This window comes from Lysobacterales bacterium, assembly GCA_019634735.1.
In the GTDB taxonomy this organism is placed as follows: Bacteria; Pseudomonadota; Gammaproteobacteria; order Xanthomonadales; family UBA2363; genus Pseudofulvimonas.
In genome coordinates, this window is sequence record JAHCAT010000016.1 from 1 (window position 1) to 57,382 (window position 57,382).

The following is a 57,382-nucleotide window of genomic DNA, read 5'->3' on the forward strand; positions in this document are numbered from 1 at the left end:
GACGGGGGACCGGGGACCGGGGACCGGGGACGGGGGATCGGGGATCGGGGATCGGGGACCGGGGACCGGGGACCGGGGACCGGGGACCGGGGACCAGGGACCAGGGACCGGGGACCAGGGAGCAGGGAGCAGGGACCAGGGACCGGGGACCGGGGACCGGGGACCGGGGACTGGGGATCGGGGATCGGGGATCGGGGACCGGGTACCTGGGACTGGGGATCGGGATCGGGGACTCGGGGCCGGGGGGGCGGGGGCATGGAATGGGGGATCGGAGTTGGGTGAGCGGAGCGCATTCTGCTTGCCTTTCCTGCCGGGAGATCTGATTTGTATCGTCCATCAGCCAGCGTCAGTGCCAGGTCCGCCGCGTCCTGCCAGGTGCGTGCCGCCGGTGCGACGGCACCGCACTTCTCCCCTCCCCCGCCGTGCGGGGGAGGGGCGGGGGAGAGGGACGGCGCTTGCCAGGATCTTCAGGCGGCGCGCCGACGGACGCACGACCGGGCGCCAGGGTGGCGTTTGCTAGACTCCAGCCCCCACCCGATTCCCCAGAGGACACGTCGACATGGCCATCGAACTGCCGCCCCTGCCCTATCCGCGCGACGCCCTGCAGCCGCACATCTCGGCCGAGACGCTGGACTTCCACTACGGCAAGCACCACCAGACCTACGTGGACAACCTCAACAAGCAGATCGCCGGCACGCCGTTCGCCGACCTGGGCCTGGAGGAGATCGTCAAGACCTCCTCGGGAGGCATGTTCAACAACGCTGCCCAGGTCTGGAACCACAGCTTCTATTGGGAGTGCATGTCGCCCAACGGTGGTGGTGCGCCGACCGGCAAGCTGGCCCGGGCGATCGACAGTGCCTTCGGCAGCTTCGACCAGTTCAAGGAGCAGTTCACGCAGACCGCGCTGGGCACTTTCGGCTCGGGCTGGGCCTGGCTGGTGCAGCGCCCCGATGGCCAGCTCGCCCTGGTCTCGACCAGCAATGCCGCGACGCCGCTGACCGGCACGGACACTGCGCTGCTCACCTGCGACGTCTGGGAGCACGCCTACTACGTCGACTACCGCAACGCCCGCGCCAAGTACGTCGAGGCGTTCTGGAATCTGGTCGACTGGTCGGCCGTTGCCGGTCGGATGCGCTGAGCCCGCGCACGACCGCGGACCCGGGACCATCGCCACGCGGCCCGGGGCCGGCTGCTCGCTGAGCAGGCGATGAGCGCCGAAGCCCTTCCCGACCCGGCCGCCGCCGGCAGTATCCGGCCCACCGCGCTGGCCGTCGAGGCCGTGGATGTCTCGCTGGCCGGTACCCCGGTACTGGTCGGCGCGACGCTGGCCCTGGCCCGCGGCGAACTGGGCTGCCTGCTCGGCCCGAGCGGCTGCGGCAAGACCACCCTGTTGCGGGCCATCGCAGGCCTGCAGGCGGTCGACGCCGGCTGCATCCAGCTGGACGGCAACACCCTCAGCCGACCCGGCAGGACGGTGCCGCCGGAGCGACGCGGTGTAGGTCTGGTGTTTCAGGACCTGGCCCTGTTCCCGCACCTTGACGTCGCGGCGAATGTCGGCTTCGGCCTGCACCGCCTGGATCGCGGCGAACGTCGCGCCCGGGTCGACGCGCTTCTGGCCACCCTGTCGCTTGCCGGCCTGGCCGGCCGGTTTCCACACGAGCTCTCGGGCGGCCAGCAGCAGCGCGTCGCGATCGCCCGTGCGCTGGCCCCGCAGCCGGCGCTGCTGTTGCTCGACGAACCCTTTTCCAGTCTCGACGCCGGCTTGCGCAAGGAACTGCGCGGTCACTTGCGGGCCACCTTGCGCGAGCTCGGATGCACGGCGCTGCTGGTGACCCACGACCAGGAGGAGGCGATGGCGTTCGCCGACCGGGTCGCGGTGCTGCGCGATGGCCGGGTCGTGCAGTTCGACACGCCATGGCAGCTCTACCACCGGCCGGCCGACGCGGGGGTCGCCGGCTTCGTCGGCGAGGGGGTGCTGTTGCCGGCCTGGCAATCCGCCGGCGCCTGGCACTGTGCGCTGGGCCCGCTGCCGGGCACGCTCGCGGTATCGACCAGTGGTCCGGCGCGGGTGCTGGTCCGTCCGGACGACCTGGTCGCCGATCCGGCCTCGGCCGTGCGCGCGCGTGTCGAGCGCGTCGAGTTCCGCGGCGCCGAAGAGCTGGTGGAATTGCGGCTGGCCGGCGGCGAGCGGGTGCTTGCGCTGTGGCCGAGCCATGAGCGCACCCTGCCCGGTCAGGAAACCGGCGTCCTGCTCCGGGTTCCCCACGTGGTCCTGTTTCCCGGCTGAAGCCGCTGCCGGGTCTGGCGACACGGGCGGGCGGACCTCGCGATGCGCCTGCGACACGGCTGGCCCACACGCACCCGGCAGGTTGCGTGGGCCTGGAGGACCGTAGGCATCCTGGCGCGCGTCAGGCCATCTGCGCCGAAGCGCGTACGGTGCGCCCGTGACCGGGCGCCTCAGCCCGTTCGCGGGTCCAGCCGCATCGACAGGTCGATCGCGCGGACATGCTTGGTGAGACCGCCAACGGACACGTAGTCCACGCCCAGGGCCGCGATGCCCGCCAGCCTGCCGGCGGTGAGGCTGCCGGACACCTCGAGCTTCGCCCGGCCGCGGGCGAGCGCCACCGCCTCGGCCAGGGCCTCCGGTGCGAACTCGTCCAGCATGATGCGCTCCGCGCCGGCCTCGATCGCCTGGTGCAGTTCGTCGAGGTCCTCCACTTCGACCTCGATGAATCGACCGGCGCCCGATTGCCGTGCCGCGGCCACCGCGGCGGCGATCGATCCGGCCGCGGCGATATGGTTCTCCTTGAGCAGCACGGCGTCGTACAGGCCCATGCGATGGTTCTCTCCGCCGCCTGCGCGGACCGCGTACTTCTGCGCAAGCCGCAGTCCGGGCAGGGTCTTCCGGGTATCCAGGACGCGGGTGCCGGTGCCGGCCAGGGCAGCGACGTGGCGAGCGGTCTCGCTGGCCGTGCCGGACAGGGTCTGCAGGAAGTTCAGGGCGCAGCGCTCGGCGCTGACCAGGGCGCGGGCGCTGGCCTCTATGTCCAGGAGGATGCCGCCCGGCCCGATCGCTTCGCCGTCGCGGATCGCGAGCCGGAAGCGGGCCTGAGGATCCAGGCTGCCGAAGCAGCGCAGCGCCCAGGGCAGGCCGGCCACCGTAGCCGCCTCCCGGCTGATGATCCGGGCCCGTGCCGGACGGTCCGGCAGCAGGGCGGCGCTGAGGTCGCCGGCCCCCACGTCCTCGGCCAAGGCCCGCGCGACATCAGCGTCGATCTCGGCGTCGGATGGCGGGCACAGCCCCGCCACCCGGCAGGCCGCCAGTGCGGCGGGCAGGTCCAGGGCGTCGCTCACGCCGGGAAGCCGTCGAACTGGGTGGTGCCGATCGCCTCGTCGGCGAGCAGCACCGGGATGCCATCCTCGATCGGGTAGACGACCTGGCCGTCATCGCGCACCAGCGCGTCGGACAGCGGTGCGGCGACCGGTTGCCCGGTGACCTTGAGCACTCCCCCGGCGGCGATCGCCGCATTCAGCGCCTTCAGGCGCGTCGCGCCGATCACCTGCAGCGGGCGCTTGGTGACGGGGCAGCACAGCAGTTCGAGCAGTCGGTTGTCCATGGCGGTCGGGCGTGCGGGAGGGCCTGCCAAGTATCCCACCGATCCGGCCGTCACTCCCCTGCCGGCGGCGGCCGGCGCACGCTCGATCGCCGGCGCGGCAGCGTAGAATGGCAGCCGGCGCACACGGATGGAGCATGATGGACACGGTCAGAGTCGGCGTGGTGATGGGTTCGAAATCCGACTGGGACACCCTGCGCCACGCGGTGGCCATGCTCGAGCGCCTGGGCGTCGGCCACGAGGTGCGCGTGGTGTCCGCGCACCGCACGCCCGACCTGCTCTTCGACTATGCGGACTCGGCCCAGGGGCGCGGACTGCGTGCGATCATCGCAGGCGCCGGCGGCGCCGCCCACCTGCCCGGCATGCTGGCAGCCAAGACGGCGGTGCCGGTACTTGGCGTCCCGGTGCAGTCAGCCGCCCTGAACGGCCTGGACTCCCTGCTGTCGATCGTGCAGATGCCTGGCGGCGTTCCGGTGGCCACCTTCGCGATCGGCAAGGCCGGTGCAGTCAACGCCGCGCTGTTCGCAGCCGCGCTGCTGGCCGCCGACCACCCGGCAGTGGCGGACGCCCTCGCAGCCTTCCGTCACGACCAGACAGCCGCAGTCCTGGCCGACCCGGATCCGCGCGGCGCGGCATGACCACGCTCGGCATCCTCGGCGGCGGCCAGCTGGCCCGCATGCTGGCGCTCGCGGCGTTGCCGCTGGGCGTGCGTGTGCTGGTGCTGGACCAGAGCGGCGACGCCTGCGCCGGCGAGGTCGCGACCCTGCTCGAGGCCGACTACACCGACGAAGCCGCGCTGGCGGAATTCGCGCAACTGGTCGATGTCGTCACCTTCGACTTCGAGAATGTGCCGGCGCCCAGCGCGGACTGGCTGGCGGCGCGGGTGCCGGTTTTCCCCAACCCTGGCGCCCTGGCGACCGCGCAGGACCGTCTCAGCGAGAAGACCCTGTTCCGCGAACTTGGCCTGGATACCGCCGCGTTCGCCGCGGTGGACGACCGCGCCGGGCTGGATGCCGCGGTTGCCCTGGTCGGCCTTCCGGCCATCCTCAAGACGCGGCGCCTGGGCTATGACGGCAAGGGCCAGGTCCGACTGCGCGCCCCCGAGGACGTCGAGGCGGCCTGGCAGTCGCTGGGCGCCGGGCGTGTACCGCTGATCCTCGAGGCCTTCGTGCCGTTCCGCCGGGAGCTGTCGGTGATCGCCGTGCGCAGCAGGGACGGCGAGGTGCGGACCTGGCCGCTGACGCGCAACTGGCACGAGGACGGCATCCTGTCGCTGAGCCTGGCGCCGGTCCCGGCCGGACGGGACCTGCAGGACCAGGCCACGGCGTTCGCCCGTAAGGTCGCGCAGCGGCTGGACTATGTCGGCGTGTTCGCTCTGGAGCTGTTCGAGCACGAGGGCCGCCTGCTCGGCAACGAGATGGCGCCTCGGGTTCACAACTCCGGCCACTGGACGATCGAGGGCGCGGTCACCAGCCAGTTCGAGAACCACCTGCGCGCCGTGCTGGGCCTGCCACTTGGCGACACCAGCCTTCGCGAGCCCTCGGCGATGCTGAACTTCATCGGCGCCCTCCCCGACCGGGCGGCCGGCCTGTCGGTACCGGGCCTGCACTGGCACGACTACGGCAAGCGCGAACGCCCGGGGCGCAAGGTCGGTCACGCCACCCTGTCGGCACCCGACATGGACCGCCTTCTGGCCCGTCTCGAACAGGCCGCCACGGTGCTGGGCCACCCCGGTTGGCAACCCGGTGGACTCGGCCTGGACTGAACCCCGGCCCCACGCGGTCGCATCCGGGCAGGCGCAGGTCCCGGTGCCGGTGCCGTATCATGCGCCCTCCCCATCGGACCAGAGGACCGACCCGCATGATCAGGAACCTGTTGCTCGCCGCCGCCCTCGCCCTGCCCCTCGCCGCCGCCGCCCAGGATGCCGATCCGCAGGTCGTGCTCAGGACGACGATGGGCGATATCACGCTGGAGCTGGACAAGCGCAGCGCGCCGGTCACCGTCGACAATTTCCTCAAGTACGTCCAGGCCGGCCATTACGACGGCACCATCTTCCACCGGGTCATCGACAACTTCATGATCCAGGGCGGCGGCTACACCACCGAACTGACCGGCAAGGGCACCCGGGCGGCGATCATGAACGAGGCCCCCAACGGCCTGAAGAACACTCGCGGCACGATCGCCATGGCGCGCACCGCCGACCCGCACTCCGCGACCGCGCAGTTCTTCATCAACGTGGTCGACAACCCGGCCCTCGACCATATCGCGACCACCGATTCGCGCAGCTGGGGCTATGCCGTGTTCGGCAAGGTCGTGTCCGGCATGGACGTGGTCGACGCGATCAAGGCGGTGCCGACCCGCCAGCAGGGCATGATGGAGAACCTGCCGGTCGAGCCGGTGCTGATCGAGAAGGCCGAGCTGGTCGGCGCCCAGGCCGGCGCCGAAGCGGGAGAGTGACCTTCGCCGGGCCGGCGCGCGAGGCGCCGGCCCGTTTCCCTGGCAGCGGCCGCAGCGGCCGCGGGACACGACCGCCGACATGACCTGCGTGTTCATCTCCGACCTGCACCTGGACGAGGCGGAGCCGACCCGGACCACCGCATTCGAGTCCTACCTGGCTGGCCTGCCCGCCGGCACCCGTGCCCTGTACATCCTCGGCGACCTGTTCGAATCGTGGATCGGCGACGACGACGACGCCGGTCTGCCGGCACGGGTCGCGCAGGCGTTGCGGACTCTTGCGGACCGCGGCGTGGCCGTGCACTTCATGGCAGGAAACCGCGATTTCGCGCTTGGGCCCGACTACGCGGCGCGCGCCGGAATGACGCTGATCGCCGACCCGACCCGGATCGACCTCGCCGGCGCCCCCGCCCTGCTCATGCACGGCGACACGCTGTGCACCGACGATACCGCCTACCAGGCGTTCCGCGCCCAGGTCCGCGATCCGGCCTGGCTGGCCGGCATGCTGGCCCAGCCCCTGGACGTCCGGCGGGCCTATGCTGCCCGCGCCCGCGCGGGCAGCCGCGCGCACGCCGCAGGCGCCCCGGAGACCATCATGGACGTCAATGCCGACGCGGTCGCCCAGGCGTTCCGCGCGCACGACGTCGACCTGCTCATCCACGGCCATACCCACCGCCCGGCCGTCCACCACGACGACGTCGATGGCCGCACCTGCCGACGCATCGTGCTGGGCGACTGGTACGACCAGGGTACCGTCCTGCAGGTCGAGGACGACGGTCGCATGCAGCTGGCCCGTATCGACCACGCCGGGACTTGACGGCGCGGTGGCCTCCTCGGGACTGAGCGCCTGCTGCGCGGTCCCGGAGGCCGCGCTGCCCTACCAGACCAGGCGATAGGTTGGTTCGTAGGCCTTGCCGCCGGGCAACTTCATGCGGTGCTGCGCGACGAAGTCGGCGAGCATGGCATCCATGGCCGCCATCAGCTCGGCGTCGCCGGTGATCTCGAACTTGCCGTGCCGCTCGATCGCCTGGATGCCCTCGACCTTGACGTTGCCGGCGACGATGCCCGAGAAGGCGCGCCGCAAGTCCGCCGCCAGCAGGTGCTTCTCGCGGTCGCGGTGCAGGCGCAGCCCGGCCATCGCCTCGTGGGTCGGCACGAACGGGTGCTGGAAATCCTCAGGGATGGCCAGGCGCCAGTTGAAGAAGAAGGCGTCCTGCTTGGCGATCCGGAAGTCCCTGACCTTGCGTATCCCCTGTTCGATCACCCGCGCGGTCCGGTCAGGGTCGTCGATGATGATCTGGTAGCGCTGCGCGACTGCGTCGCCCAGTGCCAGGCGCAGGAAACGGTCGATTTGCTCGAAGTAAGCGGCCGAATGCGCCGGACCGGCGAACACCAGGGGATACGGCAAGCCCTCGTTATCCGGGTGCAGCAGGATGCCGAGCAGGTAGAGGATCTCCTCGGCGGTGCCGACGCCGCCCGGAAACACGATGATGCCGTGGCCGAGCCGGACGAAGGCTTCCAGGCGCTTCTCGATGTCCGGCATGATCACCAGATTGTTGACCATGGGGTTGGGCGATTCAGCGGCAATGATGCCGGGCTCGGTGATGCCGATGTACCGGGCCTTGCCGATGCGCTGCTTCTGGTGGCCGACCGCGGCGCCCTTCATTGGCGCCTTCATGGCGCCGGCGCCGCAGCCGGTGCAGATGTCCAGACCGCGCAGGCCCAGGTGGTAGCCCACCGCCTTGTCGTAGTCGTATTCCTGCCGCGATATCGAATGCCCGCCCCAGCAGACCACCAGGTTGGGCTCGACACCGGTGCGCATCACCCCGGCGTTGCGCAGCAGTTCGAAAACCGCGTTGGTCAGCCCCGCCGAGGACTGCAGGTCGAACTGCGGATTCGCCTGGATATCCATGGCGACATGGACGATGTCGCGGACCACGGCACTGAGCAGCTCGGCCACGCCTCGCACGATCCGCCCATCGACGAAGGCGCTGGCCGGCGCGTTGCTCAGCCGCAGCTGCACGCCGCGGTCGCGCTGCAGCACCTCGATGTCGAAGTCGTGGTAGCACTCGAGCAGGGCGCGGGCATCGTCGCCGACGCCGCCTGAGGTCATCACCGCCAGCGCGCAGCGGCGCAGCAGCTCGTGAAGCCCGGTTCGGCTGGCGTCGCGCAGGCGCGCGACCTCCTGACGGGACAGCATGTCGAGGCCGCCGCGCGGCACGATGGTTGCGTCTACGGTGGGCAGCAGGGCCATCCCTGCACTCCTTGTCTGGGCACGGAAAAAGGCCGCCCATCCTACGGGCCGGCAGCCATGCCGACAAGGCTGTGCGGCGCCGGAAACCGACAAGAAAAAGGGCCGGCATCGCTGCCGGCCCCGGAAGGCGGAACGGAGGCCGGTCGCAGCCGGCCTCCGGATGCCAGTCGATCAGAACTCGAACCGGAAGCCGATCTGGGCGGCCCAGCGCGACTCGCCGGAGACGTCCTTGCGGATCAGCGACGGCTGGCCGGTGGCGAAGTTGGAGACGTCGTACACGTACTGGCCCTGGTCGTTGACGCCGCGGAAGCGGGCTACGCCGAGGTTGTACGGGAACGCCACCTCGTCGATGTGACCCCAGTCCTTGTTGATCAGGTTGCTGACGTTGAGGATGTCCAGGTAGATCTGGCCCTTGGTATCCCAGAAGAACGGGATGTCCTGGCTGATGCGCAGGTCGATCTGGTGCATCCAGGGTGCGCGGTTGGCGTTGCGGCGGGCGACGCTGCCCTGGTTCTCGCGCAGGCCGCGGGTGTTCTCGATGTAGTTCCAGAACGCGGCCTGGGCGGCATCGGTACCAACCAGCTGCACATCGCCGCGGTTCGGGATGAAGAACAGGTCGTTGCCGTTGACCTGGTCGCCGTTGGCGTCGCCGATGAAGGTGTAGCTGAACGGCCGGCCGCTGCGGCTCTCGTGGAACATCGAGAACGTCGTGTTGGCGTTGCTGAAGAAGTTCCAGCGATAGCTGAACGCCGAGGTGAAGCGGTGGCGGAACTCGTAGTTCGCGGTGTTCGCCTCGATCTCGTTCTGGTTGAACACCGCACGGTTGGAGTAGTTGGAGAACGCCACGCTGGAGGTGCCCGGGCTGTTCTCGTTGGACTCGCCGTAGGTGTAGGCCAGCTTGGCGTACCAGTTGTCCTGCCAGGGCTTCTCGAGCGACAGCGTGTAGTTGGTCGCCTCGCCCTTGCCGGTGTTCTCCAGCAGGATCGCGTCGGTGAACCGGGTATCGCGGTTTGCGCGCTGACCGGTTGCGTTGGTGAAACCGGTGGCGGTGAAGTTCGCCGGATTGGTGTTACGCCAGTAGCTCATCCGGCCGTCCGGCAGACGACCGGTCGGGGTGCCCAGGTTGAGCTGCGTGAAGGCGACCGCTTCCTCCGTCTTCACCCACAGCGCCTCGATGCCGCCGACCAGGCCCAGCCAGGGCAGCTCGCGCTCGAACGCCAGGTTCATCTTCCACACGGTCGGCTGCTGGAAATCGGCCGACAGGGCATTGACGAGCTGTGCCGCCGCGGCGGCGCCACCCGGCAGCAGCGGGTTGTTCGGATCGAACGAAACGCCGGAGCCATTGGTGCGGGTGTAGTCGTCGACGAGAACGCCGGGGTTGGAGTAGCTGTTCGACAGCCACACGCCCGGAGGCGAACCCTGGAACAGGCCGAAGCCGCCGCGCAGCTGGGTCTGGCGCTCGGTGTTGAAGGTGTAGTTGAAGCCGGCCCGCGGCTGCACGGTGTTGCCCGAAGGCGTGTTGCGGTTGTCGATTCCGTAGACCTGGCGGAACAGGGCGTTCTCGGCCGGCGCGTCGGGGAACTTCGAGCGATCGACGCGGAAGCCGTACAGCACGTTGAGGTTCGGCGTGACCGCCCAGGTGTCCTGCAGGAAGAAGCCCAGGTTCTCGACCTTGAAGCTGGCCGCCACCGAGTTGATGTTGCCGTTGCGCGGCTGCTGGATGCGGTAGTTCTGCCAGTTGCCCGCCGCGAACTGGTCGATGTTCGCGAAAGTGTAGTTGCCGAACACGTCCTGCAGGAACAGGTTGTAGATGTCGTTGCGCTCGTAGTCCAGACCGAAGCGCACCGTGTGGTCGCCCAGGAACACATCGCCCGCCCAGTAGCCGGTCCAGGTGTCGACTTCGAGCTGGTTGGCGTGGCGCGAGCGCTCGCGACCGAACACCACGGAGGCGCCGGGACGGACGTTCACGGTGACCTGCGGGAACAGGGAATTGACGGTCGGCAGCGAGCGGTACTCGGCGTACGACATGTTGAACTCGGAGCTGAAGATATCGCTCCAGTCGCTGTACAGCAGGAACGCGTAGTTCTCGAAGCTGATGTTGTCGGTGAAGCGGTTGCTGTCCAGCTGGATCTGGTTGGTTCCGGTGTTGAAGCGCAGCGTGCTGCCTTCGGTCTTGTTGTAGCGGAACGCGGCGCGGTGGTCGTCGTTGATGTTCCAGTCGATGCGCGCGAAGATCTTCTCGTCGGTGTTCGGCACCGAACCCGGGGCGACCTCGGAGCCGATGTCGGACAGGCCGTAGCCGGCGGCGATCTGGCGGATCTGCGCCAGCTCGGCGGCGGAGATGTTCACGATGTTGGTGGCGCCGGACCCCTGGATACCCGTGGTCGGGCCAGGCGAGGAGCGCTCGAACTCCTCGTAGCCCAGGAAGAAGAACAGGGTGTCCTTGATGATCGGTCCGCCAACGTAGGCGCCCGCGGTCCACTCGTCGGAGAACCCGCGGAACTGCGCGCCGCGGTCGTCGCGCTTGCGGATCATGTCCTTGTCGCGATAGACGCCGTAGATGCCGCCGGTGAACTCGTTGGTGCCGGACTTGGTGACGGCGTTGATGTTGGCGCCCACGAAGTCCTTCTGGGTGACGTCGTAGTCGGAGATGCCGATGTTGAACTCCTGGATCCAGTCGATCGAGATCGGCTGGTTCAGGGCCGGCAGGCCGGAGTCGTTCAGGCCGAACTGGTCGTTGGTCGGGACGCCATCGATCCGGATGTTGTTGTAGCGGTTGTTCTGGCCGCCGGCGGAGATGCCGCCGCGCTCCTTGTCGACCTGGACGATGCGCGGATCGAGGCGGACGTAGTCCTCGAGCGAGCGGCGGATGGAGGGAAGTGCCTCGATCTGATCCTGGGTGACGTTGGTCTTGGCGCCGATCCGGTCCGGCATGAAGATGTCGCCGCCGGCGTAGATCGAGCCCACCACGGAGACCGTGGCCAGGGTCGCAGCGGGATCGTCGAGCACCACGGTGACCGCGGCGACATCGGCCAGGGTCAGGAACACGTTCTCCTCGACGGCGGTGCGGCCGTCCTTGCTCACCGTGATCGTGTAGGGACCGCCGACGCGCAGGCCGCGTGCGTTGTAGCGGCCGTTGGCATCGGTGGTGACCACCGAGCGGGTGCCGGTGGGCACGTGCACGATCTCGACCGTGGCGCCTTCGACCAGCTCGCCGGTGCTGGAGAAGATCTGGCCACCGAGACCGGCGGCGGTGCTCTGGGCGAACACCGGCGCGGCGGTCGCGAGCGCGACGGAGAGCGCCAGGGCGAGCTTGGCTTTCTTGGGCATGAACATGGAGAGCACCCTATCGGAGTGGAAACGGAAACCGTGGTGGCGGACCGATCGTTGGCCGGTCCGGAGCCGTCGCAGTCGGGGTATTCCCCCCTCCCCGCCGACGACGTTAAGCGAAGTTTAACTCGGTTCCGTGACAGTTTTCTAACAGCCGTACGGGCCTGTACGGAGATCGCAAGTCCGGTCCGGGCGCCGACAGCAGCCGTGCTTATGGAGCCGCGAGAGGATTCATGGGCTTGCGCGCAGAACCTGTGCCGCTTTCAAGCCGCACCGCGCCGCGCCCTGGGGCCCCTGGGGCATCGCCCTGTCCCGGACACGTACGCTCCGGCGTCGGCCTCCGCGTCGCCCCGCGCTGGACCCGGCGCATTTGGCACCGCTCCAGGCGGCGACGTCGTCCCGATCAGGCGTCGACGTCGATGTAGCGGGCGCGCTTGCCAGGCTTCAGGAAGGCCAGGTCGACCCGGATCAGGCCATCCACGCAATTGCCGAAGCTGGGGTCGACGCCGAAGTCCAGGAAACGCACGCCGCCGTCCTGCGGCTCGACCAGGTCGACGTACTGGCGATAGAGCACCGGCAGGCTGACCTTGAGGTCGGCCAGGCGCTGCTTGAGTTCGGCAAGACCGGCGCGGGCGTCGCGTCCTGCCCAGGCCGCCTCCGCCGCGACCGCGACATCCGGGTCGAGGCGATGGGGATTGCGTGCCCGGGCCAGGCGGTCCGGGTCGGGGTAGTAGTGGCGGTGGTAGTGCACCAGCCAGTCGCGGGCGGCCGACGGCAGCGCAGCGCTCAGGCTGACCGGGCCGAACAGGTAGCGCACCGCAGGCCGGGCGCGCAGGTAGGCGCCGATACCCTGCCACAGGTAGTCCAGGCTGCGGCTGCCCCAGTACGCCGGCACCACGAAACTTCGGCCCATCTCGACGCCCTCGGCGATGAAGCCGGTCGCTTCGGGGGCGTAGTCGAACAACGAGTGGGAGTACAGGCCTTCGATGCCCTGGCGGGCCAGCAGGGTGGCGCCTTCGCCGAGACGGTAGGCGCCGACCAGCCGCACCGCCTCGGCATCCCAGAGGACGATGTGCCGGTAGTGGGCGTCGTAGCGGTCGAGGTCGCGACGGCCGCCGGTGCCTTCACCGACGCGCCGGAAGGTCAGTTCGCGCAGCCGCCCGATCTCGCGGAGCGCCGGGCAGTCCGGCTGCGGGTCGAGCAGGATGATCTGCTTGCCGTCGCTGGTGGCGCCCAGCCGCTCGCCGCGCGCCAGCGCGGCGCGCACCGCCTGCGGCGGTTCGGGGTGGGCGATCGCCCCGGACGTCTGGAACTTCGGCGGCTTGCGTCGTGGCAGCCGGTAGACATGGTGGCGCATGCGCGCCGCGACCCGTTCCGGGCGCAGGCCCGGCACCTTCAGGGCATGGCTGGGCACCAGCTCGCCGATGTTCAGCGTGATGCGGGACTGCTCGTTGCCGAACACCTCCCGGGCCAGCATCAGCATGGACAGCGGCTTGGCCAGCACCGAGACGCCGTAGAAAAGGGGCGAATTGTGCCCGCCGACATGCACCGGCAGCACCGGCGCGCCGGTACGCAGCGCAAGGCGCAGGAAGCCGTCCGACCAGCGCGGATCGCGCACGCCCCCGACACGTATCCGCGAGACCTCGCCACCGGGGAACACCACCAGGGCCTGTTCCCGCTCGAGCGCCCGGAACGCTTCGCGAGGTCCGATGCGGGGTCCGTCGCCCTCGCCGAACACCGCGATCGGCAGGACCAGGGGCCTGAGCGGCTCCAGGTGCATGAGCACGTCGTTGGCCAGGATGCGGACGTCGCGTCGCACCGAGCCGACCAGGTCGAGCAGGGCAAGGGCGTCGAGGGCGCCCAGCGGGTGGTTGGCGACGATCACCACCCTGCCTTCCACGGGTATGTTCTCGCGCTCGGTCGGCGCCACCTGGTAGCTGAAACGCAGCTCGCGAAGGACGTGCTCGACGAAATCGAATCCGGCCAGCCCCTGCCCCGAGGCGAGCACGGCATTGATGCGCTCCTCGCAGACCAGGCGGCGCAGGAAGGCGACCATCGGACGGGTCAGCAACCGCGCCCGGGGGCTGGCCAGACGGGGGAAACGCTCCAGCAGGGTCTGTTCGACGCTGATCACGGCACGCACTCCAGAACGACACCGGTGCGCGATGGCATCGGCGCAGGACCGGTTGGGCCGGCCCCCGCCACCGGCCACGGATGGGGCCACCGCGGCCCCCGCAGCAACGACCATGTCGCCTGACCCGGGCGGATCGCGTCGTCCGGCCAGCCACATGGTCCAACACGGGGATCACCCATGCCGCTAGGGTACGGGGGGACGATGACAAAGTCACGACGGTGACGCCGCCAGCGCTCCTCAGTCCAGCGCCGCCAGCGCCTGGCTCAGGTTGTCGCAGGCGATGACCTCCATGCCGGCCGGCGCCTTGCGGGGCGCGTTGGCGCGGGCGACGATCGCTCTCAGGAAGCCATGGCTCGCCGCCTCGCGCAGCCGCTCATCGCCGTTGGGGACCGGCCGGAGTTCCCCGGCCAGGCCGATCTCGGCGAAGGCGACCAGCTTGGCCGGCAGCGGCCGGTCCCGGAAGCTGGACAGCACGGCCAGGAGCACCGGCAGGTCGGCCGCCGGCTCCTGGACGCGGATGCCGCCGACCACGTTGACGAACACATCCTGGTCGTAGGCGGCCACGCCGCCGTGCCGGTGCAGCACCGCAAGCAGCATGGCCAGCCGGTTCTGTTCCAGTCCGAGCGCCACCCGGCGCGGGTTGGCCAGGGGGCTCTGGTCGACCAGGGCCTGCACCTCGACGAGCAGCGGCCGGGTGCCCTCGCGGGTGACCATCACCGCACTGCCCGGGCGGCTGGTGTCGCCCCCGGACAGGAAGATCGCCGACGGATTCGGCACCTCCCGCAGTCCACGGTCGAGCATGGCGAACACGCCGAGTTCGTTGACCGCACCGAATCGGTTCTTGAACGCCCGCAGCACCCGGTAACGGCTGCCCGCCTCGCCCTCGAAGTAGAGCACCGCATCGACCATGTGCTCGAGCACGCGCGGGCCGGCGATGCCGCCTTCCTTGGTGACGTGGCCGACCAGGAACACGCAGGTGCCGGAGGTCTTGGCCAGGCGCACCAGCCAGGCGGCACTCTCGCGAACCTGGCTGACCGAACCGGGCGCCGAGGCGACCGCCTCGACGTGCATGGTCTGTATGGAGTCGATCACCACCACGTCCGGACGCTGCGCGGCAATCGCGGCGGCGATCTGTTCGATGCCGGTCTCGGCCAGGCTGAGCAGCCCCGGCAGCGACAGCTCGAGCCGGCGACCGCGCGCCGCGACCTGGGCCAGGGACTCCTCGCCGGTCACGTAGAGACCCTTCAGGCGGCCGCCCAGGCCCGCCAGCATCTGCAGCAGGAGGGTCGACTTGCCGATGCCGGGGTCGCCGCCGACCAGGACCACGGATCCGGCGACAACGCCGCCGCCAAGCACCCGGTCGAGCTCGCCAATGCCGGTGCTGACCCTGTGCTCCGGGGAATCGGCCACGTCCGCCAGATCGACCACGGCGCTGGCGGCCGGGCCGGCCCACCCGCCGCGGCCGCGCGCCGGCGCCACGGCGCCACGCGTGCCCAGGATCACCTCGGTGATGGTGTTCCAGGCCCCGCATTCGGTGCACTGGCCCTGCCACTTGCCGAACTCGGCACCGCATTCGCCGCAGACGAATGCCGTCGATGTCCTGCGCTTGCCGGTCGCCATCGGCGGAGCGTAGCAGCTTGTTGAAAAACGACCGTCCCGGCCGCTTGTCGACTCGCCCGACCCGCGCAGGTCCGTCGCAACCAGCGTCCTGCTTTCATGCAGCCTGCTGGCAGGCCGGCGGGTCGTGCTGGAACAGGCTGCGGCGGCCGCGGACGGGCCGCCGGCGCGGCCCCGTGAGACACTTGCCGGCAACGGGGAATCCGCCCCGGCCAGCATCGAGGAGAGCACCATGGGCCTGTTCAAGTTCCTTGGCAACGTCGGCGAACGGCTGTTCGGCGGCGGCCAGATCGACGAGGGCAAGATCCGCCAGCACTTGCTCGACCTCGGCCTGCGCCTGAATCCGCTGACCGTGGTGGCGCATCCGGACCAGAAGATGGTCTCGTTGATCGGTCGTGCCGCGACGCTCGAGGACAAGGAGAAGGCGATCGTCGCCGCCGGCAACATCCAGGGCGTGGAAAGCGTCGACGATCGCCTGCGCGTGGGCGAGTCCGCCCCCCCCGCGGCGGCGGCCGAGACCGACGCCGGCGAAGAGCCGCCCGCCGGCGAGCAGCCGACCGCACGCTTCTACACCGTCGAGAAAGGCGACACGCTCTCGGCGATCGCCAAGCGCGAATATGGCAACGCCGGCAAGTATCCGCTGATCTTCGAGGCCAACCGGCCGATGCTGTCGGACCCGGACAAGATCTATCCAGGCCAGGTCCTGCGCATCCCGCCCCTGTCCTGAGCCCGGGCATCTCGCGGGGCGGTTGCCGAGGATGCTGATCTCCGTCCCGTGACGCGCTTTCGGCGGCCCCGCTGCCCGCCCACCGAGCTGGGCGGGTGACCTGGCGCAGCGCCGGATGGGACGGCCGGGGTCGTACCCGATCCCGCGGCCAGCCGGAATACAGGCACCAAAATCCGGACGCGGCCCGCCTTGCCCAGCCCGCCTTCGCCCCTCTCCCGCGCTGCTGGACAGGGGCGGAGCACACCCGCTTTCCCGTTCCCTGCTTCCCGCTTCCCGCTTCCCGCTTCCCGTCCCCTGCCCAGCCTCAGCCGTCCTCCCGCTTGGAGCGCTGCCAGAGCGCTTCCTGGGCGGCAAGATCAAGCGCCGGCAACGACGAGCCATCCTGCGCAGCCAGCGTTTCCATGCGCCGGAAACGGCGCTCGAACTTGGCATTGGCGTGCCGCAAGGCGGCCGAGACGTCGACGCCGGCCTTTCGCGCGACGTTGGCGGCGACGAACAGCAGGTCGCCGACCTCGTCGAGCAGGCGGTCCGGATCGCTGCGATCGAGCTCGCGGCGCAGTTCCGCGGCCTCCTCGTCGAGCTTGTCCAGGACGCGCCCGGCATCGGGCCAGTCGAAGCCCACGCTCGCGGCGCGCTTCTGCAGCTTCAGGGCGCGTTGCCACTCGGGCAGACCCCGGGCGATGCCGGCCAGCGCGCTGTCGTCGGCGTCGCCGCGCTCGACGCGCTTGTGCGCCTCCCAATCCCGCGCCTGGGCCGCTGCATCGCCGCGGACGGCATCGCCGAACACATGGGGATGCCGACGCTCCATCTTGTCGCAGATCGCCGCCACCACATCGCCGAATCCGAACGCCCCCTGTTCCTCGGCCATCCGGGCATGGAACACGACCTGCAGCAGCAGGTCGCCCAGTTCGCCCCGCAGGTCTTCGAGACTGCCGCGGTCGATGGCATCGGCGACCTCATAGGCCTCCTCGATGGTGTACGGCGCGATGCTGCCGAAATCCTGGGCAAGGTCCCAGGGGCAGCCATGCGCCGGGTCGCGCAGGCGCGCCATGATCGCCAGCAGGTCGTCGACCGGCCGGCTCACGGCGACGGCTCCAGCGCCGGCGGCAGCAGGCCGGCCAGCCGTGCCGGCCAGTCCACGCAGGAATCGGCGACCGCCAGAAAGGAGGGATTGAGCAGGCCGGCGCGGCGGTTGTAGCGCAAGGGCCGGCCATCGAGCGCGAACACCTCGCCGCCCGTCTCCGTCAGCAGGCAGTGGCCGGCTGCGGTATCCCATTCGCTGGTCGGGCCGAGCCGCGGATACAGGTCGGCCCGGCCCTGCGCCATCCGGATGAACTTCAGCGCGGAGCCCGCTGCGAGCGTCTCATGCGCGCCCATACCCGCCAGCAGCCGGGCCGTATGGGCGTCCAGATGGGATCTGCTGACCGCAACCACCGGTGTCGCCGGGGCCGGCCGGCCGGCAAGGCGCTGGCGCCTGCCTGCGTGCACGTGCCATGCACCCTGCCCCGAGCACGCCCAGGCCATCTCGTCCAGGGCCGGCGCGAACACCACGCCCACCACCGGCACGCCGTCTTCGACCAGGGCGATGTTGACTGTGAACTCGTCGTTGCGCTTGATGAATTCCCGGGTGCCGTCCAGGGGGTCGACCAGCCAGTAGCGCCGCCAGTGCCTGCGTTCCACGGCCGGCACCGTCGACGCAGACTCTTCGGAGAGCACCGGCAGGCCGGGCGGCAACGCGGCCAGGCCGGAGACCAGGATCTCGTGCGCGGCCAGGTCGGCTCGGGTCAGCGGCGACGCATCGTCCTTTTGGGCGATCTCGAAGTCGGTTGCATAGACCGCCATGATCGCCTCGCCGGCACGCCGCGCCAGCGCGCAGACGTCGTCGACCCATGCACCGGTCACGACGCCGGCGGCCGCCAGCGGCCTTCCAGGTACTCGCGAACGATGAACAGCGCGGCCAGGGTTCGGCCCTCGCTGCATTCGGGGTGCCCGACCAGTCCGTTGATCCGGTCCAGCGGCCACTCGACGACCTCGAGTTCTTCGGGCTCGTCGCCCTGCAGCCGCTCCGGATAGAGATCGCGCGCCAGCACCACCTGGGTCCGGTGCGACATGTAGGAGGGCGCCAGCGCGAGCGGCACCAGCGATTCCAGACGACGGGCTCCGAAACCGATCTCCTCCTTGAGCTCGCGATCGGCGGCCTGCTCCGGCGTCTCGCCGCCATCGATCCTGCCCTTGGGCAGACCGAGCTCGTAACGGTGCAGGCCGGCGGCGTATTCGCGCACCAGCAGGACCGTCCGCTCGTCCCGCATGGGCACGATGATGACGGCGCCCAGGCCGCCGGACTGCAGTCGCTCGAAGGTCCGGCGGGCGCCGTTCGCGAACTCCAGGTCGATCTCCTCGACCCGGAAGCGTCCCGTGGGATCGAGCGGCCGCCGGGCGTGGATGGTGGGCAGGGTGCGCATGGCGGGATTGTACGCGTGCCGCGTCCGCGCAGCCGCTGGCGGGTCGGACACGCCCGCCACCCGCCACGCGCCTGTCAAGGCGCCCGAGGTCGCGCCATGCATCGGGGACACGCGTCCCGCCTGCGCGTGTGCCGCCCGGGCCTCATGACCGATCGGTATCGGCCGGATCGCCCTCAGCCCCGCCAGCCCGACAGGGCCCCGAGCAGTTGGGCGTGCAGGGCCGGGGTGGCCGCGGCCAGCACGCTGTCGGTGGCAGGACCGACCGGCGCGCCGTCGAGATCGGTGAACACGCCACCCGCCTCGCTGACCAGCAGGCACAGGCCGGCGATGTCCAGGACATGGACGTCGGACTCGATCACCGCGTCGATGCCGCCCCCGGCCAGCAGGTGGTAGTGCAGGTAGTCGCCGTAGCCGCGCCATCGCCAGACCTTCCCGACCAGCCGCCCCAGGTCGGCCCAGGCCGGGCCCGCGGCCAGTCGCCTGAGGTTGCCGGTGGACACAGCGGCCTGGTCGAGCGAGACGGAATCCCTGCAGTGCAGCGGCGTGATTTCCGATGTGGCGTCCCCGCCGGACAGCCGGCCCCGATGCGCGCCCTCGCCACGCACCGCCCAGGCCAGCTCGCCGGTGGCCGGCACGCCGGACACCGACAGCATCGGCAGGCCGTCGTGCCACAGCGCGATCTGCGTCGAGAACACCGGATTGCCGCGCACGAAACTCTTGGTGCCATCCAGCGGGTCGACCAGCCACAGCCATCCGGTCGCGCTGGCCCGGCCGCCGAACTCCTCGCCGAACACCGGAATGTCCGGGAACGCGCTCGCCAGGCACACGCGGATCGCCCGCTCGGCACGGCGGTCGGCCTCGGTCACCGGCGAGTCGTCGTCCTTGGTCTCCACCGCCAGCCCTGCGCTGCGGAACAGCGGCACGATCTCGGCGGCGGCGGCGCGCGCCGCCGCCTTCGCGACGGCCAGCGCCTGCGCCGGAACGCGTCCCTCAGCCACCTGGCGCGAGGCCTTCGACGTGCCGTCGCAGCTCGCCCTCGACGATGAACAGCGACCCGCCCCCCGGCAGCGGCTGGCCCACGTGCGGCAGGGCCTGCGCCACCGGATGGGCGGGATCGCGGGCGCGCAGGATGACCTCGGCCCGATAGCGCGTCTCGTGCAGTTCGAACTGGCCATCGACCTCGAGCGGCCCGCCGTCGTCCTCGACCTCGCCGATCACCAGACCCGGTGCCTGGGTGGCGAAGGTGGCCCGCAGCGGACCGAACCGTGCCTGGGCCTGACCGGTGACACCGGCGTCGCGCCAGGTCGCCCGGCCGCGGGCGTCGAGTATGGCCAGACCGGCAAGGTGCGCCTGATCGATCTCGACCTCGACGGTACCGATGAAGCCAAGGGCCGGAATGTCGAGGACCGGGCCGAGCAGGAGCGCAGGCAGAGACAACTGCATGTCCTGGACCCTCAGGCTGCCGTCGGGCATCCGGGTGCTGCGTGCACGGGCCTGCCAGGCGGGTCCCTCCAGTGCCCAGCTGGCACCCACCTGGCGTCGGAACAGGCCGCGCCAGTCCAGCTGCCAGTCCAGGGCGCCGACCGGAAAGCCATTGACCCGCATGTCGCCGGCCCGGCCCTTGCGCACGGTGCCGGTGACCTGCTCGAGCTGCAACGCGGGCCCCAGGTGGTGGCCGAACTGCCGCCACGCGAAGCCGGCGGGCAGGTACCAGGCCGCCAAGGCAAGCACCAGCAGCAAGACGAGGACCAGCACAAGGATGCGCACGACCACTCTCATCAGGGATCCTCGATCAGCAGATTGGCATCGACACGCCCGGTGTCGGTGCGCGTCACGGCAAGTTCGGCAACCCTCACGCCGTATTGGCGGCGCAGGGCCTGCAGCCAGTCGGCAAGCGGGTCGAAGGCGACCGACTCCAGGCGCAGGCGCACCCGGCCGGTGCCGGCCGGTTCGATCCGGACCAGTCCGCCGGCGAGTCCGGTCTCGCGCAACCCGGCGTCGGCCAGCGCCAGAAGCGACTGCCCGGCGCGGTCGCGTGCCGCGCTTTCGCCGACCGCCACGGGCGACGCCGACGCGGCCAGCGTCCGCATGCCCTGCAGATCCATGGCCAGGCGGGCATTGCCCTCGAGCAGGGCGCTGCGGGCGTCGACCAGCGGTTTCCAGGCGAGCGCCCAGAACAGCAGCACCGCCAGCACCACGCCCCCGACCAGAAGCGCCCTGCGCTCACGGCGCGCACGCGCCAGCCACCACGTCGTCAGGGCGTTCATGCGGTGCCACCGCGCACGCGCAATCGACCGCGGACCTGGCTGCCGACCGGATCGACGCCGGTCAGCTCGACGGCCAGCCCGAGCGTCGCCAGGGATTCACGCAGGGCATCCAGACCGGCGACATCGGCGGCGGCCACCTCCAGTTCCAGGACCCCGACCCGCCAGTCGAGCGCATCCAGTCGGTAGCGCGACCCCTGGCTCAGCACCGGCGCGATGCGCAGCAGCAGCGGCAGCAGCTCCTCGCCCGCAGCGTCGCTGCGCCGGCGGCCCAGTTCGGCGGCCAGCTGCGCCGCCGGATCTGCCGTCATCCGCAGGTCCGGCAGCACGGCCGCGAACACCTGCGCCATCTGGGCCCGCATGGCCGCCTGCTGCTTGCGCCCTGCGTGGACGGCCAGCAATGCCTCGGCGACCGCCAGGAGCAGCGCCAACCCGGCCAACACCGCTGCGGTGCGCCACAGCCGGCGTCGCCCGGCATCCAGGCGCCGTGCGGGAAAAGCGTCCTGCAACAGGTCGGGCGCCTGTCCGGATTGCGCCAGCCACCAGCGCGCACGCTCGGCGCCGGCCAGGCTGACGGGGGCTTTCGCCGGCTGCCAGCGACCCTGGGCATCCAGGCTGACCATCGGCAGATCGCCGGCCAGCGAGCGCCACTGCGGCCAGTCCTGCGCGGCGACTGCGCAGGCCATGCCGTGGTGGGCCGCCAGGACCCGGTCATCCAAGGCCAGGACAGCCAGTTGTCCCTCTTCACGCGGCAGCAGGTGGGCGTCGGCGACCAGGGCGTCGACGCTCAGTCCCAGCCCCCCCAGGGCATCCAGCCAGGTGCGCATGCGTTCCCGGGCGACCACGGCGACCTCGACCGAGCCGTCGCCCGTCCGGCGACCCAGCGCGAAATGCAGGGACTCGACCGGCTCGGCCAGTCGCTCCTCGAGCGCGAACGGCACCGCCTGGCGCAGTTCCGCCGGGCGGCGGGCTGGCAGCCGCACGAGGTGCAGTCCGACGTGCTCGCCCGGCACCACCCCCAGAACCCGGGCCTGCGCCGGCACGGCCATGCCCGGACGCCAGCGTGTGACGCTGCCGGCATCCAGCAACCAGCCGTCCAGGCCGGCACAATCGACGAGCAGCGTCAGAGCCATGCGCGAAGCATAGCGGCAGCGCCGGCCTGCAAGTCCACGGCGATCACCAGCGCCCCTGGCTGCGCGCGGTCACGCGGACCAGCCCGGTTCCGGCCTCCCGCTCCAGCAGGCTGTAGAGGCGCACAGGCACCTGCGCCTGGACGATCTGGATCTCGGCAAGGAAGTGCCGGCTGCGGACATCGATGCCCAGCGCCAGCTGCGGCGATGGTGGCCGACCCAGTTCGCGCTCCACCGCAGCCAGGAAGTCCGTGCTGCTGGCATGGCGGGCGCGACCGTCCTGATGCAGGCGCCGCGCCACGCCCGGGCCGATGTCCTCATGCAGCGACATCAGGACCGCCACGCTGGCCGTGTTGACGTTGACCGGGCTGTCGGGATCGGAATGCGCGCACACGTGCGGCGCCAGGCGCTGCAGGATGGCGGCATCGATGCCGGCGACCAGGGCCAGTTCGCTGGCGTGAACGAAGGGGCCGTTGGCGGGTCGCCGGGGCGGCGTCAGGGCCGCATAGGTCGCCTCCTCGCCGCCACCGGCGCGGCCCTGGTCGTCCTCGTCCAACCAGTCGAGCACGGCGTCCACCAGGCGCGGATCCAGTTCGAGCACGCGCAGCAGGCGCTCGAAACGGGCCACCGCAAGGTCGGCCTGCTGGCCCCGCGACCACAGGCCGTTGAGATTCAGGCAGCCGTCGAGCTCGCGCATCCGTCCCTGCGCCATGCCCTCGGGCAGCGGCAGCGGCGGCATCGGGTGGCTCCAGGCGTCGCCGGCCGCGTCGACGCCATCGCGCGCGGCGTCGTCGCGCAGGATCCGGGCCGCCCACAGTTCCAGACCCTGCTGCAGGGCGACCGCCTGCGCGGCTCGGCTGTGCTGGAGCGCCCGCATCTGGCCGAGCAGGCCGCGGTCGAGCAGGCCGGCGACCAGCAGCGTCACCAGGGCGACCACCAGCACGGCGGCAAGCAGGGCGACGCCGCGCTGGCGATACGGCGGTGCCCTCACGGTGCCGGCTCCGGCAGCTCGACCAGGCGAAGCAGCCGGCCCAATCGCGCGTGCTCCAACGTGATCTCCGCCGCCCTGGGCAATGTCGTGGCGGTCGCGCCGAGACCTGCCGGAGGCCACTGGTCGTGCCAGCGCCCATCGACCGCCAGGAAGCGGACGCGGAGCGCAAGGACGCCTTCCATCATCGTGGCCTGATCAGGCCGGGTGCCGTCGGCGCGGTCCGGGGCCGGCCAGCGCAGGCGCTCCACCCGCCCCTGCGCAGCCCGGTAGGCGATCCGCTCGAGTCTGGCGGCGCTGGCATCGCCGGCGCCGCCCCGGCCCAGCGTGCTGAGTTCCAGCCCCCCCTGCCCACCTACCAGGGCGGGCAGCCGGGCGTCCCGGTCGATCCGCACCGGCCGCGCCACCACCCCGCGCAGATCGCGCTCCATCATCGCCAGCGTGCGCGCCACGGCATCCACCTCGCGACCGCGCTGGTCCAGCGCCGTGCGGGTGGCGAGCACGGCGTTCAGGGCGGCCTGGGCGATTGCCGCCATCGCCGCGAACACGGCGAGCGCGACCAGCAGTTCGATCAAGGTGAAACCCGGCATCCGGCGATCCGGACCGGTACTGGCGAGGGAACGCCTCATGGCCGGCCCGCGAAGCCGGTCAGGGAGGCGCGCAGGTCGCGCCGCGCTGGATCGAATGCCACGGCGATCTCGATCCGGACGATGCCGGGCAGGTCCGTGCCGCTGACATCGGCGCGCCAGTACAGCAGACGGCCGCCCTGCTCCTGCTGGCCCTCCCGGCGCCCGGGCGTCGGCGGAACCGGCTCCAGGCGGAGGCTGGCCAGGACGTTGCCCGCCACCGTCGACGCCAGCAGGGCTTGTTCCCGGTGACCGGCGGCCTCCACGGCAAGGGCGGCGCTGCGGCTCAGCGCAAACAGCGCCAGGGCCAGCACCGCCAGTGCCACGAGGACTTCGAGCAGCGTGAAGCCGCCCGTCCTGTTCGGCACGGGGGCGCTGCGGCGACCAGGGTCAACCGGCACCGTGCCAGCCCCGGCCGTCGGCGGCCGCCTCCTCGCGAACGGCACGGCCATCGGCGCCGGCACGGACGCGCTGCAGGACCCGACCCTGGTGAACGAAGCGCAGTTCGAAAGGGGTCAGGGCGCCGTCGGCACCGCACAGCGCCATCGGCACCGGTTCGGCCGGCGGCAGCGCCGGCAGCGCGCCGCCCGGCACGGCCAGCGCGAGGCCCTCCAGGCGGCGCGGCCGGAACCGGTGGCTGTCCGGAAACGGCAGCCAGCCCTCCTCGATCTCGATGCTGAAGCCGTAGCCGTCGGCCAGGGCGTGGATGCCGATGCTGCGACCGGCCAGCTCGGCCTGCTCGCAGACCAGCGCCAGCAGGGCGTGGAAGCGGTCCGCCTCGCGAGCCGCGCGCCTGGCGTCGCTGGCCGGCATGCTGATGACCACGGCCGTCGCCAGTACGGCGACGATCGCCACCACCACCAGCACCTCGATCAGCGTGAATCCCCCGGCCGCCGGTCCCGATTGCGCGGATCGCTCCATGGCGGCCGCCTTGCTACAGGTTCCAGGTTCCGATGTCGGCCCCATAGCCCTCGCCACCGGGCTGGCCGTCCTTGCCGAGCGACCAGACGTCGAACTCGCCGCTGCGGCCCGGCGCCATGTACTGGTAGGGCCGCCCCCAGGGATCGACGGGCAGGCGCGGCAGGTAGCCGCCCTCTTTCCAGTTCGGCGCCGGCGGGCTGCCGGTCGGGCGCTGCACGAGTGCCTCCAGGCCTTGCTGGGTGCTGGGGTAGGTGAAGTTGTCGAGCCGGTAGAGGTTGAGTGCGGTGACGATGGCCTGCACGTCCTGGCGCGCCCGCACCACCGCCGCCTTGTCGGGCTGGTCCATGATCCGGGGTACCACCACGGCGGCGAGGATGCCCAGGATCACCACCACCACCAGGACTTCGATCAGGGTGAAGCCGCGGGCCGGGATCGCCGACGCACGGGTGCTAGGATTTCCGGTCATTTCCGCAAGCCAGTCCAGGTTCGTCCGGATGATAACAAAGCCGCCCGACGGCAACGCCGGCCTGGTCGCGCGCGACCTCTCGGTGCTGTGGCATCCGTGCACCCAGATGCACGACCACGAGTCGTTGCCGCCGGTTCCCGTGGCCGGCGCGGAGGGCGCCTGGCTGACCGACTTCGAGGGCCGCCGCTACTTCGACGGCATCAGCTCGTGGTGGACCTGCCTGTTCGGCCACCGGCATCCAGCGATCGTCGAGGCGATCACCGCCCAGCTCGGCCGGCTGGACCATGTTCTGCTGGCCGGTTTCAGCCACGAACCGGCGGTGGCGCTGGCCGAGCGCCTGCTGGCGATGGCGCCGCCCGGGCTGGCCCGCGTCTTCTATGCGGACAATGGCTCCAGCGCCGTCGAGGTGGCCCTGAAGATGAGCCTGCACGCCTGGCGCAACCGCGGCCAGCAGCGCCACCGCTTCGTCGCACTGACCGGCGGATACCACGGCGAGACCCTGGGCGCCCTGTCGGTCACCGATCTCGGCCTGTACCGCGAGCCCTACCGCCCGTTGCTGGTGGAGCCGCTGTGGGCGAACTCGCCGGACGCCTACCTGGCCGAACCCGGCGAGAGCGCGGCGCAGATCGCGGCGCGCCGCCTGGACGAGCTCGACGCCCTGCTCGGCCGCCATGCCGGCGAGGTCGCCGCGGTGATCGTCGAGCCGCTGGTGCAGTGCGCCGGCGGCATGCGCATGCACCATCCGGACTGGCTGTCCGGCCTGCGGCGACTGTGCGACCGCCACGAGGTGCACCTGATCGCCGACGAGATCGCGGTCGGCTTCGGGCGGACCGGAACGCTGTTCGCCTGCGAGCAGGCCGCCATCACCCCCGACTTCCTGTGCCTGTCCAAGGGCATCACCGGCGGTTTCCTGCCGCTGGCGGCGGTGCTCACCACGGCCGACGTCTACGCTGCGTTCTACGACGATTGGCGCAGCGCCAGGGGCTTCCTGCATTCGCACTCCTACACAGGCAATCCGATCGCCTGCGCTGCGGCACTGGCGAGCTGCGCGCTGTTCGACGACGGCACCGCGCTGGCCCGCATCGAGCAGCTGGGACGCTGCCTGGAAGAGGCGATGGCACCGTTGCGCGGACACCCCAACGTCGCCGACGTCCGCCGCAGCGGCCTGATCGCGGCGGTGGAGGTGGTCGCCGATGCGGCGACCCGGACGCCGTTCCCGCCCGGCGAACGTCGCGGCCGTCGCCTCTACGCGCACGCCCTGGAGCGGGGCGTGCTGCTGCGCCCGCTCGGCGACGTGGTCTACTTCATGCCGCCCTACTGCAGCACCGAAGAGGAAATCGCCATGATGGTCGAGGTGGCCGCCGAGGGAATCGGCGTGATGCTGGCCTGATGCGCACCATTCGATGCCATGTCGACGCGCCGCTCGAACCTGGTTCGATGGTCGGCTTGCCGGAGCAGGCCCGGGCGCACCTGCAGCGCGTGCTGCGCCTGCGTGCGGGCGACGCCGTGGTGCTGTTCAATGGCGACGGCAGCGACTATCCCGCGGAGCTGTCGGGCGCGGGCGACCGCCTCGCCGCCAGCATCCTGGGGCGCGCTCCGCCCACCGCCCCCGAAGCCGGGCTGGAACTGGTCCTGGTCCAGGCCCTGGCGCGCGGCGAGAAGATGGACTGGATCATCCAGAAGGCGACCGAACTGGGTGTCGCCCGCATCGTCCCGGTGGTGTCGGTGCGCAGCGAGGTGCGCCTGGCCGGGGATCGCCTGGACAAGCGCCTGGTGCACTGGCGAAGAGTCGCAAGCAGCGCCTGCGAGCAGTGCGGGCGCGCCCGGGTGCCCGACATCGTCGCGCCGCAGGCCCTCCACGAGGTGGCGGATGCCGGACTGGCCACGACCCGGCTGGTGCTCCACCCGGACACCCAGGCTGGGCTGCCGGCCCTGGCCCTGCGTAGCAGCGTCGCGGTCGCGGTTGGACCCGAGGGCGGCTTCGACGACATCGAACTGGCGCAGCTGCTGCGCGCCGGCTGGCTGGCGACGCGTCTGGGCGACCGCATCCTGCGCACCGAGACCGCAGGCCTGGTGGCCGGCGCGGCCCTGCTGGCCCTGGCCGGGGAGTTCGGCCCGGACAGGCCGGCGCAAGGCTGAACACTCCGCCAAGACCGGGCGGCCATCACATTTCAACAGTGATTGCAATCCCGTTCGTCCCGCATTAGCGTCGGCTGTGCGCATCCGGGTGACCCGTTTCGATGGGGGTCCTGGACGGGTCTCCTGCCTGCGCGGTTGGTCGCCATCCTGACGGCCACCGGTCCCACGGGAGGAAAGTCCATGCGTACGGCGTTGCTGTTCCCCACCCTCCTGGTCGCGGCGCTGGCCGCGCCCGTCGCCCGAGCCCAGCTCGACTGCACCGCGCTGGCCAACAGCACAGCGGCCGAACCGGCCGGCTACGCGGCCCAGTGCGGCGGTCCATCGGCGCACCCGACCTGGCAGGCGCCCAGGCAATGGCGCGATCCCACCGACACCGGCTTCTCGTACAACATGAGCACCGGGTTCGGCGGCGTCCAGGGCCTCAAGACCTACGTATTGAACGATTTCACCACGCAGACCGTGGTCGGCAATCCCGGTGCCAGTTTCTTCGCGCTGGATTTCGACCCCGCTGGCAACGTCCTGTACGCGGTACAGGCCGGGGCGCCCCCGGTGCTGGGCACGATCAACACCGGCACGGGCGTATTCACGCCGATCGCCAACGTTTCGGTGGCCGACCCGCCCACCGGGCTGAGCATCGACCCGGTCACCGGCGATGCCTGGTATTCCACACCCACCAACCTGTACACGCTCGATCTGGCCACCGCCGTCGCCACCCTGGTCGGTCCGTTCGGAACGACCGGGATGATCGACATCGCGATGAACTGCGATGGCGATCTGTACGGCCATGACATCGGCACCGACGCGCTGTACTCCATCGATACCGCCACCGGAACCGCGACCCTGATCGGCGGCCATGGCCTGGCCGCGAACTTCGCCCAGGGCATGGACTTCGACAACAGCGACGGCACCCTGTACGCGGCGATCTATACCGGCAGCGGCACCTACACCTACGGCACCTTCAACCTGGCCACCGGCGCGATCATCCCGCTGTCCACCAACAATCCGCCCGGTGAATGGGAGCTGGCGATTCCCACCACCTGCGGCAGCAACGGCAACGAGGTGGAGCCCAACGACAGCAAGGCCGAGGCCAATGCTCTGCAGCTGCCGCCGGTGAGCACGCCGGCGGTCATGACCGGCTCCAGCCAGTCGGCAAGCGGCGTCGGCCTGGACTATTTCCGGGTGACCACCGCGGCCCAGGCCACGGCGGGCTTCTACCGGCACCGCCTGATCGTCACCAGCACCACTCCCGGGCACACCGCCACCATCCGCGGCCTGAACCAGGCCGCCGGCGTGATCGGCACCACCGATACTGCGGTGCAGACCAGCTCGGCGGCGACCACCCCGGCCCGCTTCGTGCAGTGGTACACCAGCGAGATCCCGGCCGACATCTACGTGCGGCTGACCGGCACAGGCACCACCACCGATCCCTACGTGCTGAACTACGAGATCGAGGCGGTGACCGTGGTCGAGGGCCCGGACATCACCTTCGGCAGCGACATCGACATCACCACGGTCGGCCAGACCACCACCGATACCGATATGTGGGTCTACGACGGCGACCGCCTGGCGATCGTCGGCTTCGGCAACGACGACCAGCCGGCACCAGGCACCGGGCTCCAGTCGCGCCTGACCCGCACCTTCGCCCCGGGCATCTACTACCTGGCGATCTCGAACTACAATTTCGCCAACAATCTGGCCTCGCCGCCAGACGACCGCTTCCTCGGCGGCGCCGTGCTGGACTTCCCTGGCGCCATCGCCAACTCGTCGACGGCGCTCAACCTGCCCCTGAACCCGCTGATCGATGGCAGCCCGGTGACGGTCTCCAGACCCGGGCCCTTCGACGTCGTGTTCATCTCGTTCGGCAACGACGGGCCGCCGGACATCATCTTCCGGGGCGATTTCGAGTGCGACACCGGCTTCCCGGGCTGCAACGGCGGGGGTACGCCGGGCGTCTACACCGACCTGGCGACCTTCCTGCAGAACGTCTCGCCGGGCTACTACGCCGAGGACTTCGCCAGCGTGCCGGGCGGCAGTGCCGGCCCGTCGATGAACTTCAGCGGCAACGGCTTCGCATTCACGATCACCGCCACGGGTCCCGGCTCCAACAACCTGTTCAACGAGCCGGGCATCATCTCCACCGACAGCGCCCTGGATGCGATAGTGCTGACCTTCACCGGCGCCCCGGTGACCGCCATCGGCGGCAACTTCTGGGCGACCGACTTCAGCTTCGCAGCGGTGCCGAGGACGATGACGCTCACCCTGAGCGACAGCACCGTCGAGACCTACACCAGCAGCGGCCCCGGCGATTTTCGTGGGTTCGTGACCGCGGCACCGATCACCAGCATCACCATCGATGCCGCCGACACGCCGGCCAACGGCTGGTCGACCATGGACAACGTCGTGGTCGGCGACTGAGGTCCGCGCACCTGCCGGCCAGGGACGGCCGGCGGATCCGTGATCCGACGCCGCCGTGCCTCCGGGCCGGCGGCGTCCCCGTGCCCATGATTCGCACATCGTGCTGCACGCCACCTTGCGGCGCGGCCACGGCAGCGGCACAGTCCAAGTCCCGTTCCGTCGCCGTGCCCCCCTGCATGCGCCTGCTGCTGTCGATCGCCCTGCTCCTGAGCCTTCCCCTGCAGGCCCAGACGCTTTTCCACAACGCCCGCTTCCATGGCCCCGATCCCGGCCAGGCCACGGCGACGGCCATGCTGGTCGATGCCGGGGGCCGCATCGTCGCGCTCGGCACCGCGGAGGAACTGGATGAGCTGGCCGCCGGGGCCGCGCGCGTCGACCTGGGCGGCGCCCCCGTCCTGCCCGGCCTGATCGACGCCCATGGCCACCTGCTCAACCTGGGCATGGCGCTGATGTCCGCCGACCTGGTCGGCGCGGACAGCAAGCAGGAGATACTCGCCCGGCTGCAGCGCTTCGAGGCACGGCTGCCCGAGGGCGCCTGGCTGACCGGACGCGGCTGGGACCAGAACCGCTGGCCGGATGCGACCTTTCCGACCGCCGCCGATCTCGACGCCGCCTTCCCAGGGCGTCCGGTGTGGCTGCGCCGCATCGACGGCCACGCCGGCTGGGCGAACAGCGCCGCACTGGCACTGGCCACGCGCGACCTGTCCGGCGACTGGCAGCCCGACGGTGGCCGCATCCTGCGCGATGAGGAAGGCCTAGCCACCGGCGTTTTCATCGACGCAGCCATGGCCCTGATCGGTTCGGCGGAACCGGCACCGGACGAAGCGACCCGCGTGCGCGCGCTGGAACTTGCGCTGGCCGAGGCGTCCCGGCTGGGTCTGACCGGCGTCCACGACGCAGGCGTGAGCCTGGACACCCTCCGGCTCCTGCGCCGGCTGGCCGACCAGGACCGTCTGCCCTTGCGCGTCTACGCGATGGCCGACGGCGATGCCGAGGCGCTCGACTGGCTGTGCCGCGAAGGCCGCTACCGGCATCCGGACGGCCGCCTGGAAATGCGCTCGGTGAAGCTCTACATGGACGGCGCCCTGGGCAGCCGCGGCGCCGCCCTGCTGCGCGACTACAGCGACGAGGCTGGCAATCGCGGCCTGCTGGTGACGCCCCGTGAGCGCATCGAGTCGGCGGTGGCCAAGGCGGCACGATGCGGCATCCAGGCCAATACCCATGCCATCGGCGACCGCGGCAACCGCATGGTGCTGGACATCTACGCCCGAGTGCTCGAAGGAAGCTATGGCGACTCACGTTTCCGCATCGAGCATGCCCAGGTGGTCGGCGCACCGGACATTCCAAGGTTCGCCGAGCTTGGCGTGATCGCCTCGATGCAGCCCATCCACGCCACCAGCGACATGCCCTGGGCGCAGGCGCGACTGGGCCGCGACAGGCTCGCCGGCGCCTATGCCTGGCAAAGGCTGGCCGGTGCCGGCACCCGGCTGGCGTTCGGCTCGGACTTCCCGGTCGAGCCGGTCAACCCCTGGTTCGGGATCCACGCCGCCGTCACCCGGCAGGACGCCGAGGGACGTCCGCCCGGCGGCTGGCTGCCCGACCAGCGCGTCGATCTGGCCACGGCACTGCGCGGTTTCACGGTCGATGCGGCCTACGCCGGATTCGCCGAGGACGAGGTCGGCGGCCTGGTACCGGGCAGGCGGGCCGACTTCATCGTCCTTTCCGACGACCCCTTCTCGTTGCCCTCGGCGCGCCTGCGCGGCGTGACCGTGGTGTCCACCTGGCTCGACGGCCGCAAGGTCGCGAACGCCGATCCCTTGCAGTGAGTGCCCGATGAACACCCCGCGCCATGCCCAGAACCTGCCCGCCGCCGCCTGCCGCCGGCCGCCATCCGCGTACGCCTGGCCGCGCCGGCTCACTGTGGTCGTTGCCCTCCTGATCGGCACCGCCGCAACCGCTGCCGATCGGCGCGGCGATGCCCTGTTGCTGGCGCTGGAGGACGCCACCGCCATCGAGGTGGATGCGCTGAAGGGGCACCCGGGGGTCGGCTGGTGGCTCGAACTGGGCGACCGCCTGCTGGTGGTGGCTGACGGCGACGGTGCCATGCTGCGCCAGGCGCTGGCCGGCAGGGGTGTGGTCGCGGATCTCGGCTCCCTGGCGCCGGACGACCTGGTCCTGCATGCCCGCGGCTGTGCCGAGACCGCCGAGGCCATTCCGCAGGGCTGGCTGGTCTGGCGCGGCGCGACCCACGACCTCCTTCGACGTCCGAAATCCTTCGCGCCTGCGCCGCCGCTGGCCGGCGGCGACGGGCCCCTCGGACCCGCCTGGCTGCCGGTCGCTGCCAACTCCACGCTGGCGCGCATGCACCGGCTGGACCGTCCCGAAGGCGTCGCGCCCGATCCCGGAATCGCGCCGATCGTCGACCGCGTCGACGCTGCCCGCTGGTTCCAGACCGTGTCGACGCTGACCGGATGGGACCGCTCCAGCTGGTCGCCGCAACTGCCGCTGGCGCGCGCCTGGATCGCCGGGGAGTTCGCCGCGCTGGGCCTTGCGGTGAGCGAACCGACCTTCAACTTCCCGCCCGGCAACACCCCGGCACCGATCGCCAACGTGATCGGCACCTGGACCGGCACCCACGAGCCCGACCAATGGATCGTGGTAGGCGGCCATTACGATTCCCGCAATGCCAACAATTCCGCGGCTGGCGCCGCGAACACGCCGGGTGCCGACGACAATGCCAGCGGCTGTTCGGGGGTGATCGAGGCGGCCCGGGCGGTGGTCCCGTTCCGACCCCGTCGCAGCGTGCTGTTCATGTGCTACGCGGGCGAGGAGCAGGGGCTGCATGGCAGCCATGGCCACGTGAACGCGCTCACGTCGGCCGGCGACCTCGGCCGGGTGCAGGCCATGCTCAACATGGACATGATCGGCTGGGCGCCGGACTCCAACCTGGGCGTCAATGTCGCGACCCAGGCCAACACCGGCACACCCGGCGCCAACCTGGCTCTGGTCGACGTCGTCGCCGATGCCGCCCTCGCCTATGCGCCCGCGCTCAACCCCTCGCTGGTCCTGCGCCAGTCGACCACCTGCTGCTCCGACCACTGGCCCTACCTGCTCGCCGGCCGGCCGGCGGTGATGAGCATCCATCGCTTCACCACCAGCTATCCGCAGTACCACCAGGTCGGCGACACCCCGGCAGCACTGGGGCCGTTCGCACAGGCGATCGGTGGCAGCATCGTGCGCATGAACGTGGGCGCCCTGTCCCTGCTGGCCGGCGCGAGCGATCGCATCTTCGTCGACGGCTGGGACTGAGGCCTGCGAGGGGCGGCGCAAGAAGGCTTCTGGCGAGCGGGCCGCTGGCCAGTACGCGTTGCTGGGGCGGCAACGATGCAGATCATGGCAAGTGCCAGCCCTCTCCCCCGCCCCTCCCCCGCAGGCGGGGGAGGGGAGAAGTGCGGTGCCGTCGCACCGGTAAAACGCCGCCTGGCAGCGGGCTGAGACACGACGCCAATCAGGTCTCCCGGAGGGAGACGGTAGCATTCGCGCGCGCTGTGCGAATCCTGGACGATCTTCCTTTGGCCCCTGCTCCCTGATCCCTGCTCCCTGATCCCTGCTCCCTGATCCCTGCTCCCTGATCCCTGCTCCCTGATCCCTGCTCCCTGATCCCTGGCCCCTGATCCCTGGCCCCTGATCCCTGGCCCCTGATCCCTGGCCCCTGGCCCCTGGCCCCTGGCCCCTGGCCCCTGGCCCCTGGCCCCTGGCCCCTGGCCCCTGGTCCCTGGCCCCTGGCCCCTGGCCCCTGGCCCCTGGCCCCTGGCCCCTGGCCCCTGGCCCCTGGCCCCTGGCCCCTGGCCCCTGGCCCCTGGCCCCTGGCCCCTGGCCCCTGGTCCCTGGTCCCTGGTCCCTGGTCCCCGGTCCCCGGTCCCTGGTCCCCGGTCCCCGGTCCCCACCCAAGACCGACCCGCGCGGTGCCGGCCAGGGCGTCCCGAAAGAACGACCGGGAGGGTGATCAGTCGACTGGCTGCTAGTCCAGCTCGTCCGCGACCGCCGCCTCGATGGCGTCCATGTCGGGAATGTGGGCGTCGGATTCGTCCGAAGTCAGCCGCACGCTCATCATGATGCCCGGACGACGCTCCGCCGCCGTATCGACCTGAACCGATTCCGGTCCGATCACGGTGAGGCGCGGAAAGCCCTGGGTCAGCACCGCGAGGTAGGGCACCTGGGCCTTGCCGCTGAGGCCCTTGAGAATGGCGATCTTTACGTTGAGCAGGCTCTCCCTGCCAACGAAGCCGGCGAAGGACGCGATCGAAACAAGCGGCAACCTGTAGTTGCGCCAATTGACCTTGCCCAGAAGCCAGGTCGCCTTGGTCGCCACCGGATCGGGGCTGACGAAGGTGATGACCTCGGCGATGACGGCGTTGGGCAGCAGCAGGCGCGTCTCGCTGATCGGCACCAGCACGCCGCGGAGGTCGGTTCTGATCTCATCCATGGGATACGCCGGCCTTTAGTTGACTGACTGCTGTTCGGCCAACAGCTCGGAGACCGCCTTGAGCATGTCTGCTTCCTGGTAGGGCTTGCCGAGATACCGGTTGACGCCGATCTCGAAGGCGCGCGCCCGGTGCTTCTCGCCGACGCGCGAGGTGATGACGATGATCGGCACGGCGCGGAAGCGCGGGTCGTTGCGCATGTAGCCGGCAAACTCGTAGCCGTCCATGCGCGGCATCTCGAGGTCGAGCAGGATGACGTCGGGCAGGCGCTCGTGGACGTGCTCCAGCGCGTCCAGGCCATCCTTCGCGGTCTGCACCTCGTAGCCCTCGCGCTCGAGCACCCGGGCGCTGACCTTGCGCATGGTGATCGAGTCGTCGACCACCAGGACCAGCGGCCGCTGGCGGGCCGCCGGCACCACCGGCGCCACCGGCGCCAGCGCGTCGCCGCGATCGCGAAGCGCGGCGGCACGGCGCAACAGGGCCGAGACGTCCAGGATCACCACCACGGCGCCATCGCCGAGGATGGTGGCGCCGAACACGCCGGGGATGCGCGCCAGCTGGGGTCCGACCGGCTTGACCACGATTTCCCGGCCGCCCAGCAGCGAGTCCACGCGCAGGGCGACCTTGAGGTCGCCGGCACGCACCATCAGCAGCGGCACCTGGGCGTTGTCGTCGAGCAGCGACGGATGCATGCCGAGCACCGCATCCAGTTCGTAGATCTCGTAGTCCTCTCCCGCGTACTCGACCTTCGGGCGGGTCTCGCGGATGCGCTCCTTGTAGTTGGCGTAGGCGAGCCGGACGATTCCCTGGACGCCCACCATGGGTACGGCAAAGGTGTGGTCCGAGACCCGGACCAGCACCGCCTGGCTGACCGCCAGGGTGTAGGGCAGGCGCACCCGGAAGCTGGCGCCCTGGCCCATGGTGGAGTCGATCGCCAGGCTGCCGCCGAGCTGCTTGATTTCGCTGGCGACCACGTCCATGCCGACGCCGCGACCGGCGTACTGGGTCAGCTCCGAGGCAGTCGAGAAGCCGGGTTCGAGGATGAAGCCGTACAGATCGCGGTCGCTGAGGTCCGATTCGGCGGACAGCAGGCCGCGGTCGATGGCGGTCCGCCGCACGCGCTGGGCATCGATACCCCGGCCGTCGTCGGCGACCTCGATGACCACTTCGGTAGCCTCGCGGGCGACCTTGATGCGCAGCTCGCCCTCTTCGCCCTTGCCCACGGAGCGGCGATCGGCCGGGCCTTCCAGTCCATGCACGAGCGCGTTGCGCAGCATGTGCTCGAACGGCGCCGCCATGCGTTCCAGCACGCCACGGTCGAGTTCGCCCTGGGCGCCCTCGACGGTCAGGCGAACCTTCTTGCCCAGCGCTTCGGCTTCCTGCCGGACCAGGCGACGAAGGCGCGGCAGCATGCTCTCGAACGGCACCATGCGCGCGCGCATGAGTCCTTCCTGGAGCTCGGCGCCAGCCCGGGACTGCTGCAGCAGGAGCGATTCGGCGAGCCGGGTATGTTCGTCAAGAAGACCCTGGATCGACTGCAGGTCGGACATCGACTCCGCGAGCGCGCGGGAGAGCTGCTGCAGCTGGGAGAAGCGGTCCATCTCCAGCGGATCGAAACCGGAGGTTCCGCCGCTCTGCTCCTGCACGCGCACCTCGCGCGAGAGGATCTGGGTCTCGGCCTCGATCTCCAGCTTGCGCAGCTGCTCGCGCAGGCGCATGACGGTCTGCTCGAACTCCTCCAGGCTGAAGCGGAACGATCCGATCTGCTGCTCCAGTCGGGTCCGGATGATGCCCACCTCTCCGGCGAGGTTGACCAGCGAGTCGAGCTGGTCCGCGCGCACGCGCACGAACTCGGTGACCACGCCTTCGGCAGCGGGAACCGCACCGGCGGTGAGCGCATGCAGGTCGACATGCTCGGGCATGCGCCTGGCGCCGTCGCCGCCAGGCGGCGGCGGCGAAGCCGGTTCGCGCGGCTCCGCGGCCGGTGCCGGCGCCGCTGCGGGCGCCACTTGAGCCGTTTCAGCCGCCGCAGCAACGCCGAAGACCAGACCGTTCAGGCGATCCAGGCAACGTCCGATCAGGGTCAGGTCCTCGGCGTCGAGGTCGCGCTGCTCGTTGTTTGCCGCCTCCAGCAGCGACTCCATGGCGTGACCCAGCTCGCCGGCCTCGATGAAACCGGCCATGCGCGCGCCACCCTTGAGCGTATGCAGCTCGCGGGCCAGCTCCTGGGACAGCTCGGACTGGCCGATATCCGCACCCCGGGCCAGATGCTGCTCGCAGCGGTCGAGGATCTCGCGCGCTTCTTCACGGAAGAGCTCGGCAAGATCGGGATCGATGTCGCCCGGCGGCAGTGGCTTCTGGCCGTCGAGCAGGGATCTCAGCAGGGCCCGCTCGTCGCCCTCGACCGCCTGCCAGCCGTCGTCGGCGGCCGATGGCAGCGGCTCGAGCGGTGCCGCACGCCGGAATTCCGCGTCGGGAGCGGCTTGCTGCGGCTCCGCCGCCGGTTCCGTCGGGGATGACGGCGGCAGCTCGGCCCAGTCGAATGTCGCCGGCTGCTCCCCGCCCCCCGGCTGCTCCTCGTCCCGCTCGGCGGCGGCGGTCGGCGCGATCGGCGTGGGCTCCAGAAAGGAGTCAAGCAGCGCAGTGGAATCGGCATCGTCCGCGCCACCCGACGCCAGGTCGGCAGCCTCGAAGGCGATTTCCAGATCCTCGCCGTCGTCGGCGGCAGCGAACATCCGCTCGAGCTCGCCGTCCGTCAGCCCGGAATCGATGGCCGGCAGATCCTCGGTGGCCTGTCCCGCCGACTCCGGCAGCTCCGCGTCCTGCACGGGAGCGGTCGTCGCCATCAGGTCGGCCGCCCTCGCCTCGGCCGCCCGGGCCTCGGCGTCTTCCCGCGCGGCTTCCGCCAGCAGCTGCTCGACCGGCGGCACCGGCTCTCCGACCAGCCAGGCCGTGTCCTCGCGGACTTCCTGCAACTCTTCGGTGAGCGACGCCAGACGATTGGAAAGCGGCACCAGGTCGGGAAGCTCCCGCCCGGCATCGAGCCGGTCCAGCACCTGGGAAAGTGCCCCGCTGGCGTCGGTCACGACCGCGTAGCCCTCGTCGGACGGCGCCCTTCGCAAGGCACGCAGCCGCCGGACGTAAGCTTCCAGCGCCGCCGTGAGCTGGGTCACCGCCGGCAGCTCGACCGCGCCGAACGCGCCGTTGAGCGTATGCACCGCGCGCAGCAGATGCTCCGGCACCGCCGCCATCGCCGGATTCTCGCGGGAATCGTGGAGATAGGCGTCGATCACGCCGATGTGTCCGGCGACTTCGCTGCGCAGGATGTCGAGCAGCACCGGGTCCAGGATTTCCCCGGCATCGCCGGTCGCAGGCTCCCAGGCGGACGTCGCGTCCTCGCTTTCCGTCCAGGCGAATCCGGCATCCTCCACGACCGGTTCCGGTCCGGAACCGTCGCCCCCGGTCTGCAACGCGGACTGCGCGACCTCGATGCCCGGTGTCGCCATGCCCGCAGGCGGGGCCGCGGCCTCCGGCGCGGGCGGGCGCGGTCGATCGGCCCGCACCGGCGCCATCGCGTCGACCGGCAGCATCAGCTCCTCGCCTTCGGCCAGTGCCGCAGCCACGGCCATGATGCCGGCGATGTCACGACGAGGCTTCAGGTCGCCACACAACGCCGCATGAAACTCCGGAAGCGTTGCACTGGCGTTCTCCAGCACCCGCATCACCGACGGGCTCGCCGGGCGCTTGCCCGCCAGCACCCGGTTGAGAAGGTTCTCGATCTGCCAGGCGAATTCACCCAGCACACGGGCACCGACCATGCGGCCGCTGCCCTTGATGGTGTGGTAGGAGCGCCGGATGGTGCGCAGGAGCTCCAGCTCGTCCGGGTTGCGGACGTAACCGGGAAGGCTGGCGTCGAGGTTGCCAACCTCCTCGGAAAGCTCCTCGAGGAAGGTGTCGCGAATCTCTGGATCCGCGCCAGCGGCGGAATCGGCGTCGAAACCGAAGCCGGCTTCGTCGATCAACGCCTGGAACGGCTCGCGTCCGGCGATTTCCAGACCGGCGCTGGCCGTCGCCTCGATCGGGCGCTCGGGTTCGACCACCTCATCGGTGATCCGTTCGGGCATTGGCGGCTCGGGGATCGCGGCGGCGGACGCGGAGTCGGCCAGCGCGGAGGCATCGGGCCCGGCGGTCGAGGCCGTACCCGGCCCCACCCCGGCGGTCGCGCCGAACAGGTCGCGCAGGGACAGCCGCGGTGGCCAGTGGCCGAGCCGCAGCAGTGCCTCGGTGACCCGCTCCAGACCGCCCTCGCCATGACCCTGGTGGTCGGCGACCAGTTCCAGATAGAACTCCAGACCCGCTAGGGCATCGGCGAATCCGTTGATCTCCTCGGCCGACAGCGGCATCGCCGCGGCGTCCCTGGCACGCAGGAAGCCGGCCAGCGACAGCGCGCGCTCGGACGCGGCCTCGAACTCGAGCACGCGCAGGGCGCCGGCGACGTCGCGCAGCAACATGGCGGAGGTGACGTTGTGGTCGTTGCCGGCAGCACCGGCCAGGTGGGCGACGAAAAGCTCCTTGGCCTGCTGAAGGTTGACCGCCGCCTCGCGCACCACCGCGGCCGCCAGACGCCTGCGCTCGCCGCTGCCGGCGTCCTCGCCGGCCACGCCAAGGTGCTCGCGGTGCGACTGCAGGGAGGACTCGACGCCGATCAGCGCACCGGCGATCTCGAGCAACGCCTGATCGTCGCCGTGGCCGCCGGCCACCATGCCGGCCAGGGCGGTGCGCTGCGCCTGGACATCGGCGCGCTCGCGGCCCATGCCGACCATGCCCAGGGTGTCGGCGACACGGTCGAGGACTTCCAGTTCGGCCTTGAGCAGGCTGGTGTCGCCGCGGTCGCCGCGGATGTAGAGGTCGAGGGCGTCCTTGACCTTGAGCAGTTCCTCCTCGAGCGCCTGGACGACGCTGTTGAGCAGAGAACTGTTGCGGCCGGTCAGCGCGCCCCTCGCCTCGTCGACCTCGGCATCGGAACGCACCAGGTCGCCGAGCTGGAAGGCCGCCTGGACCTCGCCGGTGGCGCCACCCGCCGACTGGGCGGCATAGTAGAGCAGGCTGCGCAACAGGTCGGTCGGCGGCACCTGCTGGTACAGCACCTCGCCCTGATCCACCAGCCGCTTGATCTCGCGATCGAGTCGCCCGTAAAGGAGCTTGGCGGAGATGCTGGCGTCCAGCGCGTGTTCCTGCATCGCACCTGTGACCGCCGATGCGACCCACCAGAGCTGGCGGGCCGGACGTACCGAGACCACGCCGAGGATTTTCGTGGAGGCGTCGGCAAGCCGTGCCAACGCGGCCTCGTTGTCCTGGCCGCGGAACCACTGGAGAAGGGCGAACTGCCAGTCGCGCCGCACCGCCACCAGCCGGCGCTCCAGCTCGGCCGCCGCAAGGCGCTCGCCGGGCCTGGGCAGGTGGGAAGGCGGTTCCGGGTCGCTGGGCGGCACCAGCAGGACGCTCTCGCTGAGCAGCTTCTCGCCACGACACGAGCGCAGGTCGTTGAGCAGCGGCAGCAGGACGATGGGCACGTCGCGATAGCCGCTCTGCAGCCGCTCCAGGTAATCGGGCAACTGCAAGGTGGCGCGCAACAGGCTGGTGAGCGCGTCCTCGACGCGCTGGACGCTGCCCTTGGACAGCGCCACGACCAGCGCCTCCATTTCCTCAGCCACCAGCGCAGCGCCATACAGTTCGAGCATGCGCAGGCCGCCCAGCACCTCGTGCAGCGCGGCAAGGGCCTCGTTGGCACCGTCACCGGTGAAGTTCTCTTCGGCATGGCGTTCCAGCGCCTGCCCGGCACGGGCCAGGCTGGCGTCGATCTCGGGCTTCAGCCACGCCAGGCTGGTCTGGTCGATTCCGCTGTCAGGACGCATCGCGCTCGCTCTCAGGGGGCCTGGCAGGGTCAGTCGGCGGAGTCGTCAGGGACCGACACCATGTCGGCATCGTAGGCCCCGTCGATCTCGTCGGGCAGTTCCGTGGGCAGCTTGAAGTCGGCGACCGAGCGGCGCAGGCCGGCTGCCAATTCGGCAAGCTTGCCGACCGAACGCGCGGTGCGGTTGGCGCCGGTCGCGGTGTCGTCGGTGAATCCGCGGATCGCGTCCATGGTGCCAGCGATCTCCGAGGCGCCTCGCGACTGCTGCTGGGAGGCCTCGGAAATCTGGGAGATCAGCTGCGCCAGCTCCTGCGAGACGTTTTCGATCTGGTTCAGGGCGCGGCCGGCGTTCTCCGCCAGGCGGGCACCGTGCACCACGCCGGCGGTGGTCTGCTCCATCGAACCGACCGCCTCGTTGGTGTCGCTCTGAATGGTCTGCACCAGGGTTTCGATGCGTCGGGTGGCGTTACCGGCGCGTTCCGCCAGTCGCTGGACTTCGTCGGCGACCACCGCGAAACCGCGACCGGCCTCACCGGCCGAGGCCGCCTGGATGGCCGCGTTGAGCGCCAGGATGTTGGTCTGCTCGGCGATGTCGTTGATCAGCTCGACGATCGCACCGATTTCCTGCGAGGATTCGCCCAGACGCTTGATTCGCTTGGATGTTTCCTGGATCTGCTCGCGAATTGCGTCCATGCCGGCGATCGTCTCGCGGACCACCTGGGCGCCCTCCGTGGCGATGCTCACCGAGCGTTGCGCGACCTCCGCGGAACGCGAGGCGTTATCCGACACCGCGGCGATCGAGCGCGCCATCTCGGTCACCGACTGGGTGGCCGCGCCGACCTGGCGGGCCTGCTGCTCGGCCGACTGCGCCAGGCGCGCCGCAGTGTCCAGGGTCTCCTGCGACGATTCGGCGACCTGCGACGACGTCGTGGTCAGGGTGCCGACCAGGCTGCGCAGCTGTTCAACGGTGTAGTTCATCGAGTCGGCGATGGCGCCGGTGATGTCCTCGGTCACGGTCGCCTGCACGGTCAGGTCGCCGTCCGCCAGCGAGCCCATTTCGTCGAGCAGGCGCAGGATCGCCTCCTGGTTTCGCTGGTTGAGCTCGTTGGTCTCCTGGAAGCGGCGCCGCTCCGTGGCCCAGAACGACAGGCCCAGGCCGATCAGCGAGATCAGGGCCAACAGGCCCGAGGCGAAGCCCCACAGCAGGTTGGGGAACGGCCGGCGCGCCGCCGACTCCTCCCAGACGCGGCCGTGCTGGTTGCCGGCCAGCAGCATGTTCTCGCTCTCGATGCGCGCGCTCTCGGCGGCGTTCCGCGCTGCACCGATGCTGGCGGCACCCGCGGACAGCGCCACCAGGCTGGGCGCGAGCTGTTCCCAGGCCTGGGTCGCCTCGGCCAGGCCGGCGCGGGCGGCGGCGATGTCGACCGGGCGGATGCCGAGGTCGGCGTTGCCGTTGAGCAGGGCTTCGACGACCTGGCCGAAGATGGTGCCGTCGCGGCCGACACCTTCGGCGGCGGCGTCCACGCCGCGGTTGGCGTTCAGCACGTCGCCGGTGCGCCGGAGCATCCGGTCGATCAGGAGCAGCTGGTTGGATGCCACGAACACCTGCTGTGCGCTGCCGCGCTCGGCAAGGGCGCGGACCACGTCGTTCATGCGCTGCTGCACGATCGGCAGGCCTTCCTGGAGGGTCTGCGCGGCCTGCGTGGCATCGAGCACCGACTGGCGGCGCTCGAGCACCTGGCGGGCGGCGCCGCTCAGGGCACCCCACGCGGTGGCCAGGGTGTCCTGGCTCTGGCCGACCTGGCCATCGCCCTGTCCGCGCACCGCGTCAAGTTCGGCGAGGGTGCTGGTTCCGGTGTTCAGGGCGGTGTTGAGTTCCTCGAAGGCCACCTCGTTGCCGCGTGCGGCGCGCTCGGCATAGCCGGCGACGCGCAACGAGGTCACCTGCAACCGGCTGGCGTTGGCGGTGGCGCCCGAGACCGTGGCCGTCAGCTGCTGGCCGAGCCAGAAATTGGCGACGAATACGGCCAGGGCGATGATCAGCAGCGCAGCCCAGAACCTGAATCCGCTGGAGCGCGAGCCGGGCGTCCTTGCTTTGGAGCTAGCCATGACGGAGTTCCTCCCAGAACATGTTGTCCACGCCGGCCCGGGTCAGGCCGCCGCGTCGAGAAAGGCCTGCGCCCGGAGCAGGGTCGGCAGGGAAAGCACCGGCCAGAAGCGCTCACCGGCGCCATCGGCAAATGCATAGGGAACATAGGCGAGCATGCGCGGATCGATCACGTCCTCGGCGACCACCGCCGCGGCCTCGTCGAAGGCGCGCTGGCCGAGCACCGCGTCTACCAGCAGTCCGGTCGCCGCGGTGCCGCGCTGGCGAACCACCAGCACGCGGTTGCGATCGTCGTAAGGTGTCGGGGCATCGAACAGGAAATGGCCCAGGTCGACCACGGTCAGCAGGGTGCCGCGCAGATTGGCGATGCCGCGCAGCCATGGCTGGGCGCCCGGGACGAAGGTCAGCGAAGGCGGCACCAGGATCTCGGCGATCTCGCCGATCGCCGACACCGTCTCGATGCCCTGCACCGAAAAGCTCAGGCCACGCCACAGCTGCGGCCCGGCCTGCTGCGAGGCCGGCGCCTCTGCGCGATGCTCGAGCGCCCGCCGCTCGTAATCGAGCAGCAGCGCGTAGGCGGTGGTGGTCACCTCCCCTGCCATGGCGACCGTCCCTAGCCGCCGAGCGCGGCGTTGACGCGCTCGATCAGGTCATTCTCCCGGGCCGGCTTGACCAGGTAGTCGCGCGCGCCCTGGCGCAGCCCCCAGATGCGGTCGGTCTCCATGCTCTTGCTGCTGAGGATGATGACCGGGATGGCCGAGGTCTCCGGATCCTTGCTCAGGCTGCGGGTGGCCTGGAAGCCGTTCATGCCGGGCATCACCACATCCATGAGGATGAGGTCGGGATGCTCCCGCTTGGCGGCCGCGATGCCTTCTTCGGCATGGCCAGCCGAGGTCACCTGGTGGCCGTGCTTCTCGAGAATGCCCCGGTAGATCTGGGTCTCGGTCGGCGAGTCGTCGATGATGAGGATGTGTGCCACGGGGAACTCCTTGACGTCCCTGTACCTGGTATCAGCCGCGGTCGACGTTGCGGCGGATCGCACCGAGCAACTCGTCCCGCGTGAACGGCTTGGTGAGATATTCCTCGGAGCCGACTATGCGGCCCCTGGCCTTGTCGAACAGGCCATCCTTCGACGACAGCATGATCACCGGCGTCGAGCGATAGATCTGGTTGTTCTTGATGAGCGCGCAGGTCTGGTAGCCGTCCAGGCGCGGCATCATGATGTCCACGAAGATGATGTGGGGCTGGTAGTCGGTGATCTTGGCCAGCGCCTCGAATCCGTCGTTGGCGGTGATGACCTCGCACCCCTCGTTCTTGAGGAGGGTTTCCGCCGATCGCCGGATGGTCCGGGAATCGTCGATCACCATCACTTTCAGCCCGGCAATGCTGCCGCTGTTGTCCATGCCTGTCGCCGGCGCCTGATCCACGTTCTGAAATCCCCTGTCGATCGCCACGGCAACGCGGCGTCACGGGCTGTTTAAGGCCCTTCCCTGCTGGTGTCAAGCAATCCGGGCGCTCTGTAACGAATGTTATCCTTCCGGCCGATTCCGCCACGCTCCGACACCGACGCCATGCCGCTCGCCATCGCCGTGCTGATGGATCCGATCCGGGCCATCAAGCCGGTCAAGGACACCACCTTCGCGATGCTCCTGGAGGCCGCCCGCCGCGGCCACCGGCTCTACTACCTGGAGCAGGGCGACCTGGCCTGCGACGGTGCCGCGCCCCGGGCCCGGATGGCGCCGCTGGCCGTTCGCGAGGATTCCGCGAACTGGTTCACACTCGGCGACCCGCAGTGGCTGGAACTGGCCAGCATGGACGTCCTGCTGCTGCGCAAGGACCCGCCCTTCGACCGCGAGTACCTCTACGACACCCTGCTGGCCGACCTGGCCGAACGGGAGGGGGTGGCCGTGGTCAACCGGCCACAATCCCTGCGCGACGCCAACGAGAAGCTTTTCGCCCTGCATTTCCCGCAGTGCTGCCCGCCGACCCGGGTCGCCCGCGACCCGGCGGTGCTGCTGGATTTCGTGGAGACGCAGGGCCTGGCGGTCCTGAAGCCCCTGGACGGCATGGGCGGTCGCGGGGTGTTCCGGGCCCAGGCCGGCGACCCCAACCTGAACGTGATCCTGGAAACCTTGACCGAGGGCGGCCGGAGCCTGGCCATGGCCCAACGCTGGCTGCCCGAGATCGACCAGGGCGACAAGCGCATCCTGGTCGTCGATGGCAGGGCGGTGCCCTTCTGCCTTGCCCGCATCCCCCAGGGCAGCGACTTCCGCGGCAACCTAGCGCGCGGCGGGCGGGGCGAGGCCAGGCCGCTTTCCGACCGCGACCGCTGGATCGTCGACCAGGTCGCCCCGGAGCTGGTCCGGCGCGGCCTGCTGTTCGTGGGCCTGGACGTGATCGGCGACTGGCTGACCGAGGTCAACGTGACCAGCCCGACCGGCGTGCGCGAACTCGATGCGCAATGCGGCCTCAACATCGCCGCCCTGCTGATGGACGCGCTCGAGTCGCGGCGCAGCCGATGAGCTTGCCCGGGTTCGCGCCGCGCGCAATCGCCGGCTGCCAGGCCGGAACAGGGTCCCTGCCATGACCGGCGGCGGCGACGGCAGCGAACGCCTGACACTGACCGTGCTGTTCAGCGGCATCGTCCATGCCGTGGTCCTGCTCGGCGTCGGTTTCACCGCGCCCAGGCCGCCGCCCGCGACGCCGACCCTGGACGTCATGCTGGTGGCCAGCTCCACGCAACAGGCGCCCGACCAGGCCGACTTCCTCGCGCAGGCCAACCAGGAGGGCGGCGGCACCCTCGAGGAAAAGGCCAGGCCCAGCGCCACCGCCAGCTCGCCGGTGAACGTCCCGGTGGAAGGCACCGCCGAGCTCGAGCGCCGGCAGAGCGCGCCGCGGGTCGCCGACCAGCGACCCGCGCCCGTGGTCGCGACGCGCGCCGTGCGCACCGAGCAAGCGCCGGCGACCCGGCCCAACGAGCGCATCGACCTGCCGCTGCCCGAGGACGATGAGCTGCAGCGCCTGCGCCTGGAGCAGGCCCGCCTCGCCGCCGAGCGCGCCGAACTCGACCAGCGCTACGCGCGCCGGCCGCTGCGCCACTTCATCTCCGCCCAGACCCGCGCCGACCACTATGCCGCCTACATGCGCGCCTGGGTGGCCAGGGTCGAGCGGGTCGGCAACCTGAACTATCCGAGCGAGGCGCGCGAACAGCAGGTGCATGGCAACCTGATTCTCACCGTCGCGATCTGGCGGGACGGCAGCGTCGAGAGCATCGAGATCGTCCAGTCCAGCGGCCACCGCATCCTCGACGAGGCGGCCAGGCAGATCGTCCGCCTGTCCGCGCCCTTCAATCCGCTTCCGGACCATCCCAACCCGAACCGCCGCGCGGACATCCTGCACATCACCCGGACCTGGCAGTTCCTTCCCGGCGATGTGCTCAGGCACCGCTGAGCCGGTCCGACCCGGTCGGGAATGCGGGCGGCAGCCGCGGAAAACACTGCCTGCCCGGCCGCGCCGTCCGGATGCGCCGGGCCGCCACGCCGAGGGGCGGCCTGCCCCGCTGGTCGTACAATGACGCCATGTCGAATGGACCCTACCTGACCGGGCAGCTGCTGGTGGCGATGCCGGCCATGGCGGATGCCAGCTTCGAACGGGGTGTCACCTACCTGTGCCAGCACGACGCCAACGGCGCGCTTGGCCTGGTGGTGAACCGGACCTCGGGGATGCGGCTGGGCGACATTCTCGACGAGCTGGGACTCAGGGATTACCCAGCCAGCACCGGCGACCGCCCTGTGCTGGCCGGCGGCCCGGTGCATCCAGAGCGCGGCTTCGTGCTGCATTGCAGCGGCGGGCGCGAATGGGATTCCAGCCTCGAAATCGGCGACGGCCTGGTGCTGACCACCTCGCGCGACATCCTGGCGGCGGTCGCCGACGACAGCCTGGCAGGACCCTGGTTGTTCGCCCTGGGCTACGCCGGCTGGTCGGCCGGCCAGCTCGAGCAGGAACTGCTCGCCAACGCCTGGCTCACCGTGCCCTGCCGCAACGACCTCCTGTTCGAACTGCCCCTGGCAGAACGCTGGCAGGCCGCTGCGCGACAGCTCGGCGTCGACCCCGGCCGGCTGACCGGCTATGCCGGCCACGCCTGAGCCGCCCGGGCACCCTGGCCGGCACCCGGTGACCGGGGCGCCGTCGCAGGCCGCACGCGGCGGTACGCGCTCGGCCGATCCCTGAGCCATGACTGCGCACGACATCCCCGAGACCGTGCTGGCCTTCGATGTCGGCACCCGACGGATCGGCGTCGCGGTGGGCCAGCGTTTCACGGGCGATGGCCGGCGCCTGGCGGTGGTCGACAACCCCTCGCATGCACGCGCCCTGGACCTGGTCGCGCCGTTGCTGAAGACCTGGCGTCCGCAGGCCCTGCTGGTCGGGCGGCCACTGACCCTGGACGGCGCCGAGCAGCCGGCCAGTGCGCTGGCGCGCGGCTTCGCCCGGGCGCTGCGCGCCCGCTTCGGCCTGCCGGTCCTGGAGGTCGACGAGCGCAACAGCTCGCAGGAGGCGGCCCGCCGCTTCGCGGTGGCGCGCAGCGAGGGCCGCCTGCGGCGTGGCGCCGCCGAACTGCTGGACGCCGACGCCGCGGCCGTCCTGATCCAACGTTTCTACGACGACCCAGGCGCCTGGCTGCCGGCCGCGCCGCCCCACCCGAACGAGTATCCATGAGCCCCACCGCTGCCCTGCGCCAACTGACCGACATCGACGACCTCGATCGCGCCACCGCCGTGGCCCTGCTCGACCGCGCGCAGGCGCTGCGCGAGGTCGCCGGCGGCCGCGCGCCGCCGCTCCGGTCCCTGGCAGACCGCACCGTGGTCAACCTGTTCTTCGAGAACTCCACGCGAACCCGCGTGTCGTTCGCCCTGGCCGCGCGCAGGCTGGGCGCCGAGGTCGTCGACTTCCACGCCCATACCTCGTCCGCCGCCAAGGGCGAGACGCTGCTGGACACCTGGCGCACTTTGCGCGCCATGGGCACGGACGCGTTCGTGGTGCGCCATGCCGACGATGACGCGGTGGCGTCGCTGGCCGCCGCGATCGGTTCGGCGGTTCCCCTGGTGAACGCCGGCAGCGGGAAACGGGCGCACCCGACCCAGGCCCTGCTCGACGCCCTGACCATCCGCCAGCGCCTGGGCGAGTGGTCGGCACTGACCGTGACCGTGGTCGGCGACATCCGGCATTCGCGGGTGGCCCGCTCCAACCTCAAGTTGCTTCGTCTGCTCGGAGTCCGCCGGCTGCGCGTCGCAGCCCCCGCCGCCCTGCATGCCGAGGACCTGGAAGACCCGGCGGTGGAACGCTACGAGACCCTTGCGCCGGCGCTGGAGGGCGCCGACGTGGTGATGGCGCTGCGCGTCCAGCGCGAGCGCATGACCGAGGGCGGCAGCCCGGACCCGGACAGCTTCCACGCCCAGTGGGGACTGACCGCGACGCGCCTGGCGCTGGCCGCGCCGCACGCCATCGTCATGCACCCCGGGCCGATCAACCGCGGTGTCGAGATCGCCTCGGACGTGGCGGATGGTCCGCAGTCCGTGATCCTGGCGCAGGTCGGCAACGGCGTCGCCGTGCGGATGGCGGTGCTTGAGACCTTGCTGGCCGGGGTGGGGACCAAAGATGCGTAGCGGGGCCGACGGGATCGCGTCGTAGCGCAGGGATCGGCCACAGCAGCAGCGGCCTGGCTGGATTTCCGGGCTGACGCGCGGCGCACCCCGAGGCCGGCAGCCACGTGCGGCGGACGGCCCGCCGCCTTCATTCGGGCGGCAGCAGCTCCATGGCCATCACCAGCGCGTCCTCGCGTCCATGCTCGGCCGGGTAGTAGTTCGGCCTGCGACTGACCAGGTGGAAGCCCAGGGCGTCGTACAGGGCCACCGCGCCGATGTTGCTGGGCCGCACCTCCAGGAACACCCGTTGCGCGCCCAGGGTCCGGGCATCATCGAGCAACCGGGCCATCAGCACCCGCGCCAGGCCGGTACGGCGCTGGCCGGGATCGACGCAGACGTTGAGCACATGCGCCTCCCCGGCGGCTGCGGACAGCAGTCCGTAGGCGCACACCATGCCGGCGCGCTCGACAAGCCAGGCGCGGTAGCCGGCGCGCAGGCAGTCGGCGAAGATCCCCGGCGTCCAGGGGAAGGCATAGGCGGCCAGTTCGATCGCCATCACCGCGTCGACGTCGCTTTCGGTCATGGCCCGGAGGACGGGCAGTGCGGACCGGGCGGCAACCATGTGCGTCAGGCCCTCGGAGCGGCAAATGCCTTCAGGGCGAGCCAGAGCGCGCGCTTGCCTTCGGCACTGGACCAGCGGGAAGGCGGGGGCAGGTCGACGACCCCCGGGTTGGGGGCGGGGACGAACTCGATGCCCGTGGCCGGCACCGACAGCCAGGCCAACACCTGCCGCCAGACCGCCGCCTCCACGCCGTCCGCTGGCGGTGCGTTCGCACCGGGCGCGTGAACCTGGAGCCCCGACAGCGTCCGCGCAGGCGACGGCGCGGTCGCCGGCACCGTACCGGCGAGGTCGGCGACCGGACCTGCGTGCCGCTGCGGCGCCGGGTCGCCAACCGCCACCCGGCTGCGCAGGCGCCAGCGCTCCAGGCCGAGCGCGGCCAGCGTCCGCGACCGGGGCAGGCTCAAGGCGCTTCCTCGCCGCCCTCGGCGGGCGGCCTCAGCTGCTCGCGCCGGCTGCGACGGCTGCGACGCAGGTTCCAGACCGTGTAGATCGGCCCGGACGCCACGTAGATGGCGACCAGGATGAACATGTGCCGCGGCAGGTCGATCGCCAGCAACACGAATACGCCCAGCAGCGCCAGCGCCCAGAGAAAGGGCACGCGGTCGTTGACCTTGAGCGTCTTGAAGCTGTAGTAGCGGAAGTTGCTGACCATGAGGACCGCCGCGGCAGTCATCACGCCCAGCGCCGGCCAGGCGACGTCGGCGCCGGACAGCTCGAACTCCCGGCAGGTCCACACGAAACTGACCACCAGTCCGGCCGCTGCCGGGCTGGCCAGCCCCTGGAAGAAGCGCTTGTCGGCAACGCCGACCTGGGTATTGAAGCGTGCCAGCCGGAGCGCGGCGCAGGCGGCGTACAGGAAGGCGGCGGCAAAGCCGGCCTTACCGGCGAAGTTGCCCCAGTCGCGCAGGGTCGACAGCGACCACGTGTACATCAGCAGGGCCGGCGCCAGCCCGAAGCTGACCAGGTCGGACAGCGAGTCGTACTGGGTGCCGAACTCGCTCTGGGTATTGGTCAGCCGGGCGATGCGGCCATCCAGGCCATCCAGCAGGCCAGCCACCAGCACCGCCACGGCGGCCTCCACCGGGCGTGCGTGGATGGCGGCCACGATGGCGTAGAAGCCGGCGAACAGGCCTCCGGTGGTGAACAGGTTGGGCAGCAGGTAGACGCCTCGACGCATGCGCGGGCCATGCTCCTTCGCTCGGCACCCGGCCGGGCACCCTGGCCGACAGTGTAGCCGGGCGGCCGGGCGCCGGCCCCGCCCCCCCCCGGGTCCCGGCATTCATCGGCCAGTAGCCATCACCGGCCGCTTGCGCCATGCTAGGCCCCTGTTGCCACAGGGGAATCTGGCCATGCGCCGAATGCTGCTCGCTGCCGCCCTGCTCGCCGCCGCCCTGCCGGTCGGCGCCCAGCAGGTCTACAAATGGATCGACAAGGACGGCACCGTCCATTTCACCGACTCGCCGCCCGACGAGTCGGTCAATGCCGAGCGCCTGGTGCTGCGCGGTGCCACCCAGTCCACCCTGGTCGACATCCAGCCGCGTGGCATGACCCGCGAGGAAGTCGACCTGCTGTACACGCCGCAGCAACGCCAGGCGGCCTGCGAGCAGGCCCGTGCCAACCGCACGACCCTGCGCAACATGACCACGGTGATGCTGGACAAGGACGGCGACGGCGTGCCCGAAGAATTGACCGCGGAAGAAAAGGCCGCCGAGCTGGCACGTGCGGAAAGCCAGGTGAACCTGCTCTGCCGCGAAGGCGACGGCTGAGTCCGACTTCCCCGGCGAGGACCTGGCGGCCGGCCTCTCGCGGCTGGCCCTGCCTCCCGGGCCGCAGGTAGCGCGCCGGTCTTCTCGACAACCCTGGCGCGCGCCCCTGCTCCGCACCCTGCTGCCGGAAGCAGCCGGCGGGAAGGCCGCCCAACCATCGTTGGCGGGCCTGCCGATCCTCCCGCGGCGGCCAGCAGTCCGCCGATGGGCCCGTCTTCAGAACCAGCGCCGGTCCTCGCCGGCGGCGCCGGTGCGGACTGCCTCGACATTGCCGACGCAGCGTCCGCACAGCTCGGGATGATCGGCGACGGCACCGACATCCGGCCGGTGGTGCCAGCAGCGAATGCACTTGGCGTGCTCGCTGGCGCGCGCCGCGATCCGTGCCTGGCTGCCCGTGGCCAGCGCCAGGGCCTCGCTGCCGCCGGGAGCCTGGTCCAGCGGCTGCACGTCCAGTGCCGACGTGATGAAGAAGAAGCGCAGCTCGTCCGCCACCGGCGCCAGGCGCTCGGCCAGGGACGGCTCGAGATAGAGGGTGACCTCGGCATCCAGCGACGCTCCGATGGTGCCTGCGGCGCGCATCGTCTCCAGCACCCGGGCGGTACCGGCACGCAGTGCCAGGAGGGTGGCGAAGTCCACCTCCGCCAGCGGCGCGTCCGTGCCGAGCGCCGGCAGGTTCTGGTACCAGGTCGCGAACAGCGGCGAATCCGGGCGCTCGCCGGGCATCGCCTGCCAGGCCTCCTCGGCGCTGAAGCTGAGCACCGGCGCCAGCCAGCGCAGCATGGCCTCGGCGATGTGGTACATCGCGGTCTGCGCGCTGCGCCGGCCGCGGCTGCCGGCCGGCATCGTGTAGAGCCGGTCCTTGGTCATGTCCAGGTACAGCGCACCCAGCTCGTTGCTGCAGAACGACTGCACGCGCTGCACGACCTCCAGGAACTCGTAGCGTCCGTAGGCGGCGACCACCGCCTCCTGCACCCGGCGCGCCTGGTCCAGCGCCCAGCGGTCGAGCAGCAGCAGCTCGCCGTCCGGCAGCGCGTGCACGGCCGGGTCGAATCCATCCAGGTTGCCGAGCAGGAAGCGCAGGGTGTTGCGCATGCGCCGGTAGCCGTCGGCGACGCGCTTGAGGATCTCGTCGGACACCGACATCTCGTTGCGGTAGTCGGTGGAGGCCACCCACAGGCGCAGGATGTCGGCGCCCAGCGCCTTCATGACCTGCTGCGGCGCCACCACGTTACCGACCGACTTCGACATCTTGCGGCCCTGGGCGTCGACCGCGAAGCCGTGGGTCAGCACCTGGTCGTACGGGGCGCGGCCGTGCAGGGCGACGCCGGTGAGCAGCGAGGACTGGAACCAGCCGCGGTGCTGGTCGGAGCCCTCCAGGTACAGGTCGGCGCGCGGCGGCGCGCCGTCGCCGCGGTCCAGCTCGCCGCGCTGGCCGAGCACGCAGTGGTGGCTGACGCCGGAATCGAACCAGACGTCGAGGATGTCGGTGACCTTCTCGTAACGGCCGGCCTCCTCGCCCAGCAGGCTCGCCGGGTCGAGGTCGTACCAGGCGTCGACGCCCTCGCGCTCGACCAGGGCGGCGACCTGCCGCATCAGCTCGGCCGAGCGCGGGTGCGGTTCCTGGCTAGCGCGCTCGACGAACAGGGCGATCGGCACGCCCCAGGTGCGCTGCCGCGAGATGCACCAGTCCGGCCGGCCCTCGACCATCGCCCGGATCCGGCCCTCGCCCCAGGCCGGGAACCAGCCCTGCGCCCGGCCGATGCGCGCGATTTCGGCCAGAGCGTCGGCGCGCAGGCCGGCCTTGTCCATCGAGATGAACCACTGCGGCGTGGCGCGGAACGCCACCGGCGTCTTGTGCCGCCAGCAGTGCGGGTAGCTGTGCTCGATCTGCGCATGCGCCAGCAGCACGCCGCGCTCGCGCAGGGCGTCGACGATGGCGTCGTTGGCCTTCCAGATGTGCTGGCCGGCGAACAGCGGGGTGTCCGGCAGGTAGGTGCCGTTGCCGGACACCGGGTTCAGCGTCTCCAGGCCGTACTGCTGGCCGACCTGGAAATCCTCGACGCCATGGCCGGGTGCGGTGTGCACGGCGCCGGTGCCTTCCTCGGCGCTGACGTGGCCGCCCAGGATCACCGGGACCTGTCGGTCCAGGAACGGATGGCGCAGCTGCAGGCCCTCGAGCGCGGCGCCCGCACTGCGCCCCAGCACGTTTGGTTCGGCAATGCCGTAGCGGCCGGCCACCGCCTCCACCAGGTCGGCGGCCAGCACCAGCAGCATGCGCCGGCCGTCGCGCCCGGCACCTTCTACAAGCGCATAGTCGAGGTCCGGTGCCAGCGTCACCGCCATGCTCGCCGGCAGCGTCCAGGGCGTCGTCGTCCAGATCGGCACGGCGACGATGTCGTCGGCACCGATGGCGACGCCGAACTTCGCCGCCAGCGCCTTCGGGTCCACCGCGTCGTAGGCGACGTCGATCGCCGGCGAGCGCTTGTCCATGTACTCGATCTCGGCCTCGGCCAGGGCCGAGCCGCAGTCGAAGCACCAGTGCACCGGCTTGAAGCCGCGCACCACGTGGCCGCGTTCGACGATACCGGCCAGGGCCCGCAGCATGTCGGCCTCGTAGCGGAAGTCCAGGGTCTGGTACGGTGCCTCCCAGGTGCCCAGCACGCCAAGCCGCTTGAAATCCTCGCGCTGGCGGTCGATCTGCTCGCGCGCATAGCGGCGGCACTCGGCGCGGAAGGCCTTCGCGTCCAGCTTCTGGCCGACCTTGCCGTGCTTCTTCTCGACCGCCACCTCGATCGGCAGGCCGTGGCAGTCCCAGCCCGGCACGTAGGGGGCGCGGAAACCGGCCAGCAGCCGCGACTTCACCGCCATGTCCTTGAGGATCTTGTTGACCGCGTGACCGATGTGGATGTCGCCGTTGGCGTAGGGCGGGCCGTCGTGCAGCACGTACAGCGGCCGGTCGGCGGCGGCCTGCTGCAGGCGCCCGTACAGGTCGCTGCCATGCCAGTGCGCGAGCCGCTGCGGCTCCCGTGCCGGCAGGTCGCCGCGCATCGGGAAGGCCGTCGCCGGCAGGTTGATGGTGTCCTTGTAGTCCTGGCTCATCGCGTTTCCTTGCGGCCGCGCGCCCGCGCGCGCGGCATCCGATTCGGGGTTCATGCCGATGCCCGCAGTGCCGGCGCCGCCAGCACCGCCCGCGCCTGCCGGGCATCCTCGTGCATCTGCTCGACCATCGAGGGCAGATCGTCGAAGCGCCGCTCGCCGCGCAGGTGGGCGACGAATTCCACCGACAGCCGGCGCCCGTAGAGGTCGCCGTCGAAGTCGAACAGGTGCGCCTCCAGCACCGCCGGGCCGCCGCCGACGGTCGGCCGCGTGCCCAGGCTGGCCACCGCCGGCCAGCCGGCCAGGCCGGCGCCATGCACGCGCACCGCCAGGATGCCGGTCACCGCCGGCCGCCAGCGCACCGGGAGGTTGGCGGTCGGATAGCCCAGCTTGCGACCCAGCTGCCGGCCGCGCACGACCTTGCCGGCGATCGCGTACGGCCGCCCGAGCATCGCCGCGGCACCCTCGAAATCGCCGGCGGCGAGGGCGCCGCGAATGCGCGTCGCGCTGATCCGCTCGCCGTCCGCGCAGGCGCGCAGCGCCGCTTCCTCGACAGCGAAGCCGAGCGCCTCGCCGCGCGAGCGCAGCAGGCCGATGTCGCCGGCCCGACCCTGGCCGAACCGGAAACCGGGCCCGACCACGACAAGGCGCGCCGCCAGGGCACCGGCCAGCACCCGGTCGACGAAGGCCGTCGCCGGCATCGCCGCCAGGCGCGCGTCGAAGCGCAGCAGGCCGACCGCATCCATGCCCGCCGCCGCCATCAGCTCGAACCGGGTGCGCGCCGGGGTCAGCCGCGCCGGCGCCGCCTGCGGCGCGAAGAACTCGCGCGGCAGCGGTTCGAAGCTGAGCGCAACGGCCGCCAGGCCGCGTTCGTCGGCGACCGTGGCGGCGCGCGCCAGCAGGTGCCGGTGGCCCAGGTGCACGCCGTCGAAGGCGCCGATCGCCACCGCGCAGCCGCGCGGATCGGGCGGCTGGACCGGCAGCGAGCGGAACAGCCGCGTCATCGGCATGCCGCGGCCACGAGGGCGGCAACGGCCGGCCAGCCCGGTCCGCCGAGCGCCGCGCCGGCCCGGCGAGGGGCGACAGGAACCGGGCGGAACCCGTGAGAAACGGGGCCGTGGCAGGGCAGGCGGATCATCCGCACGAGTATAGCCGACGGCCCCGTCACGCCCGGCCAGCCAGACTCCCGCAATGCTTCGCCACCCCTTCCTGCGCCCTGCCCTGCTCCTGCTCGCCAGCGGCCTGCTCGCCGCCTGCCAGCCCGCCCTGTTCACCGGCGTCAACCTGGTCGCGCCGAAGTCCACCGACCAGGTGGCCGACGGCCAGGTGTTCGCCCCCGGGCAGGACCTGGCACTCGACCTCTACCTGCCCGAGGCCGGCGCCAGTCCACCATCGCTGGTGGTCTTCTTCTACGGTGGCAGCTGGCAGCAGGGCGAGCGCCACTGGTACGCCTTCGTCGGCCAGGCCCTGGCGCGCCACGGCCTGGCGGTCGCCATCCCCGACTACCGCAAGGCGCCCTTCCCCGCCTTCATGGAAGACGCCGCCGCCGCCGTCGCCTGGCTGAAAGCCCAGGGCTCCAGCCTCGGCTACGACCCGGACCGCATCGTGCTCATGGGCCACTCCGCCGGCGCCCACATCGCCGCCCTGCTGGCCACCGACCCGCAGTACCTGGCACGCCACGACCTGTCGCCGTCCGACCTGCGCGGCGTGATCGGCCTGGCCGGCCCCTACGACTTCCTGCCGATCCGCAGCCGGCCGCTGCGCGAGGTGTTCGGCGACGACCCGGCACGCCAACGCGCCAGCCAGCCGATCGCCCACGTGGACGGCAGCGAGCCGCCCTTCCTGCTGCTGCACGGCCGCGACGACCGCCTGGTCGAACCCGGCAACAGCACGCGCCTGGCCAAGCTTCTGCGCGCGCACGGGGTGCCGGTCGAGCTGCATCTGGTGCCCGACGTTGGCCACGCGGGCCTGATGTTGCGGTTGGCGAGGCCGGCGTCAGCGGGAGAGGAGACGCTTGCCTGGCTCACGCGATTCACCGCACTCGCCACTCAGGCCGAGCGTTCCGCCCATCCCCTTCGATCGTCTCCGGATTGAGGCAAGTGTCTCGCGGAGGGTGGAGGAGCATGCGGGGTCCCGAGTGATGCCATTGCGGTACTGCCCCTCCGCTCAAGGCGCCCGAAGCGCCTCCACCGCATCGATCCGCGCCGCCCGGCGCGCCGGCGCCAGGGCGGCGGCGAGGACGACCAGCAGGAGCACGGCCAGCGCGGCCAGCACGACCCAGGGATCGGCGGGGCCGACGCCATGCAGCCAGGAGGCCAGCAGGCGCGCGCCCGCCAGCGCGGCGAGCAGCCCCACCAGCGCGCCGGCCAGGCCGGCGACTAGGGCCCAGCGCAGGACGATGCGGCGCAGGTCGCCGGCACCGGCGCCCAGCGCCTTGCGAACGCCGAACTCGGGCAGCCGGCGCGCGACCACCTGGGCGACCACGCCGTGGACGCCGGCCAGGGCCAGCAGCAGCGCCAGGCCGGCGAAGGCGCCGACCATGGCGGCCCTGAAGCGCTGCGGCGCCAGGCTGTCGGCGAGCACGGCGTCCAGGCCGGTCACCTCGGGCACCGGCAGGTGCGGCTGCACGGACCAGATCGCCTCGCGCAGGGCGTCCGCGCGACCGGCGACCCTGGCATCGGTGCGCACCAGGATCACCGCCTGCCGGCCGACGGCCAGCGAGGCCGCGCCCCCGGGGCGCTGGGTGTGCGGTATGTAGAAGCCGGGCGCCGGGGCGTGCGTCAGGCCGCTGCCGCGGATGTCGCCGACCACGCCGACCACGGTCAGCCAATGGTCGTCGCCGCCGATCAGCAGGCGGATTCGCCGCCCGACCGGGTCCAGTCCCGGCCAGACCTGGGCGGCCAGCGCCGCGTCGACGACCGTCACCCGCATGCTGTCGCCGAGGTCGCCGGCATCGAAGAACCGGCCGCGCAGCAGGGGAATGTCCAGCACGTCCAGGTAGCCCGCGCTGACGATCGCGTGCTGCGCCGTGCGCGGCGCGTCCTCGCCCTCCGGCACGAACAGCCGGGTGGTGGCGCCGCGCGCCAGCGGCACGCGGTTCGCCAGGGCCGCCGAGTCGACGCCGGGCACCTCGCGCACCGCCGCAAGCACCGTCTGCCAGGCGGCGTCCATCGCCGCCACGCCGTCGTGGGCGCCCGGCGGCAGGACCAGGGGAATCGTCACCACGCCCTCGCTGCGGAAACCCGGCGGCTGCCCGGACAGCACCTGCACGCTGCGCAGCAGCAGGCCGGCGCCGACCAGCAGCACCAGGGTCAGCGCGACTTCGGCGGCGACCAGGGCACCGCCGGCGACGCCTGCGCCGCGCCTGCCCGCCACGCCGCGCGTCGGCGCCGCCAGGGCATCGACAGGCCCGGCGCGGACCGCACGCAGGCCAGGCAGGACGGCGCACAGCGCAGCGCTGAGGCCGGCCAGCGCGAATGCGAAGACCAACGTCGCGGCATCCGGACGGGGCCGCCCGAGCCTGCCGAGCTCCGCAGGCAGGAACCCCGCCAGCAGGTCGGCCGCCACGACCAGCAGGGCCGCGGCCAGCGCGGCCCCGGCCAGCGCCAGCAACAGGGCATCCAGCAACACCTGGCGCAGCAGGCGCGCGCGGGTCGCGCCCAGGGCGCGGCGCAGGCCCAGCTCGCCGCTGCGCTCGGCGATCCGCGCAAGCTGCAGGCTGGCGACATTGCCGCAGGCCAGCAGCAGCACCAGGACCACGGCCAGCTGCAGCATCAGCAGTTGCCGGCCGTGTTCGCCGACCAGGGCTTCGCGAAGGCCCTGCCAGCGGTAGTGGTCGTGCGGAAAGTCCACGCCCTCGGCACGTTGGCGTCCCAGCACCGCGTCCAGCCGGGCCTGGAGCGCGGCCGGCGCCAGGCCGTCCCGCAACCGCACGAGCGGGATCATCCAGGTCGGCCCACCCTCCGCGTCCCTGGCGCGTGGATCCAGGGGCAGCCACAGGCCGGCGCCATCGAGCTGGGGCAAGGCCCCGGCGTCGCCGACCACGCCGACGATGCGTTGCGGGCGTCCGTCGACGTGCAGGAGCCGACCAACGGCATCGTCCGCTCCGCCGAACAGCCGGCGCGCCAGGCCCAGCCCGAGCACGGCGACGCCTTCGGCCTCCCTGGCGTCGAAGACCCGACCGGCCAGCAACGGCAGGCCGAGCGTGCGG

At 71.2% G+C, this 57,382-nt stretch carries 48 protein-coding genes (1 of these 48 cut by a window edge); 19 read left to right on the plus strand and 29 right to left on the minus strand.

Annotation, left to right across the window (positions count from 1 at the left end):
- Positions 1 to 559: 559 nt before the first annotated feature.
- Positions 560 to 1,138, plus strand: a complete 579-nt coding sequence (locus KF823_14035; protein ID MBX3727024.1) for a superoxide dismutase — start codon at positions 560 to 562, stop codon at positions 1,136 to 1,138.
- 69 nt (positions 1,139 to 1,207) lie between these two features.
- Positions 1,208 to 2,287 (plus strand): ABC transporter ATP-binding protein, encoded by a 1,080-nt coding sequence (locus KF823_14040; GenBank protein ID MBX3727025.1) that lies wholly within the window; start codon positions 1,208 to 1,210, stop codon positions 2,285 to 2,287.
- A gap of 170 nt (positions 2,288 to 2,457) precedes the next feature.
- On the opposite strand, the gene nadC is transcribed toward KF823_14040, so the two are convergent.
- Together nadC and KF823_14050 are read right to left on the minus strand one after the other, a co-directional pair.
- Complete coding sequence (gene nadC, locus KF823_14045; GenBank protein ID MBX3727026.1) at positions 2,458 to 3,300, minus strand: carboxylating nicotinate-nucleotide diphosphorylase; 843 nt, start codon at positions 3,298 to 3,300, stop codon at positions 2,458 to 2,460.
- Positions 3,301 to 3,350: 50 nt separating this feature from the next.
- Entirely contained in the window at positions 3,351 to 3,617 is a 267-nt protein-coding gene (locus KF823_14050; protein ID MBX3727027.1) for a hypothetical protein, read from the minus strand.
- A gap of 137 nt (positions 3,618 to 3,754) precedes the next feature.
- Here KF823_14050 and purE point away from each other — a divergent pair, with 137 nt between their 5' ends.
- From purE to KF823_14070, 4 genes are all read left to right on the plus strand, one after another.
- Complete coding sequence (purE, locus tag KF823_14055) at positions 3,755 to 4,252, plus strand: 5-(carboxyamino)imidazole ribonucleotide mutase (GenBank protein ID MBX3727028.1); 498 nt, start codon at positions 3,755 to 3,757, stop codon at positions 4,250 to 4,252.
- Entirely contained in the window at positions 4,249 to 5,379 is a 1,131-nt protein-coding gene (locus tag KF823_14060; GenBank protein ID MBX3727029.1) for a 5-(carboxyamino)imidazole ribonucleotide synthase, read from the plus strand. Before purE ends, KF823_14060 begins: the two co-directional genes overlap by 4 nt.
- Positions 5,380 to 5,474: 95 nt before the next feature.
- Positions 5,475 to 6,071: a peptidyl-prolyl cis-trans isomerase gene (locus KF823_14065; GenBank protein MBX3727030.1), complete on the plus strand. Its 597-nt coding sequence runs from the start codon at positions 5,475 to 5,477 to the stop codon at positions 6,069 to 6,071.
- Positions 6,072 to 6,150: 79 nt separating this feature from the next.
- The gene (locus tag KF823_14070; protein MBX3727031.1) at positions 6,151 to 6,885 is read left to right on the plus strand and encodes a UDP-2,3-diacylglucosamine diphosphatase; all 735 of its coding nucleotides are present in this window, start codon (positions 6,151 to 6,153) and stop codon (positions 6,883 to 6,885) included.
- A 60-nt stretch (positions 6,886 to 6,945) separates the two neighbouring features.
- Here KF823_14070 and KF823_14075 read toward each other — a convergent pair whose 3' ends face one another.
- From KF823_14075 to radA, 4 genes are all read right to left on the minus strand, one after another.
- Positions 6,946 to 8,322 carry an LOG family protein gene (locus KF823_14075; protein MBX3727032.1) on the minus strand — a complete coding sequence of 459 codons (1,377 nt, stop codon included), beginning with the start codon at positions 8,320 to 8,322 and terminating at the stop codon, positions 6,946 to 6,948.
- Between the two features lie 171 nt (positions 8,323 to 8,493).
- Positions 8,494 to 11,658, minus strand: a complete 3,165-nt coding sequence (locus tag KF823_14080; GenBank protein MBX3727033.1) for a TonB-dependent receptor — start codon at positions 11,656 to 11,658, stop codon at positions 8,494 to 8,496.
- A gap of 397 nt (positions 11,659 to 12,055) precedes the next feature.
- Positions 12,056 to 13,786, minus strand: coding sequence for a lysophospholipid acyltransferase family protein (locus tag KF823_14085; protein ID MBX3727034.1), 1,731 nt, complete (start codon positions 13,784 to 13,786; stop codon positions 12,056 to 12,058).
- Between the two features lie 237 nt (positions 13,787 to 14,023).
- Positions 14,024 to 15,406, minus strand: a complete 1,383-nt coding sequence (gene radA, locus KF823_14090; protein ID MBX3727035.1) for a DNA repair protein RadA — start codon at positions 15,404 to 15,406, stop codon at positions 14,024 to 14,026.
- A gap of 229 nt (positions 15,407 to 15,635) precedes the next feature.
- Here radA and lysM point away from each other — a divergent pair, with 229 nt between their 5' ends.
- Positions 15,636 to 16,130 carry a peptidoglycan-binding protein LysM gene (lysM, locus tag KF823_14095; protein MBX3727036.1) on the plus strand — a complete coding sequence of 165 codons (495 nt, stop codon included), beginning with the start codon at positions 15,636 to 15,638 and terminating at the stop codon, positions 16,128 to 16,130.
- Between the two features lie 304 nt (positions 16,131 to 16,434).
- Here lysM and mazG read toward each other — a convergent pair whose 3' ends face one another.
- From mazG to gspG, 11 genes are all read right to left on the minus strand, one after another.
- The gene (gene mazG, locus KF823_14100; protein MBX3727037.1) at positions 16,435 to 17,181 is read right to left on the minus strand and encodes a nucleoside triphosphate pyrophosphohydrolase; all 747 of its coding nucleotides are present in this window, start codon (positions 17,179 to 17,181) and stop codon (positions 16,435 to 16,437) included.
- A 29-nt stretch (positions 17,182 to 17,210) separates the two neighbouring features.
- Positions 17,211 to 18,110: a 3'(2'),5'-bisphosphate nucleotidase CysQ gene (gene cysQ, locus KF823_14105; protein MBX3727038.1), complete on the minus strand. Its 900-nt coding sequence runs from the start codon at positions 18,108 to 18,110 to the stop codon at positions 17,211 to 17,213.
- On the minus strand, positions 18,029 to 18,592 hold the full coding sequence (nudE, locus tag KF823_14110) for an ADP compounds hydrolase NudE (protein ID MBX3727039.1): 564 nt from the start codon (positions 18,590 to 18,592) through the stop codon (positions 18,029 to 18,031). Before nudE ends, cysQ begins: the two co-directional genes overlap by 82 nt.
- A 173-nt stretch (positions 18,593 to 18,765) precedes the next feature.
- Complete coding sequence (locus tag KF823_14115; GenBank protein MBX3727040.1) at positions 18,766 to 19,767, minus strand: inositol-phosphate phosphatase; 1,002 nt, start codon at positions 19,765 to 19,767, stop codon at positions 18,766 to 18,768.
- A gap of 603 nt (positions 19,768 to 20,370) precedes the next feature.
- Positions 20,371 to 20,859, minus strand: coding sequence for a type II secretion system protein M (locus KF823_14120; protein ID MBX3727041.1), 489 nt, complete (start codon positions 20,857 to 20,859; stop codon positions 20,371 to 20,373).
- Positions 20,856 to 21,989: a hypothetical protein gene (locus KF823_14125; protein ID MBX3727042.1), complete on the minus strand. Its 1,134-nt coding sequence runs from the start codon at positions 21,987 to 21,989 to the stop codon at positions 20,856 to 20,858. The genes KF823_14120 and KF823_14125 overlap by 4 nt, the downstream gene beginning before the upstream one ends.
- A 43-nt stretch (positions 21,990 to 22,032) precedes the next feature.
- Positions 22,033 to 22,977 carry a type II secretion system minor pseudopilin GspK gene (gene gspK / locus KF823_14130; protein ID MBX3727043.1) on the minus strand — a complete coding sequence of 315 codons (945 nt, stop codon included), beginning with the start codon at positions 22,975 to 22,977 and terminating at the stop codon, positions 22,033 to 22,035.
- Positions 22,974 to 23,603 carry a type II secretion system minor pseudopilin GspJ gene (gene gspJ / locus KF823_14135; protein ID MBX3727044.1) on the minus strand — a complete coding sequence of 210 codons (630 nt, stop codon included), beginning with the start codon at positions 23,601 to 23,603 and terminating at the stop codon, positions 22,974 to 22,976. Before gspJ ends, gspK begins: the two co-directional genes overlap by 4 nt.
- Positions 23,600 to 23,968 carry a type II secretion system minor pseudopilin GspI gene (gene gspI / locus KF823_14140; protein MBX3727045.1) on the minus strand — a complete coding sequence of 123 codons (369 nt, stop codon included), beginning with the start codon at positions 23,966 to 23,968 and terminating at the stop codon, positions 23,600 to 23,602. Before gspI ends, gspJ begins: the two co-directional genes overlap by 4 nt.
- Before the next feature lie 22 nt (positions 23,969 to 23,990).
- On the minus strand, positions 23,991 to 24,521 hold the full coding sequence (locus KF823_14145) for a prepilin-type N-terminal cleavage/methylation domain-containing protein (GenBank protein MBX3727046.1): 531 nt from the start codon (positions 24,519 to 24,521) through the stop codon (positions 23,991 to 23,993).
- Between the two features lie 13 nt (positions 24,522 to 24,534).
- Positions 24,535 to 24,987: a type II secretion system major pseudopilin GspG gene (gene gspG, locus KF823_14150; GenBank protein MBX3727047.1), complete on the minus strand. Its 453-nt coding sequence runs from the start codon at positions 24,985 to 24,987 to the stop codon at positions 24,535 to 24,537.
- Between the two features lie 28 nt (positions 24,988 to 25,015).
- Here gspG and KF823_14155 point away from each other — a divergent pair, with 28 nt between their 5' ends.
- From KF823_14155 to KF823_14175, 5 genes are all read left to right on the plus strand, one after another.
- Positions 25,016 to 26,377, plus strand: coding sequence for an adenosylmethionine--8-amino-7-oxononanoate transaminase (locus tag KF823_14155; GenBank protein MBX3727048.1), 1,362 nt, complete (start codon positions 25,016 to 25,018; stop codon positions 26,375 to 26,377).
- The gene (locus KF823_14160; protein MBX3727049.1) at positions 26,377 to 27,126 is read left to right on the plus strand and encodes a 16S rRNA (uracil(1498)-N(3))-methyltransferase; all 750 of its coding nucleotides are present in this window, start codon (positions 26,377 to 26,379) and stop codon (positions 27,124 to 27,126) included. Before KF823_14155 ends, KF823_14160 begins: the two co-directional genes overlap by 1 nt.
- 180 nt (positions 27,127 to 27,306) lie before the next feature.
- Positions 27,307 to 29,541, plus strand: a complete 2,235-nt coding sequence (locus tag KF823_14165) for a hypothetical protein (GenBank protein ID MBX3727050.1) — start codon at positions 27,307 to 27,309, stop codon at positions 29,539 to 29,541.
- A 176-nt stretch (positions 29,542 to 29,717) separates the two neighbouring features.
- Positions 29,718 to 31,367: an amidohydrolase gene (locus KF823_14170; protein ID MBX3727051.1), complete on the plus strand. Its 1,650-nt coding sequence runs from the start codon at positions 29,718 to 29,720 to the stop codon at positions 31,365 to 31,367.
- Between the two features lie 7 nt (positions 31,368 to 31,374).
- A complete protein-coding gene (locus tag KF823_14175; GenBank protein ID MBX3727052.1) occupies positions 31,375 to 32,850 on the plus strand; it encodes a M28 family peptidase in 1,476 nt (491 codons plus the stop codon).
- A gap of 712 nt (positions 32,851 to 33,562) precedes the next feature.
- Here the strand turns inward: KF823_14175 and KF823_14180 are convergent.
- Genes KF823_14180 through pilG form a run of 6 tightly spaced genes read right to left on the minus strand, consistent with a single transcriptional unit; the run spans position 33,563 to position 43,449 of the window.
- Entirely contained in the window at positions 33,563 to 34,027 is a 465-nt protein-coding gene (locus tag KF823_14180) for a chemotaxis protein CheW (GenBank protein MBX3727053.1), read from the minus strand.
- A gap of 15 nt (positions 34,028 to 34,042) precedes the next feature.
- Positions 34,043 to 39,940 (minus strand): Hpt domain-containing protein, encoded by a 5,898-nt coding sequence (locus KF823_14185; GenBank protein MBX3727054.1) that lies wholly within the window; start codon positions 39,938 to 39,940, stop codon positions 34,043 to 34,045.
- A 29-nt stretch (positions 39,941 to 39,969) separates the two neighbouring features.
- On the minus strand, positions 39,970 to 42,048 hold the full coding sequence (locus tag KF823_14190) for a methyl-accepting chemotaxis protein (protein MBX3727055.1): 2,079 nt from the start codon (positions 42,046 to 42,048) through the stop codon (positions 39,970 to 39,972).
- 42 nt (positions 42,049 to 42,090) lie between these two features.
- Entirely contained in the window at positions 42,091 to 42,648 is a 558-nt protein-coding gene (locus tag KF823_14195; GenBank protein MBX3727056.1) for a chemotaxis protein CheW, read from the minus strand.
- Between the two features lie 11 nt (positions 42,649 to 42,659).
- Entirely contained in the window at positions 42,660 to 43,025 is a 366-nt protein-coding gene (locus KF823_14200; protein MBX3727057.1) for a response regulator, read from the minus strand.
- Positions 43,026 to 43,056: 31 nt separating this feature from the next.
- Positions 43,057 to 43,449, minus strand: a complete 393-nt coding sequence (gene pilG / locus KF823_14205) for a twitching motility response regulator PilG (protein ID MBX3727058.1) — start codon at positions 43,447 to 43,449, stop codon at positions 43,057 to 43,059.
- A 168-nt stretch (positions 43,450 to 43,617) separates the two neighbouring features.
- Here pilG and gshB point away from each other — a divergent pair, with 168 nt between their 5' ends.
- The 5 genes from gshB (at position 43,618) to KF823_14230 (ending at position 47,709) form a co-directional block, all read left to right on the plus strand.
- A complete protein-coding gene (gene gshB, locus KF823_14210; protein ID MBX3727059.1) occupies positions 43,618 to 44,568 on the plus strand; it encodes a glutathione synthase in 951 nt (316 codons plus the stop codon).
- Positions 44,569 to 44,629: 61 nt separating this feature from the next.
- Positions 44,630 to 45,496: an energy transducer TonB gene (locus KF823_14215; GenBank protein MBX3727060.1), complete on the plus strand. Its 867-nt coding sequence runs from the start codon at positions 44,630 to 44,632 to the stop codon at positions 45,494 to 45,496.
- A 128-nt stretch (positions 45,497 to 45,624) separates the two neighbouring features.
- Positions 45,625 to 46,191, plus strand: coding sequence for a YqgE/AlgH family protein (locus KF823_14220; protein ID MBX3727061.1), 567 nt, complete (start codon positions 45,625 to 45,627; stop codon positions 46,189 to 46,191).
- A gap of 88 nt (positions 46,192 to 46,279) precedes the next feature.
- Positions 46,280 to 46,762, plus strand: a complete 483-nt coding sequence (gene ruvX / locus KF823_14225; GenBank protein ID MBX3727062.1) for a Holliday junction resolvase RuvX — start codon at positions 46,280 to 46,282, stop codon at positions 46,760 to 46,762.
- Entirely contained in the window at positions 46,759 to 47,709 is a 951-nt protein-coding gene (locus KF823_14230) for an aspartate carbamoyltransferase catalytic subunit (protein ID MBX3727063.1), read from the plus strand. Before ruvX ends, KF823_14230 begins: the two co-directional genes overlap by 4 nt.
- A gap of 127 nt (positions 47,710 to 47,836) precedes the next feature.
- On the opposite strand, the gene rimI is transcribed toward KF823_14230, so the two are convergent.
- From rimI to pssA, 3 genes are read right to left on the minus strand one after another with little or no spacing between them, the layout of a single operon-like run.
- Positions 47,837 to 48,310, minus strand: a complete 474-nt coding sequence (rimI, locus tag KF823_14235; protein MBX3727064.1) for a ribosomal protein S18-alanine N-acetyltransferase — start codon at positions 48,308 to 48,310, stop codon at positions 47,837 to 47,839.
- Between the two features lie 5 nt (positions 48,311 to 48,315).
- On the minus strand, positions 48,316 to 48,714 hold the full coding sequence (locus tag KF823_14240) for a hypothetical protein (GenBank protein ID MBX3727065.1): 399 nt from the start codon (positions 48,712 to 48,714) through the stop codon (positions 48,316 to 48,318).
- Entirely contained in the window at positions 48,711 to 49,589 is an 879-nt protein-coding gene (pssA, locus tag KF823_14245; protein ID MBX3727066.1) for a CDP-diacylglycerol--serine O-phosphatidyltransferase, read from the minus strand. Before pssA ends, KF823_14240 begins: the two co-directional genes overlap by 4 nt.
- Before the next feature lie 70 nt (positions 49,590 to 49,659).
- On the opposite strand from pssA, the gene KF823_14250 reads away from it, so the two are divergent.
- Complete coding sequence (locus tag KF823_14250) at positions 49,660 to 50,076, plus strand: DUF4124 domain-containing protein (GenBank protein ID MBX3727067.1); 417 nt, start codon at positions 49,660 to 49,662, stop codon at positions 50,074 to 50,076.
- A gap of 216 nt (positions 50,077 to 50,292) precedes the next feature.
- Here KF823_14250 and ileS read toward each other — a convergent pair whose 3' ends face one another.
- Positions 50,293 to 53,175, minus strand: a complete 2,883-nt coding sequence (gene ileS / locus KF823_14255; protein ID MBX3727068.1) for an isoleucine--tRNA ligase — start codon at positions 53,173 to 53,175, stop codon at positions 50,293 to 50,295.
- 50 nt (positions 53,176 to 53,225) lie between these two features.
- Positions 53,226 to 54,176, minus strand: coding sequence for a bifunctional riboflavin kinase/FAD synthetase (locus KF823_14260; protein MBX3727069.1), 951 nt, complete (start codon positions 54,174 to 54,176; stop codon positions 53,226 to 53,228).
- 187 nt (positions 54,177 to 54,363) lie between these two features.
- Between KF823_14260 and KF823_14265 the strand changes: the two genes are divergently transcribed.
- Positions 54,364 to 55,266 (plus strand): alpha/beta hydrolase, encoded by a 903-nt coding sequence (locus KF823_14265; GenBank protein MBX3727070.1) that lies wholly within the window; start codon positions 54,364 to 54,366, stop codon positions 55,264 to 55,266.
- 72 nt (positions 55,267 to 55,338) lie between these two features.
- On the opposite strand, the gene KF823_14270 is transcribed toward KF823_14265, so the two are convergent.
- Positions 55,339 to 57,382, minus strand: partial view of an ABC transporter permease gene (locus tag KF823_14270; GenBank protein ID MBX3727071.1) — the 3' portion only. The gene runs 335 nt beyond the window's last position; only the last 2,044 of its 2,379 coding nucleotides appear in the window; its start codon lies off the right edge, out of view; the stop codon is at positions 55,339 to 55,341.

What these genes read in the sequence shown, in the direction of transcription:
- KF823_14035 (MBX3727024.1), top strand. Translation starts at nt 560, where the DNA reads ATGGCCATCGAACTGCCGCCCCTGCCCTATCCGCGCGACGCCCTGCAG.
- KF823_14040 (MBX3727025.1), top strand. Translation starts at nt 1,208, where the DNA reads ATGAGCGCCGAAGCCCTTCCCGACCCGGCCGCCGCCGGCAGTATCCGG.
- KF823_14050 (MBX3727027.1), bottom strand. Translation starts at nt 3,617, where the DNA reads ATGGACAACCGACTGCTCGAACTGCTGTGCTGCCCCGTCACCAAGCGC.
- purE (MBX3727028.1), top strand. Translation starts at nt 3,755, where the DNA reads ATGGACACGGTCAGAGTCGGCGTGGTGATGGGTTCGAAATCCGACTGG.
- KF823_14060 (MBX3727029.1), top strand. Translation starts at nt 4,249, where the DNA reads ATGACCACGCTCGGCATCCTCGGCGGCGGCCAGCTGGCCCGCATGCTG.
- KF823_14065 (MBX3727030.1), top strand. Translation starts at nt 5,475, where the DNA reads ATGATCAGGAACCTGTTGCTCGCCGCCGCCCTCGCCCTGCCCCTCGCC.
- KF823_14070 (MBX3727031.1), top strand. Translation starts at nt 6,151, where the DNA reads ATGACCTGCGTGTTCATCTCCGACCTGCACCTGGACGAGGCGGAGCCG.
- KF823_14075 (MBX3727032.1), bottom strand. Translation starts at nt 8,322, where the DNA reads ATGGCCCTGCTGCCCACCGTAGACGCAACCATCGTGCCGCGCGGCGGC.
- KF823_14080 (MBX3727033.1), bottom strand. Translation starts at nt 11,658, where the DNA reads ATGTTCATGCCCAAGAAAGCCAAGCTCGCCCTGGCGCTCTCCGTCGCG.
- radA (MBX3727035.1), bottom strand. Translation starts at nt 15,406, where the DNA reads ATGGCGACCGGCAAGCGCAGGACATCGACGGCATTCGTCTGCGGCGAA.
- lysM (MBX3727036.1), top strand. Translation starts at nt 15,636, where the DNA reads ATGGGCCTGTTCAAGTTCCTTGGCAACGTCGGCGAACGGCTGTTCGGC.
- mazG (MBX3727037.1), bottom strand. Translation starts at nt 17,181, where the DNA reads ATGGCGCGCCTGCGCGACCCGGCGCATGGCTGCCCCTGGGACCTTGCC.
- cysQ (MBX3727038.1), bottom strand. Translation starts at nt 18,110, where the DNA reads ATGCAGCGAGGGCCGAACCCTGGCCGCGCTGTTCATCGTTCGCGAGTA.
- nudE (MBX3727039.1), bottom strand. Translation starts at nt 18,592, where the DNA reads ATGCGCACCCTGCCCACCATCCACGCCCGGCGGCCGCTCGATCCCACG.
- KF823_14115 (MBX3727040.1), bottom strand. Translation starts at nt 19,767, where the DNA reads ATGGCCAGTTCGAACTGCACGAGACGCGCTATCGGGCCGAGGTCATCC.
- KF823_14120 (MBX3727041.1), bottom strand. Translation starts at nt 20,859, where the DNA reads ATGAACGCCCTGACGACGTGGTGGCTGGCGCGTGCGCGCCGTGAGCGC.
- KF823_14125 (MBX3727042.1), bottom strand. Translation starts at nt 21,989, where the DNA reads ATGGCTCTGACGCTGCTCGTCGATTGTGCCGGCCTGGACGGCTGGTTG.
- gspJ (MBX3727044.1), bottom strand. Translation starts at nt 23,603, where the DNA reads ATGAGGCGTTCCCTCGCCAGTACCGGTCCGGATCGCCGGATGCCGGGT.
- KF823_14145 (MBX3727046.1), bottom strand. Translation starts at nt 24,521, where the DNA reads ATGGAGCGATCCGCGCAATCGGGACCGGCGGCCGGGGGATTCACGCTG.
- gspG (MBX3727047.1), bottom strand. Translation starts at nt 24,987, where the DNA reads ATGACCGGAAATCCTAGCACCCGTGCGTCGGCGATCCCGGCCCGCGGC.
- KF823_14155 (MBX3727048.1), top strand. Translation starts at nt 25,016, where the DNA reads ATGATAACAAAGCCGCCCGACGGCAACGCCGGCCTGGTCGCGCGCGAC.
- KF823_14160 (MBX3727049.1), top strand. Translation starts at nt 26,377, where the DNA reads ATGCGCACCATTCGATGCCATGTCGACGCGCCGCTCGAACCTGGTTCG.
- KF823_14165 (MBX3727050.1), top strand. Translation starts at nt 27,307, where the DNA reads ATGCGTACGGCGTTGCTGTTCCCCACCCTCCTGGTCGCGGCGCTGGCC.
- KF823_14170 (MBX3727051.1), top strand. Translation starts at nt 29,718, where the DNA reads ATGCGCCTGCTGCTGTCGATCGCCCTGCTCCTGAGCCTTCCCCTGCAG.
- KF823_14175 (MBX3727052.1), top strand. Translation starts at nt 31,375, where the DNA reads ATGAACACCCCGCGCCATGCCCAGAACCTGCCCGCCGCCGCCTGCCGC.
- KF823_14180 (MBX3727053.1), bottom strand. Translation starts at nt 34,027, where the DNA reads ATGGATGAGATCAGAACCGACCTCCGCGGCGTGCTGGTGCCGATCAGC.
- KF823_14185 (MBX3727054.1), bottom strand. Translation starts at nt 39,940, where the DNA reads ATGCGTCCTGACAGCGGAATCGACCAGACCAGCCTGGCGTGGCTGAAG.
- KF823_14190 (MBX3727055.1), bottom strand. Translation starts at nt 42,048, where the DNA reads ATGGCTAGCTCCAAAGCAAGGACGCCCGGCTCGCGCTCCAGCGGATTC.
- KF823_14195 (MBX3727056.1), bottom strand. Translation starts at nt 42,648, where the DNA reads ATGGCAGGGGAGGTGACCACCACCGCCTACGCGCTGCTGCTCGATTAC.
- pilG (MBX3727058.1), bottom strand. Translation starts at nt 43,449, where the DNA reads ATGGACAACAGCGGCAGCATTGCCGGGCTGAAAGTGATGGTGATCGAC.
- gshB (MBX3727059.1), top strand. Translation starts at nt 43,618, where the DNA reads ATGCCGCTCGCCATCGCCGTGCTGATGGATCCGATCCGGGCCATCAAG.
- KF823_14215 (MBX3727060.1), top strand. Translation starts at nt 44,630, where the DNA reads ATGACCGGCGGCGGCGACGGCAGCGAACGCCTGACACTGACCGTGCTG.
- KF823_14220 (MBX3727061.1), top strand. Translation starts at nt 45,625, where the DNA reads ATGTCGAATGGACCCTACCTGACCGGGCAGCTGCTGGTGGCGATGCCG.
- ruvX (MBX3727062.1), top strand. Translation starts at nt 46,280, where the DNA reads ATGACTGCGCACGACATCCCCGAGACCGTGCTGGCCTTCGATGTCGGC.
- KF823_14230 (MBX3727063.1), top strand. Translation starts at nt 46,759, where the DNA reads ATGAGCCCCACCGCTGCCCTGCGCCAACTGACCGACATCGACGACCTC.
- rimI (MBX3727064.1), bottom strand. Translation starts at nt 48,310, where the DNA reads ATGGTTGCCGCCCGGTCCGCACTGCCCGTCCTCCGGGCCATGACCGAA.
- pssA (MBX3727066.1), bottom strand. Translation starts at nt 49,589, where the DNA reads ATGCCGGGACCCGGGGGGGGGCGGGGCCGGCGCCCGGCCGCCCGGCTA.
- KF823_14250 (MBX3727067.1), top strand. Translation starts at nt 49,660, where the DNA reads ATGCGCCGAATGCTGCTCGCTGCCGCCCTGCTCGCCGCCGCCCTGCCG.
- ileS (MBX3727068.1), bottom strand. Translation starts at nt 53,175, where the DNA reads ATGAGCCAGGACTACAAGGACACCATCAACCTGCCGGCGACGGCCTTC.
- KF823_14260 (MBX3727069.1), bottom strand. Translation starts at nt 54,176, where the DNA reads ATGACGCGGCTGTTCCGCTCGCTGCCGGTCCAGCCGCCCGATCCGCGC.
- KF823_14265 (MBX3727070.1), top strand. Translation starts at nt 54,364, where the DNA reads ATGCTTCGCCACCCCTTCCTGCGCCCTGCCCTGCTCCTGCTCGCCAGC.